Consider the following 57,671-nt stretch of genomic DNA (forward strand, 5'->3'; position numbering starts at 1 on the left):
GAAATCTCCTCAGGATGCTTTTCATGATCATCATTCACTCCATCTCTTTTTACATCAACTAAAACTCCCGGTTCGGCCCGGCTGGTAAGCTGTGAAAGTGTATTGAAAAGCTGCCGTATCTTCACAGGCTTCACCAGAAAATGGTGAATGTTCAGCTCATCCTTCACGGCATTCAGTTGTTCCTCTTCTATGGAACCGTTCAGCAGGATAACGGGCAGGTCGGTAAAACGTCCGTTATCAATTCCCCTGATCCTCCTCACCGTTTCTATACCGTCGGGGCCCTGCAGCTGGTAATCCATCAGGACTACGTCATACTCCGTCCCTGTGGCCAGCTGCATCAAAGCCTCATCGGCATTGCCTGCATAATCAGAAGCTATGTTCTTGTTATCGAGCATTTCTTTCAGGATACGGCCATTGTTTTCGTTATCGTCCACGATCAGTATTTTCCTGATGTCGTCGATATTTTCCCAAACAAAAAGGTCCTCCCCTTCCACAGCCCTGAACGTCACATCAAAAAAGAAGGTGCTGCCTACGCCCGACTCGCTGATGAGCTGAAGTTTGCTGTCCATGAGCCCCAGCAGCCGGTTTGAAATGGTAAGCCCTAAACCGGTACCCCCAAATTTCTTGGTCGTCGAAGAGTCCTCCTGAGAGAATGCTTCAAAAATTTTACGCTGGTTCTGGGGCTCTATCCCTATCCCGGTATCACGCACCGAGAACCTGAAACTGAACTCGTTCTCAGCTGGTTTTCCCAGCAGTTCCACTTTAAGTTCGATCTCGCCTTTTAATGTAAACTTGACGGCATTGCTCAGCAGGTTCACGAGTATCTGCCGCAGCCGGATGGAATCCGTCCACACCAGCCGGGGAATATCGGCCGCGATGTTGAGCAGCATTTCCAGCTGTCTTTGCTGGGCCTGGTAGGTTACCATGTCTGCAACCTGCCCGCCTATTTCCAGCAGGTCGGTTTTTTCAAACGTCAGTTCTAGCTTGCCTGCCTCTATTTTCGAGAAATCAAGAATGTCGTTGATAATGTCCAGCAGCGAATTGGCCGACTGAAAAACCATAGACATGTACTGCTGCTGGGTATCATCCAGGTTGGTTTTCATGAGCAGATCGGTAAAACCCACCACTCCATTGAGGGGCGTGCGGATTTCGTGGCTCATATTGGCCAGGAACTCCGATTTCAGCTTGCTGGCAGCCTCGGCTTGTTCACGGGCCTCAAGTAGTTCACGCTCCTCCCGTTTCCGGATAGTGATATCACGTATGACCGACTGAATGATCTGCTGGTCATTGATATTGATGAGGTTAAGCAATACTTCCGCCACAAAAACTTCGTCGCTGTTTTGCCCGAACCGCTTGTAAACCCACTCGAAGCTGCTGCTGCCCTTTTCATACACTTCGCCGGTATAATGCCGGGAGGTGTCACCTGTCGCATAACCGGGCGCACCTTCCCCTGTGAGGCCGCCCAGCGGCAATCTGAGCAGCTCATCAACGGACTTGAGGCCGAACAGCTTCAAAGCGGCCGGGTTACAATCCAGGTAACCATTACAGTTGAAAAGAATTACAGCGTCATTGGTAGAATCATACAGGCTCCGGAATTTCGCTTCGGAGCGCAGGATTTCCATTTCCGACTGCTTCCTTCTCGTTATATCCTGAAACGCCCCGTAAATCCTGACGCATACGCCCTCCACCATTTCGGCCTTCCCGATCGTCCTGACCCACAATTCATTATTTCTGGCAGTAACCAGCTGCAATTCCACATCCCAGGGCGTACCTTTTGCGATGCCTTCCTTCACCACCCGGGTGATCGTATCGCGGCTTTCTCCTTCCTTATAAAAAGCAATGGCTCCGTGAATATCCGGCTTGTAATCAGCGGGCACCTCATGAATCTCCCTGGTCACATCCGACCAGCTCAGTTCGGCATTGTCGGGATAGAGTTCCCATCCACCGATCCTGGCAATGCTGTTGGTTTGTTCCAGCATGCCTCTGATCCTTTTCAGCTCGTCGTCCGATTTTTTCCGAAGCGTAATGTTACGGCCCACCGAAATAAAATGTGTGCATACGCCTTCATCGTTCATGATCGGGATGATCCTCAGATCTATCCAGTATTTTTCACCGTTCTTTTTATAAAAGAGAATTTCTTCCTCTACGATTTTGTAGCGCTTACATTCTTCAAATATCCGTCCTATCGTACACTGATTGGTCTCTGTGCCGGACAAAATATCCGTTGGCCTCAGCCCTGTTATTTCCGCACTTTCATAACCGGTATACAGCTCGAAAGATTTATTCGCCCAGGTGATCAGCCCTCTATGGTCTGTGATCAGAATATAATCTGTAGTATTTGAAGCAACAAAAGCGAGTTCCTTTAACTTCTCCCTTGAATTCCTCAGCTCGGTAATATCATGGCTCGTCAACACGATTTCCCCGCTCAATTCATCCACATTTGCCGTAGTATTGCTCCACGACCAGCTCCCGTCCTTGTGCAGTATACGGTGCTCCACACCTCCCGGAACCGGAGAACCGTTTTTCACGGTTTCATTTAAAGCGCGGAGACAAATCTCAAAGTCGTCGGGATGGACAAAAGCAGAAAACGGCATGCCTATAGTCTCCTGCACCGAATATCCGTACATGGCGGTCCAGCTGGGCGACACGTAGCTGAAAATACCCGATGGTGTAATCGTAAAGAGGACATCCTGCATGTTTGAAACCAGCACCGACAGATCGCCCTCCACTTTCACTTTCCTGGTAATGTCGTAGCCCACACACAATATTTCCTTCACCACGCCGTCTGCACCCGCTAACCCGGTCAACTCCCATTGGGTTGACTTTACTTCATTGGTTCTGGATACCTTCCTGAGCAGCACCAGCTGTGGTTTTCCTGGATTGGCGAGACATTGCTTTCCTGCCCACACACATTTTTCAATATCCTGCGCTATAATCCCCTGCAGGGACGATTGCCCCAGTATTTCAGTGGGTTCTATTTCGTAAAAATTGCAATAATGATCGTTTACATACAGGTAATTCCCGTCAAGATCGATTCCTATGACATAGATGGAATGGCTGTTGAGGAAACTTTCGTAGAGCTGGGTATTGGTAGGCTGCTGCACGACATCGTTTAGCCGCGCACCTGTAAGTATATACTTTTTGGTGCCTTCCGGATTGGGAACCACCCAGGATGTAAGTTCCAGGAGCAAGGATCTCGTGTTGACCGTCAGGCGAATTTCTCTGGTGAACTCAGCAGCCCTTTCGTTTTCAAAGCTCAGATACGCCTCCCGGCGATATCTTTCAAGGCTTTGCTGGCTGTATAAAGCATGGGGTATCTGTTCATTTTCCGGTGTCAGATCAACTCCTAATGTAATCGACAGTTTTTTGTCGGCCCAATGATCCTGATGTTCAAAATAATCGAAGATGAATAGTCCGTGTGTTGCTGCATCCTGTATTATGTTAAAAACTGCCTCATTCGATTGAACAATTTTAAACAGCTCCTTCCTTAGAATATTCATGATTAAATGCCTTCCTATTTTATAGCGTCGTCCGTGTACGGCTTTATGACGTTACAATATAGTATTTATTTAATTATGTTACTGCCAATACCCTTAGCGGAGACAGCACTTTTATTGCCCCAAGAGAACAAGCTGGGCGTTTTTGCATCAGAAGACGAGAATTTTGGAGGGTTACCGTGTCAGTCTTTTTTCTCCGGCACCTTGGCCCCTTCCTTGCGTGCTTCCGAAAGCCCGATCGCAATGGCCTGCTTTTTTGAGGTAACTTTCTTGCCTGATCCGGTTTTCAGCTTTCCTTCTTTTTGCTCGTGCAAGGCTTCCTCTACTTTTTCTCCGGCCTTTTTTGAATATTTTGTCATGGCAATAAAAATTTAGTGATGATGAATATACCCGGGACTTTACTGTTAATTTTCAGGTTCCTAATTTCACAATCGCAAATCCTGTACCACCTTAACCGATGTATATGAAAAGGATCATTCAATGCCTGCAACTATCCGCACTTCTGGCAGTCGGCGCCCCCGCTTTCACGCAAGGGACTGCACCCATACTTTTGAAAAACGTGTCACTGATAGACGGGACCGGCTCCGCGCCGGGTCCGCAGACGGATATACTGATCCGGGGCGAAAATATTGAAAGCATCGGCAAAGGCATTAAATCGGCAGGTGCCAGGGAAATCGACCTGAAAGGAAAGACAGTTATCCCAGCCCTGATCAGCGCACATGCCCACGTGGGCACCCTGAAAGGAACCACATCCACTGCGGAAAATTATACACGCGAGAACATTTTGCGGCATTTGAAAAAATACCAGGATTATGGTGTGGGCGCAGTGCTCGTCATGGGTACCGACCGTCCGCTGATTTTCGAAAACGGGCTCCGGGATTCTACGGTAGCAGGCCAGCTTCCGGGTGCGCGCATGTTTTCGGCAGGATACGGGTTCAATACTCCTGCGAATTCGCCAGCATCCTGGATGAATTTGCTGCTACGCCCGGAAACACCCGAAGACGTCCCTGCTATGATGGAAAAGCTCGCACAGGTAAAGCCTGATGTAGTAAAAATGTGGGTGGACGATCACGGCGGCGGAATGAAAATGAAGCCGGAAATTTACAAGGCTATTATCAGGGAGGCCCACAAAAGGAACATCCGGGTTGCCGCGCATTTGTTTTATGCGGAAGATGCGCGCCTCCTCACCGAAGCCGGGATTGACATCATCGCCCACAGCATCCGCGACAAAGAAGTGGATGCAGATCTTCTGAAAAAAATGAAAGAAAAAAATGTGATCTACATTCCTACCTTGTCCCTGGACGAATACCAGTTTGTGTACGCAGGCAAGCCGGACTGGGTTACTGATGAATTTTTCAAAAAATCACTGGAACCAGGCGTATTTGAAATGATCACAGATCCTGGCTACGGTGAAAAGATCAAAAATGCACCGGAATATTCCCAGAATATGGCCGCCTTCAAAACAGCGCTCAAAAACCTCAAAAAAATCTACGACGCGGGCATTACCGTGGCCCTGGGCACAGATTCCGGTGCCTTTCCCGTACGCACCCAGGGTTTTACCGAACACCTGGAAATGGAACTGATGGTACAAGCCGGACTGACACCCCTGCAGGCCATCACCGTCAGCACCCGCAACGCAGCCAAAGCGATCCGGATTGACAACCAGTACGGAACTATTGAAAAAGGCAAGAAGGCTGACCTGATCATACTGGATGCAGATCCTGTAAAAGACATTAAAAACACGCGAAAGATCAGTGCCGTATGGAAAAACGGAAAAGAAGTGAGCCGCGGACCGCTGGCACAATAAATTCCCGGCATTTAAGGAAACTTTAATTTTTAAGATCATGAACAGCCAGCAACCGGAAACATTTTATTTTAAGGACGACGGAAAAATCCCGAATAGCAAATTCCCGCTCCTGGTATATAAAAATGCATTTGCAGAAAGATCACTGAAAGGCGCTGCCTGGCTCGCAGAACGGTTTGCCGAAAACAAATGGACTAATTCCTGGCGAAATGGTGTTTTTACATACCATCATTACCACAGCATCTCGCATGAAGTACTGGGTGTGTATGCCGGTGATGCGCTGCTGCATATGGGCGGGGAAAACGGTGAAAAAATAAAGGTATCCGCCGGGGATATTCTGGTAATCCCGGCCGGTGTCGGGCATAAAAAGCTGGAATCTTCTTCGGACTTTGCAGTAGTGGGCGCTTATCCCAACGGCAGCGATTACGATATTCTCAGAGGTGAACCCGGCGACCGGCCGCAAGCACTGAATAACATTGCGAAAGTGCCTGTGCCGGAATATGACCCGCTAACCGGCAAAAATGAAGGATTATTGAAAATATGGGCTTAGTTTTATTTCTGAATAGAAAAATTTAAAAATGAACATCGATTTTAAGAGGCTGGACCACGTTATGCTCTGTATACCGGTTGGTGCGGAGCATGCAGCAAGGGACTTTTATGCCGGCGTGCTGGGATTGGAAGAATTGACGGATCTGGGTTATCCGCTACCCAAAGGTGCAATATGGTTTCAGATGGGGGATATTCAGCTGCATATCCGCGCGGAAGAAAACCACGTGGTTTCGTCGGACAGGCACCCTGCTTTTGAAGTACAAAACCTGGAAGCCGCCCGCGCCCTGCTCGAAAAAAGTGGGATCACTGTAAAAAATGACAGCCCGATCCCAGGCAGAAATCGCTTTTCCTTCCGCGATCCCTTTGGAAACCGGATCGAACTGCTGGAAATGATTGATTAGTTTTTTCTGGAAACATGGATAAAATGCCATGCGTTGTTATTAAAACATGACAAGCGGCTGTATCGGATATCTTCTGTCTGATACAGCCACTTGTTGTTTTTTAACGTTAATAAGGATTACTGATCGTCACTACTTCCTGGTTGATAAACTGGATCAGATTTTCGTTCAATCTTTCTTTTTGTGTAATAAAAAGGCCATGCGGGGCTCCTTCGTATACGATATATTCAGCCCCCGGCAGCAGTTTCGAAGTTTGATCGCTGCTTACCTTAATGGGCACAGTCTTATCCGATTCACCGTGGATAATGAGTACCGGCACGTCGATCGATGAAACCTCTCTTCTGAAATCCGTTTCACTGAAACTCCTGATGCACTGCGTGGTAGCCCTGCCCGATCCCTGCAAAGCCAATGATGCGTGCCATTGCAGAATTTCATCGCTTACTGCATTGTTAAGCAAGGTATTACCATAAAAGTTTTTGGCAAAACCGGCCAGAAATTTCGGGCGGTCATCTTCCGCATCTTTCACAAAACCATCAAACAGCTCCTGAGGAACCCCGTCCGGATTGTCTTCAGTTTTAAGCATAAATGGAACCACCGAACTGATCAGAACGACCTTGGCAATCCTGGCGCTTCCGTAAGTACTGAGGTACCGAACCACTTCGCCCCCACCCATCGAAAAACCGACAAGTGTAACATTATTCAGATCGAGTTCGTCCAGGACCGCTTTCAGGTCCGCTGCCAAAGTATCGTAATCATAGCTGTCCCAGGGTTTGTCCGATTTACCAAAACCGCGGCGGTCGTAGCCTATGCAGCGTATGCCGTGTTTCGGAAGTTCGTTGAACTGGTATTCCCACATTTCGTGGCTTAAAGGCCATCCGGATATAAAAACAGCCGGGTTCCCCTGCCCGACTTCATGTACAAAAAGCTTTACAGATTCCCCTGCGATACCGGTCTTTGATTCAATCAGTCTCATAAAATTAAGGTTTATAAAAAGAATAAATTATGAAATCACCCTATCCTGTTCCCCATAAGGTTTACGGTACCTGTGGGAAAATAATCGTTCCATAAAGAAAAAGTAATTCTAAATTTGCGCACGGATTCAAGTATACACAGCGCTCACTCGATGTTAAAGCATTTTTACAGATTTATAGTCCTGATCATTTTTTTAGCCGCAGTTGCAGAAGTTGTACTGAGAGTAAAATATGGGTTCTGTAACTCTCCGCTTTACATATCCGATCCCGATTTTGAGTACATATATGCACCAAACCAGCACGTGGAACGGTTTGGCTACACGATCCGTACCAACAGTCATTCCATGCGAAATGAAGAAGTCCTTCCCACCGACAGTGTGGTGATCCTGCTCATCGGTGACTCTGTTGTAAACGGGGGGAGCCTTACCGACCAGGACAGCATTGCCTCCACTATTCTTGAAAAGCGGTTTTTAAAAGACTTCGACAAACGGGTACGCGTGCTCAACATCTCGGCAGGGTCCTGGGGGCCGGACAATGTTGCAGCCTTCCTGAAAAAATACGGGACTTTCAAGGCGAAACTGATGTGCCTGGTCACCAGCAGCCACGACGCGCACGATATCATGTCACATCAAAGTCCGGTAGGTATCGACCCCGGCTGGCCCGACAAGCAGTATAAGGTTGCCCTCTATGAACTATGGGACCGCTACCGCTGGATATTCTTTTATTACTTCGACACGATTTTTTTCACCCCTGCCACGGAACAGACAACTACGCAAAAGCCCGAAAATGTCGCCGTTCAGGATTCTGTAAAACCTGATTCCGCTCAAAAAGAAGCGCTGAACAATGCAGGGATCCGCAAGCCGGGAATAGGCTTTAATCCTGGTTACGAACAGCTGTACGAGATTGCAAAAGTGAATTCCATCCCGATGTTCATTTATCTCCACCCGGAAATTTCCGAGGTCGAAATGGGCCATTTCAACGATCAGGGGGTTGAAATCATCCAGTTTGCGGAGGAAAAAAATATCCGCCTCATCAACGAACTGCAACTGGGCGTATCGACCAAACTTTACCGGAAAATGGACCTGGTGCATTACAACAGCCAGGGACAGATATTTATGGCGGACAATTTGTACCCATTGTTCCAGGAATACCTTAACATCAGAAAATAATGCGCATACTTGTTGTTCACAATCAATTATGGGCGCATTATAAATCGAGGCTTTTCAGCGAAATCCATCATGCATTGCAGGAAAACTACCCGGGAAGTGAATTTCTGGTGGTGCATATTGCGTTGCATGAAGCCAGCCGGAGTGTGATGCAGAATGACGAAAAACATCCTTATGAATATCCCTATAAGGTTTTGTTTGACCGCAGCCTCGATAGCGTCGGTTTTCAGGAAAGAAGGAAAGCACTTTTTAAGGCTTTTGATGATTACCAGCCTACAATCCTGAATATCACGGGTTATTTCGACTGGGCGCAGGTGCTGCTGATGTTTTATGCGCGGGTGAAAGGTGTGAAAGTGGTGCTTTCTTCGGAATCCTCTTCCATGGACAACAGCCGGTCGGCGATTAAAGAAAACATTAAAAAATTCATTGTAAGCCGGGCGAATGCATTTTTTTGTTTTGGAAAAACCTCAGCGGACTACCTGCTCAGCCTGGGTGTAAAACCATCGAAAATTGCTGTTAGAAATGCTGCGGTGATCGATGAAGACCTGATCCGGGAAAATTATGACAGGGCCAGGTCAGAAATGCCCTCGCATAAAAGTACCGAAGCCGACACCCGAAAATTCATATATGTAGGCCGGCTCGCGCCAGAAAAAAACCTCGAAATGCTGATCCGGGCTTATGGGGCCGTTCATAAAACGGCAAAAGATGAATCCTGGAAATTGCTCATAGTCGGCGACGGTCCGCTGCGGGAAAACCTCGAAACGCAGGTTGCTGATTCCGGGCAGACGGACAACATCATTTTTGCGGGTGGCTTTCCCTGGCATCAGGTACCCGGCTGGCTGGCCAAAAGCGATGTACTGATATTGCCCAGCAAATCGGAGCCGTGGGGATTGGTGGTGAACGAGGCGATGGTTTGCGGTATGCCCGTGATTGTATCTGAAAACTGCGGCTGCGCGGAAGACCTTGTTAAAAATGATGTGAATGGTTTTACTTTTGATCCGGAGGAACAACTGCAACTGGAGTCAGCACTCCGGTTTTTTATCAATAACCCGGAACATATACTAACTATGGGAAAAGAGTCGCTCAAACTGATCGCACCTTTTTCCTCTAAAACTGTGGCTTATGAAATGGCGAACTGCTACAAAAAGCTGTCAGGCAACCTACTTTAAGCTGGTAATCATTTGGTTACCCAAATACAAAGTTCAAGCATGCGAATTCTGAATATATGCGCCTACACCTGGGCAATCGGCGGGCCCGCCCGGATCATTTACGATCATACAACGGAAGTGATCAGCCGCGGACACCAGGTGGACATCCTGAGCCCGATGACACCCGGGGAAAAAATGTATCCGGCCCCCGAAGGAGCGCGGCTCATTCCATGTGCACGTACGACGCCGTGGAGTAACATTTACCGGGAGTTTTCAATAGAAATGTACCAGTATCTGAAAAAGCATGTTCATGAATATGATGTGGTACATATGCACGGAATCTGGCATTTCGGCAGCCTTGCTCCTTTTCTGATCCCAAACAATGCTATAAAGGTCATCACCATTCACGGGCTGCTCGACAAATGGGCGGTAGCACACAGCAAATGGAAAAAACGGCTGGTGACTGCACTTTACCAAAAGAAATTACTCGGGAAAGCAGATCTGATCCAGATCAATAACACCGATGAAGAGCAGGATGTGATCCGCTACCTTGGCTACCGTCCCAAAAATATGGTGATCGTTCCCAACGGCATGAAGCTGTCGGATTATGTGAACCTGCCCGCAAAAGGTACTTTCCGGGCTAAACACGGGATTGGCGCGGACCAGAAACTGATACTTTTTATGGGCCGGCTGAATATCAAAAAAGGCCTGGACCTGCTGCTTCCGGCTTTTCAGAAAGTTCACGAGCAATTGCCCGAAGCTATCCTCATCCTCGCCGGGCCCGACGATGGCTACCAGGCCGAAACTGAAAATTTCATCCGGGAAAATAATCTTGGTGCACGCATCAAACTCGTAGGAATGCTCACAGACACCCACAAAAGAGAAGCCCTGTCAGACGCGGATATGTTTGTACTTCCATCTTATTCGGAGGGATTTTCCATAGCCGTATTGGAGGCCATGACCTCGAAAGTACCGGCACTGGTGTCCGACCGCGTAGGGTTCGGCGATTACATCCGGCGGTACGATGCTGCTTACCTCACACCACTGACCCCCGACGGCGTTTCGGAAGGTCTTCTTAAAATATTACAAGATGAAAATTACGCAAAGGACATTGCAAATCGCGCCTACAATATGGTGACGGAAAATTTTGATATCAAAGTAGTTGCCAATCAGTTATTGGAAGAATACAAGAAGATTAAAAAAAGTACCTAACTTTGGAAGGTTTAATCAACTCCCAATTGCATATTGTATTCTCCCGGCATGATTGATTTATCCGTCATCATTTTAACACATAATGAATCAAAGCATATTGAACGTTGCATTAAAAGCCTTCTGCCCGTCACAAACAAAATCTTCATTGTAGATTCATTTTCCACGGATGATACTGTGGTCATAGCCAGGAAAATGGGCGCGACCGTGATCCAGAATCCATGGGTTTCCTACGCATTTCAATTCAATTTCGGCATTCACAACAATCCGTTTACCACCTCCTGGGTCATGCGGATGGATGCAGACGAATACATTACCCCTGAGCTTGCACTGGAACTGAACCAGAGCCTTTCATCTATGGCCACGGATGTTTCCGGTCTGTACGTAAAGCGGCGGGTGTATTTTATGGACAAATGGATCAGACGGGGCGGATATTATCCGATCTGGCTGCTGCGCGTGTGGCGAAACGGCCTTGGAATTTGCGAAGAGCTTTGGATGGACGAGCATATCAAGCTGAGCAGCGGAACCACAGCCCAGCTGCAAAATGATATCGTGGACCACAATCTCAACAATCTGACCTGGTGGACTCAAAAGCATAATCATTACGCAATCAGGGAAGTAATTGATTTATTGAATATTAAATATAATTTTGAGAGTAAGGATACCGTAAATCCCAGTTTCTGGGGCAGTCAGGAGCAGCGCACACGTTTCCTCAAAGTCAAATATGCAGGGCTTCCGCTTTTTACACGTCCGTTTATTTATTTCATTTTCCGGTACATTTTCAAAGGTGGTTTTCTGGACGGTACCAAAGGTTTGATCTGGCATTTCCTTCAGGGTTTCTGGTACCGCTTTCTGGTGGATGCCAAAATTTACGAGGTATATTACCGGGCAGGCAGGGACAAGGAAAGTATCATTTCACATTTCAGGACAGCGTATGGAAAAGACGTCAAAAACCCAAACCAATCTGTCCGGATATAACAACAGCTGGTATCAGCCGGGCAGTTTTGTAAAACGGTCGCTGTGGTTTGTCATTTCAAGATTGTTTGTCAATACCTACCTTCCGGTCCCGATGTCGGTAAAGCGGACGGTCCTGAAATTGTTCGGTGCCAGGATCGGGAAGAATGTAGTTATCAAGCCAAAAGTCAATATCAAATACCCTTGGTTTCTGGTTATCAATGATGCTACCTGGATAGGTGAAAATGTGTGGATCGACAACCTCACTATGGTGACATTGGGGGCAAATGTAAGCCTCTCCCAGGGGAGTCTTTTACTCACAGGTAACCACGATTATACTAGCAGTACTTTTGACCTGATCGTTAAACCGATAACGATTGAAAACGGGGCCTGGATCGGCGCGAAAGCAACAGTTTGCCCGGGCGTGACCGTGAAATCTCATGCCGTACTCACAGTTAATTCCGTCGCGACTAAAGACATGGAGGCTTACGGGATCTATCAGGGAAACCCTGCTAAATTAATTAAAGAAAGAAACATAACACGTTGAAAATAAGCATAATCACAGTTGTTTTTAATGGAGCTGCAACCATCCGGCAGTGCATCGAATCTGTTTTAGGCCAGGATTACCCTTTTGTCGAATACATTGTGATCGATGGCAATTCGACAGATGACACGCAGGAAGTGGTGAAATCCTATGGAAGCCGGGTTCAAAAGTTCGTAAGTGAGCCGGATTCAGGGATTTATGATGCCATGAACAAAGGTATTGCTTTGGCTTCCGGAGATGTGGTCGGTATCCTGAATGCGGATGATTTTTATGCATATCAGTCGGTTTTGAGCGATGTAGCCGAGATCATGTCAGCAAATGATTATCAGGGATGTTATGGTGACCTGCAGTATGTGGATTCGACCGATGACTCTTTGGTGAAAAGACAATGGGTTTCGGGCAGCTATAAACCCGGCGCTTTTCTGAACGGATGGATGCCGCCGCATCCCACTTTTTTTGTCCGGAAGGATGTGTATGCCACGCACGGAAATTTCAGTCTGAACCTTGGCAGCGCGGCCGATTATGAGCTGATGCTGCGGCTGATCCACAAAGCGGGAATCAAAATTGCATATATTCCGAAAGTACTGGTAAAAATGAGGATCGGCGGAGTCAGCAACAGTACTTTGAAGAACCGGCTGGCTGCCAACAGAAATGATCTAAAAGCGTGGAAAACCAATAATCTGACACCGAGATTTTATACATTGTGGCTAAAACCATTGCGGAAAATTTTCCAGTTTATCGGCTGAAATCCGTTCACAGAACGGTATCACCCGTATAATAATAATTTTGATTTTGAACTATTCAGATATTCTTTATATAGATTTAAATGACGACTTTTGATTTGAATAAATACACACAACGTTAACTTCATTGCTTCAGACACTATGGAATTAAAGCTACCCCTACAGATATTAAGTGAAGGCAACTTCACCAACATTATCCATCACGACGTGTACCAGTGCCTTCTCTCTTTTCTTATAGCCTGTTTCCTATCGATCATCTCCATACCCATTATCATCAACCTGTCGAATCTGCTGCATCTGACCGCAAAACCGGGGTTTCGCAGTTCGCATGAGACAGAAACACCCACCCTCGGCGGGATAGCTATTTTCGCGGCAACGCTGATCGCCTATTTTCTATGGCCGCATTCCGAAAATATCCTGGATTCCAATCTCATCAGCCTGGCGATGACCGGCATTATCATATTGTTTTTTCTGGGCATCAAAGATGATATCCTGGCTGTGGACCCTACCAAAAAACTGATCATCCAGATTTTTGCTTCCCTGATCCTCGTGGCTATGGGAAATTTCAAGGTTGATAACTTTTACGGTATTTTCGGAATTCACGGCGTTTCCGACTTTATCAGTATTCCTCTTACCGTTTTTATATTTATTGCGATCATTAATGCGGTCAACCTGATTGACGGAATAGACGGCCTTGCAGGCGGTATCGCCTTGATAGCAGGCGTGGGTTTTGGTATCTGGTTTATTCTGAATGACCATTTTTCTTTTGGCTGCCTGGCATTTGCCATGTCGGGTTCGCTGCTTGGCTTTCTTCGTTTCAATTTTTCCAAAACCAGCAAGATCTTCATGGGTGATACCGGGTCGCTGATCGTCGGTTACCTGCTTTCGATTTTTGCAGTTGAGTTTTTATCGCTGAATGTTGGCTACTTACACGATCCCAGTGCCTATTTCAATGCACCAATTATTGTGATGGTGTTGCTGATCGTTCCAATTTTTGATACACTGAGGGTTTTTATTGTCCGGATCTTCAAAGGAGGTTCACCTTTTGTTGCCGACCGGAACCACATGCACCACATCCTGATTGATAACGGCCTCAACCACTTCTGGGCTTCCTTTTCCCTTTGGATGGTAACCATATTCAACACCACTTTGTTTTTCGCCTTTCACGGCGACATAACAAACACCGCCTCGCTTTACGTTTATATCGCATTGTTCGGCTTGTACATGATTTTTGCACATGTGTTGAAAAAGAGGATAAATGCTTTAAAACACAGGAAAAAGCTCGCTAAAAGCCACTCATTCAACGACAACGACCATTCGTCGAGCAGCAAGGTGCTCAGAGATTTATAATCATTACGGGTTAATTTAACACCAATGCAACACCGGATTTCATGGCGTTGCATTGATTGTTTGTACCTTAGCAAGAAATAATTGTCGAACAGGTATGAACAAAAAGATTAGAAAAGAAGACGCCTTATTCTACCATTCCAAAGGACGGCCGGGTAAAATCCAGGTTATCCCGACCAAAGAAACCAGCACCCAGCGCGACCTTTCCCTGGCATATTCTCCCGGAGTTGCGGAACCCTGCCTCGAAATCGCAGAAAACATTGAAAATGCCTATTTATATACTGCCAAAGGCAATCTGGTTGCCGTAATAAGCAATGGCACCGCAGTGCTTGGACTTGGGGACATCGGACCCACTGCTTCCAAGCCGGTTATGGAAGGCAAAGGGCTTCTTTTCAAAATATATTCGGACATCGACGTTTTTGATATTGAGCTCAATACCAAAGACGTAGATGAATTTGTAAGAACGGTCAAAATTCTTGAGCCTACATTCGGAGGCATCAATCTCGAAGATATCAAAGCCCCTGAATGTTTTGAAATTGAGGCACGGCTGAAGAAAGAGCTGAATATCCCCGTCATGCACGACGACCAGCATGGTACTGCGATCATCAGCGCCGCCGCCATGCTGAATGCCCTCTATATAGTAAAAAAAGACATCAACGATATTCGTATCGTGGTTTCGGGAGCGGGCGCCTCTGCGGTGTCATGTACCAAGCTGTACCTGTCGCTGGGTGCCAATCCTGCCAACATTGCAATGTTTGATACCAAAGGGCATATCCATAATGGCCGGACAGATCTGAGCGACATGAAAAAGCAGTTTGCTACGGATGTTGCCTACGATTCTCTCGAACATGCGATGCAGGGTGCCGATTTATTTTTGGGCCTTTCGACAGCCAATATCGTTTCAAAAGATATGGTCAGATCTATGGCGAAAGACCCGATAGTGCTGGCAATGGCGAATCCCAATCCCGAGATCCCTTACCCGGATGCCGTTGAGGCCCGCGAGGATGTGATCATGGCCACGGGCCGCTCCGACTACCCGAACCAGGTTAACAATGTACTGGGCTTCCCTTATATTTTCAGGGGTGCACTGGATGTACGGGCTACTGAGATCAATGAAGAAATGAAGCTTGCTGCGGTTCATGCGCTGGCCGACCTTACCAAAAAACCGTGTCCGGATATCGTAAATCTTGCGTACAATGAAACGAACATCGTTTTTGGTAAAAATTATATTATCCCTAAACCCGTTGATCCGCGTTTGCTGACAACGGTTGCCCCAGCCGTGGCCAAAGCGGCGATAGCTACCGGAGTAGCCCGGAAAATCATCACGGACTGGGATGCCTATGAACAAGAGCTTTCGAGCCGGCTAGGCCTCCATGAACAACTTTCAAGAGTTATTTTGAACAAGGCCAAACTTGCACCGAAACGGGTTGTTTTTGCAGATGCTGAAAACCTTCAGGTACTTCGTGCAGCCCAGCAGGTGCGTGACGAGGGCATTGCCATTCCGATTTTACTCGGCAACAAGGAGACGATTCTGAACCTCATCGCAGAAAGCAAACTTGATCTTGGAGATGTTGCCATTGTTGATCCCAGGGCTGAGGAAAACGAATCGATCATTGATGTGTACGCGTCCAAGCTTTATAATAAAAGAAAACGCAAAGGACTTACGCCTATCGAGGCCCGCAGAACCATTTATTTCAAGAGCTATTTTGGCTCGATGATGGTTGAGAACGGAGAGGCAGATGCGTTCATATCCGGACTTACCCGTACGTATCCGGATACGATCCGGCCGGCCCTGCACGTGATCGGAAAACAGGATGGTGTAAACAAGGTGGCCGGTATGTACATTTTGCTCACTCCAAAAGGCCCCCTCTTTTTCTCTGATACAACCGTTAACCTCGATCCAACCGTTGACGAGATCGTAGAAATAACCGAACTGACTGCCAGGGCTGTGGAGCGTTTCAATATCCATCCTCGAATTGCCCTTGTTACTTATGCAAACTACGGAAGCGCGGGCGGTACTGATGCTGAAAAAATGAGGGAGGCCACGGCCATCCTGAAAAAGAGAAACCCGACTATGATCGTAGAAGGTGAAATGCAGGCGCATCTCGCTTTCAACACGGCGCTTCTGAAAGAGAACTACCCTTTCAGCGACCTTGTAGATGGCGGGGCAAATACGCTTATTTTCCCCAATCTCTCGGCAAGTAATATCGCATACAATTTGCTGAAAGAAGCTGCTGAACTGGAAACAATAGGACCGATATTGTTGGGTCTGAAAAAACCGGTGCACGTCTTACAACTCGGAAGCTCGGTGAGGGAAATTGTGAATATGGTAGCTATCGCAGTTGTGGAAGCGCAGATGAAGGGATAGCGTTCGGCTTCGCCTGCTCTGATATAGGTCGATTAATTGCTACTGCGTCCGTGTTCTTATTAGAAAAACACCATGCAGTAACGTTTTGTTGTCGGGCCTCGGCTGCGCTCGGCCCGACAACAAAAAACGTTACTATTAGCCAAGCCGAAGTACGAGCTTAGATGTTAGATTTGATACAATTCATTCAATCCGTAGACCATGAAAACCATATATTGCCTCCTGCTTTTAGTCTTCGTCTCGTCCGCGCTGTCAGCACAGGACTATTCGGATAAAATTACGCTCGTCATCCATGGCGGCGCGGGAACGATCACCAGTGCCAGCATGACGCCCGAAAAAGAAAAAGCATACAAAAATGTGCTGAACGAGGCACTACAGGCCGGGTTCAAGATTTTACGAGACGGCGGAACGAGTGTGAAGGCTGTCGAGGCCACGATCCGTGTCATGGAAGATTCCCCGCTTTTTAATGCAGGAAAAGGTGCGGTGTTTACAAATGAGGGGAAAAATGAACTGGATGCATCCATCATGGACGGCAAAACGCTGAAAGCCGGAGCAATTGCCGGTGTGACGACAATACGAAACCCGATCAGCACGGCTATCGCGGTCATGGAAAAATCGGAACACGTGATGATGGCGGGAAAAGGGGCAGAAGTTTTTGCAAAACAGCAGGGCAAGGTCATTGTAGACCCCTCCTATTTTTACACGGAAGCCAGATATAAAGCTTTGCAAAATGCAAGGGAGCAGGAAAAAGTTGAGCTGGACCACGACGCAAAAGAAGAAAAGAAAATCAAAAAATCACCCAAAACCGGCGCGGTGAATCAGGAGGACCTGATATTCACGGAAGGCAAAAAATTCGGGACAGTGGGATGCGTGGCACTGGATAAAAACGGAAATCTGGCTGCCGGAACGTCTACCGGAGGCATGACTAACAAGCGATATGGACGGATTGGCGACGCGCCTATCATCGGCGCAGGTACTTACGCCAACAATACCACCTGTGCGGTCTCAGCAACGGGACACGGCGAATATTTCATACGGTCGGTGGTGGCCTATGATATTTCTGCGCTGATGGAATACAAAGGCTTGAGCGTGAAAGACGCAGCTGACGAAGTGGTGATGAAAAAACTGGTTGAAAGAGGAGGAGAAGGAGGCGTTATTGCGTTGGACAGAAACGGAAATTTCGCTATGCCTTTTAACAGCGAAGGTATGTACCGGGGTTATATCAAGAATGATGGGACCAGTAACATACTCATCTACAAAGACTGATTTTAACTGAGATTCAATCGTTTATGCCGGATGGTTATAAAATCTCTGGTTTCTGCAATTGTTTCTCAATCCTGTAATACAAAATAGCAGCTCCTGAACGTTGAAAAGTAGTGACATATATTAACTACTTCCTTTTCTATTCGGATGAAATCAGTCTACATTTTATTTCTCAGCATACTTTTTCTTGCACCTATATGCCAGGCAACTCACCTGAAAGGAGGCGAAATAAGAGCAGAACATATTAACGGACAAACTTATAAAATAACAGTTCGTCTGTATCTGGACGCTCAGATCGGCGCAGGTGCCACGGCAGCACAAAGCTCGGTGCCGGTTTGTTTTGGCGACGGCAATACGAGCGAGCTGCAAAGAGCTTCCTCCACACCCTTGTCAGATAATTCCGGAATTCTTGCAACGGACTATGTCGGTACTTACACCTATCCGGCATCCGGGACATATCAGATATCTTCCACAGTCGATAACCGGAGCACAGGTATGCTGAACCTGGAAAATTCCGGATCCAGCTTTGTTTTTTTGTGGACTGTGATCAATACACAGTTGGCCAATTCCACTCCCGCGCTGCCCTACCTGTCATTCAATGCAGGAATACGTCAGATATTTTCCGTTGACCTGAAACCAACACTTGCGGATGCCGACAGTATCAGCATTCGGTTACAAAAATTGAGTAAACCATCGCCTGGGACTTGCGGGGTCAGGATGATCGAGCATGCCTACAAATACCCCAATGAGATTTCCAACTCAGGCACATTCAAGATATTGGCGGCTGAGAAAAAACTGGTGTGGCAGGCTCCTGAGATAGCAGGTTCATACCTTTTTGCGATGGTAGTGGATGAATGGAGGGACGGCATCATAATATCCCAAACTTATAGGGAAGGTACCATTGAAGTAACCGATCGCCCCGGCCCAACAGTGGAAGTCCCACCTTATGAGTCTGTTGAAAATGGCGGCCCGATCACTTCAACGCCAGGTACGTCCCCGGAGATTTCAATGTCAGTGGAAGCATACCCCGTCCCCACCCAGGACTTCCTGACTGTAAAGGCTTACAGCAAAAAACGTTCGCTGATCAAATTGCAGTTAATCGACCTGAGCGGCAGGGTTATTCGTGAAATATCATCCGATACGCCTGTTATCAACATGCAGGAGGAACTTGATATGCGCAATCTGTCGAAAGGGGTTTATCTGATCCGGGCGGCAAATGACGTTGAATCAGTTTCCAAAAAGGTAGTGAGATAGTCCTTACTTTTCCAGTTTCACGTCAATCGCCGTAATTTTATCCTGAAAAAGCAAGCTCTTCAACAGCATTTCCTTGATCATGGAAAGGTGCGTAAAAGTGATCATGTGGCCCGCATTGTATAAAAATATATATTGGGCGCGTTTGCTTTTAATGTGCTTTTTAGCAAAATCAATGTTGGTCGGGTCGGCTATCCAATCGTTACCACCCTGAATAACTGTGGTAGGTACATTCAGGGTTTGCCAAACGGGCAGCAGCTTTTTCAACTCATCGGAATGGCTGTATTTCTCAGCGGTAGCGGTGTTAAAATCGCCCGGTAAAAAGAGCTGTATAAAAGAATTACGGCCCCATTTTGAAAACCAGTAAAACCTCTCCTTTTCAGGATCGATCACAGGTGAAACCATGATGAGTTCCTTTACCTCATCGGGAACCAGAGACACAAGCTTGGCTGCTATAGGCGCTCCGTATGAACGGCCCAGTACTGTCACCTTCTGATCACTTTTATTCAGCGAAAACACAGGCAGCAAAGCGCGTGCCTGCATAGAGATGGATGTTACATGTCTTCGCTTTTTCAGTTTCGATTTACCATATCCTACACGATCAACCGATACTATATGGAATTGTTTTTGCAAATCCTCGTCATCCATCAGATTCATGTAGCCCCACAGCGATCCGGGTGCGCCGTGTATCAGCAGGAGCATCGGAAGGGTATCAGCTCCCACACTCGCTATACATAGTGAAAGCGTGTCGTCTTTGATAATCTGCACTTCCGGTTTTACCTTCTTCAATGCATAATGTTTCCTCACCTGCTTTTCTGAAATGAGGTACCTCGAAAAACAGGAGCTCAGCGATGCAGAAATGAATAGGAAAACGATTACAGACCGAAGGAATTTAAAACCCGACATATACCTTAAGATGTTACTGTATTTTATAACTTCACTGGATATTTCAATATACGACAAATCAGTTGTATTAAACGAGCCGGCTTTGCGTTTTTTTCAAAGAAATACCAGAATTTAAATTTTTACTGGAGTTTCTTTGTTCTCCATCAAAATTGATGCCAGTTAAAACCCTGACTATATAAGTCTAACATTTATTTTAATGACAGCCAACCACCAGGAATTGTTTTTTAACCGCCTTTCGATGCAAAATGAAAAGTACCGGTACAGACTTCCCGCCAGGGATAAGGCCGGGAAATTTATCCAAAACCTGATTAATTTTTTATTCCCGATCAGCCACGACTGCCCTGTCAGCCTCAAAAACGACATTTCAATAAGATATAACGATTTGCGGAGCGAGCTCCAGTGCATGCTCGAACCGCTGACCCCACAGCTGGGAAAAAGTAAAGAAGAAATACTTGACGAAATATTTTCCGGAATTCCCGGGATCTATGAAATGCTGCTGATGGATGCGAGATCCATCACTGATAATGATCCGGCATCTGTGAGTATTGAGGAAGTTATTGCAGTTTACCCGGGCTTTATGGCTATTGCCACTTACCGGTTTGCGCATTTTTTCGCCGTTTGCGGTATACCACTTTTACCCCGAATGCTCACAGAATTTGCCCATAGCCAGACGGGAATCGATATTCATCCGAATGCGGTTATCGGTCATTCTTTTTTTATCGACCACGGGACCGGCGTCGTAATCGGCGAAACGACGCATATCGGCAATAATGTAAAGCTGTATCAGGGGGTTACGCTTGGAGCCACGCATGTATCCAAATCGCTGGCATCGCGGAAACGGCATCCGACCATTGAAGATAATGTGGTCGTTTACGCCAATGCCACGATTCTGGGTGGCGAGACCGTCATAGGTCATGACTCTATTATTGGCGGTAATGCTTGGTTAGTAAGAAGCGTACCTCCATATTCCCAGGTTTACCACCAGAGCAAAATAGAGATACGCCAGCAAACTTCCATTACATAATACTTCGGATAAAGCGGCGAACGCCTTCCATATAAACCGGCTCTGCCTGCGCGAAAGCATAACGGGGCTGGGTTGTCATTGTAATACAAATAAAACCATAAGTGAGGCACCACCACTCATAGTAAGTTTTGGTGACCATTTCGCCGGATTTCGGGCGAAGGCTTGCTATCATTTCCCATACAGGATTGCCTTTGATACTCATTGCCTGATAATAGGCTTGTTTTGAATCGCAATAGGCACCTTCCAGATTAAACATCACCTGGAATACTTCAGGGTTTTCAACAGCAAAATTAAATATGCTTTGAGCAACCTCTACGAGCTGTTTCTGTGGATTACTGAAATGACCTTTTATCTTAACAAATTCCGACTGCAGGAAATCGAACCCCTCCACACGAATAGATTCCAGCAACTTGTCCTTGCTTTCAAAATATTCATACAGAATAGGGGGGCTATATTCAATTACCTCAGCAATCTTGCGAATTGAAACCGCAGTCCACCCGTCTTCACGGGCAATTTCTTTGGCTGTTTTAACGATATCCGAACGGACTTGTATTCTTAATCGCTCTCTTCGCTCTACTATTCCCATGTGTTGTGTATTTCTTTATGGATTGAGTAACAATGATGTGCTTCCAAATATAATCATATAGTCTTTACACCCCAAGGAGAATTCGCGCCTGGCTGCAAAACTTCTGCGATTTTTATTTATTTTTCAGATCAAACCGCCCTATTCAAATCTCACAGTGCTATCTGAAATTTTGTCCCTGTAAAATTTTTTTATGCCGTTAAAATTGCCTTTATTCTCCTTTCCTGAGGCCTGCGTTTTTCTCAAATTTCTCAACTAGCCTGTAATTTGCTTCCTGCGCACGTACCTTGACCCGTGAATCATCCGGGATCCTCAAATTATTCTGGTATAAATCCAGGCGCACGGATTTTTGGTTGTCGTTGACATAGTTTCTCAGCACCAGCCGCATCTGATTTTTCAGATCTTCATCCAGAATGGGGAAACAAATGTCTATTCTCCGGTGCAGGTTCCTGTGCGTCCAGTCACATGACGATAGAAACAACTCGTCATTTCCCCGGTTGCCAAAATGAAATATCCTTGTGTTTTCGATGTATCTGTCAACATGCCGGCTCACCATGATATTATCACTGATCGAGGGCAGCCCGGAAATCACTCCGCAGCTTTCACTGATGATAACATGAACGGGTACGCCCGCCTGTCCTGCCTGGTACAATTTATCGATCAGAATATGATCCTGTAACTGATTGATTTTGATAGTAATAAAAGATTTTAATCCTGCGTTGCAATTGGCGATCTCCCGGTCGATTAGCTTAAGAAGCTTTTTTTGAAGGGTAAACTGGGTAACCAGCAGAGAATTGAACGGCAGGTACTGGTATTTTTTAGGTTCGTCCTGGGTTGATAAATAGCCAAAAAGCAGCTCCAGTTCATTGGTCAGTTCGCGATGGCTCGTCAGCAAAGCATGGTCTATGATTTCCCGGCTGGTTAATCTGTAGAAACCTCCCGTACCCAAAAATGCATAACGTTCCCAGCCCTTCTGGACTTTTCTTTTTACCAATGCCATTTTCGCATGGACTTTCAGCCCCGGAACGCTTAGCATGATCTTCACACCTGCATCCCGCATTTTTTTGGACCACTGCAGATTCTCCTGAATATCCAGTTTTGTATTAAGTTCCACATACGTCGTGACCCGCTTCCCATTCCTTGCAGCACTGATTAATGAATTCAGTATAAATGAATTAGGGCTTATTTTATACAAAGAAACATGAATCTCCCTGACGTGCGGGTCTACGGCAGCCTCATTGAAAAAACGAACAATAGGTTCGTAGGAGTGATAAGGTAAATGCAAGAGCTGATCCGTTTTCTGAATGGCTTCGAAAACGGAGGTGCTTTCGTCCAAAGAAGGATTCTGAATTGCTTTCTGGTAGGGATACTCAAATCGTCTGGAGAAGGACGGGAATCGGGCCAGATCCTGCATGTAAACATAGTGGCCGCGTTCATGGAATTCGTTGAGTGGAATCGCAACTTTGCTTACCAGATATTCCCGCATATACAAAGGCATCCCCGACTCATAAAAATACTGCGACGGCTGGACAAAACTTCTTTTCTCCAGTTGCTTTAATATCCGCTGGGCAATAGGCATCGGGTATTCGTCCTCAATTGCCAGCGCTGTATCCCTTTCAACCCTCAATGCATAACTTTCAAGTATTTCATATCCGGGAAATAACAGCGGCAGATTTTCCCGGATGACATCTTCAATAAATGCCACATGCTTTTTTCCTTCATACTCAGGCAATTCAAGGAAACGGCCGAATGGTTCCGAAGGAACATTGACAACGGCATACCAGTCTTCTTCCGAATCCTCCTTTCGCTGCAACCTGACCACCAGATAGATCTGATGAGACTGAAAAAAAGACAGTTTCGAACTCCGCCGGCTTTCCAGAAAAACCGGCTGAAGGTGCCGGAAGAGCTTATCCACAAAAAACTTACGCAGAAACATCAGATGCTCCTCCGCAAAGGCTTCTCTGTAATACAGATGCAAACCCTGCTCCTGCATAGCCGGCAGGATACCGGTAATCAAAATATCATTAAACTCTCTGAGCTGGTTCTCAACCGTTTCGTACACATGTTCCAGCAAGGATTCTGGAAAGAGATTGAGTTTTGACCGGATATCGTTGCTCACCTCACCCATCGCCAGCAGGTTGGGAATACGGACCCTGAAAAATTCTTTGGTCTGGTAGGCGTAAATCCCTAAAAAGCGAAGCCGTTCCCTGACCGGTACTGTTTCATCGTTTGCTTCCAGCAACAACCTGTAATTATTGGACAGCCAGCTTAGATTTGTATCGAAATAGGGGTAGGCAACATCAATCATTGAGGCGTGTGAAAAAGATTCAAATTTTGTTACAATATAAATACATTTGGTGGGTAAGGATATAACTTTGTCCCACAAAAACTTAACATTGCGTTCGAAAATTGCAGTGTTATAGATCAACACTAATTTTAATATTTATTACTATGCGATATCAATTATTGGGCCGCTCCGGATTGAGAGTATCAGAAGTTTGTTTGGGTACCATGACATTTGGAACTGACTGGGGATGGGGCGCAGACAAGCATCAGAGCTTTAAAATATTTGAGACTTTCGGGTCCGCAGGAGGTAATTTCATTGACACGGCAAACAGATATACTGAAGGTTCGTCAGAAAAATATGTGGGGGAATTCATTGAAAACGACAGGGATCACTGGGTGCTGGCTACCAAGTTTACGTTAAAAGATCGTAATGGTGACCTTAATTATGCAGGTAATCACCGCAAAAACATGATGCGGTCTGTCACTTCCAGCCTTAAAAGGCTCAATACAGACTACATCGATTTGCTTTGGGTGCACATGTGGGATAACACTACTCCCGTGGAGGAGGTGATGCGGGGACTGGACGATCTGGTAACGAGGGGAATTGTGCATTATATCGGCATTTCTGATACGCCAGCCTGGATCGTTTCCCAGGCCAATACTATTGCAGACTTTCGTGGCTGGAATGCCTTCGCGGCGATCCAGTTTGAATATTCGCTTTTACAGAGAACGCCGGAACGGGATTTAATTCCGATGGCCAAAGCGCTCGACCTGGCAGTAACTCCCTGGGGCGCAATTGGCGGCGGCGCACTTACGGGAAAATATTTGCGTGGCGAATCGGGAAGAGTGCCACACGACAGCACGCGCAGAAACGAGCATAGTAGCATTATTGCACAAACTGTGGTGGATATTGCAGAAGAATTGGCCGTAACCCCGGCACAGATTGCGATCAACTGGACCAGAAACCGTGATCAGGTCATGATACCGATCATTGGCGCGTCCAAGGAAAAGCAGTTAGAAGATTCCCTTGGCTGCCTGGATTTCAAGATCCCTGATGAAATGCTGCAGAGGCTTAACGAAGTAAGTAAAATAGAACTTGGTTTCCCGCACGAATTCCTGAAATCGGCCGGGGTTAAAGAAGAAGCTTTCGGAGGATTTTACGAAAAGCTGGATAATCACAGGGGTTGAGATGGCTTTCGGCCGTCGGCTTTGTAAGTCGAAACAAAAAACGCCGATGGCCGAAAGCTGAAAGCCGATAACCTAAAACTATTTCCCCCACTGATCCGGGGCCTGGCGCCACGCTGCGAGGCTTTCCAGCTGGGAACTGTTGACGTAATTATGCTCAAGGGCAGTTTCAATCAGCGCATTATAGTTGCTCAGCGTATCCAATTTCACATTCTTTTCTTTGAAATTGATTTCTGCGGTTTCGAAACCATAAGTAAAAATAGCGATCATACCCGCCACTTCAATACCTGCTGTACGCAGAACATCGACCACTTTCAGAGAGCTTCCGCCTGTTGAGATCAAATCCTCGATAATGACCACAGACTGACCTTTTTCAAGCCGGCCCTCGATCTGATTACCCATACCATGTTTTTTGGGCTCCGGCCGAACATACGCAAACGGGAGTTCCAGAATATCCGCTACCAGCGCACCTTGGGCAATCCCCCCGGTAGCAACCCCCACTACTGCCTGAACATCCGGATACTGTTCTTTAATTACGTCAGCCAAAGCTTTCTTGATAAACGTTCGCGTGTCGGGATATGACAATGCAACCCTGTTATCACAATAAATTGGTGACAGCCACCCTGAACTCCACTGAAATGGTTTTTCTGGGCTAAGTTTAATAGCCTGTGCTTCCAGCAGCAACTCTGCGACTCTTTTGTTAAGGATCTGATCGTTCGGCATTTTCTATTCTTCTGATTCTTCTGGTTTACTATTATTTATCACTAACAACTTGTCAATCCTGCTGCGGTCCATATCGATCACTTCAAAATCGAATTGCTTCCATGAAAACTTCTCCCCTGTTTTAGGAATATTTTCAAGAATATGGAGCACGAAGCCCCCCAAAGTGTTGAAACCTACAAATTCCCTGCGTTCAGTTTCCTGCATATTGATATTGAAATACCGCAGAAAATCATCGAAGGGCAGCTGCGCATCAACCAGGTAGCTTCCATCGTCCCGCCTGATCACTTCAGATGCTTCCTCAATATCTTCGGAAATATCACCGACCAGCGCATCCATGATGTCATGCATGGTAACCACACCCAGCAACCCTCCGTATTCATCGACAATGATACCAAAATAAACACGCTGCTCTTTGAATTTTTCCAGAGCCTGATATGCGCGGTTGCTTTCGGGCAGATACACCGGATCACGCAAGATCGCGCCAAGGTTTGCCATTTGGGCTTCGATATCGGTGGCTATCAGATCTTTAACATAAACAAGTCCTACTACGTCATCGACCGTTCCGCGGCAAACCGGGTAAATCGAATGCCGGGAATCAAATATCTTACTTTTATTTTCCTCAACTGTATCTTCGAGGTCCAGCCATACGATTTCCTGGCGGTTTGTCATTAACGAAGTAACCTTCCTGTCGCCCAGCTGGAAAACATTGTGGACAATTTCCTGCTCGATCTCCTCAAAAACTCCGCCGGATGTTCCCTCCTGGATAAGGCTTTTGATTTCTTCTTCCGTTACTGAATTTTCGCTTTGTTTAATGTTCAGTATCTTGATGATCAGGTCACTTGAAAAACCAAGCAGGGCAATAAACGGCGCCGTCACCTTCGATAGCAGGTTCATGGGCATTGCCATGAACTTCGAAATAGCTTCCGGATTCGCCATCCCGATCCGCTTGGGCACAAGCTCACCCAGCACCAGCGAAAGGTATGTAATAAAGACAAGCACCGTACCTACCGCAAGCGAGTGGCTGTAAGGACGTAAAATCTCGATATTGTAGATGATTTTTTCAAAGTCGGAAGTGATGTTGTCACCACTGTACATACCTGTTAGGAGGCCTATTAAAGTGATCCCGATCTGGACTGTAGATAAAAACCTTGTAGGCGAGTTGGCCAGGTTCAGCGCGGCTTTGGCATTGGAATCACCATTTTTGGCAGCGGCTTCAAGACGTGATTTTCGGGATGAAACAAGTGCTATCTCAGACATGGAGAAGATACCGTTGAGAAGCACAAGAAGGAGAATTATCAGCAGTTCCAAGAACTTTTTATTTGTTAGTACCACAAATTTATCAATAATAATCGCTGTCTAAACTAAACTCTTTACTTAATTTTGGCATCGATTCACGTACCATTTGAAAAATGATCATATTTTTTGACGACCGCCCATTCAGGATTGTACGGACAAATCAACTTTCGGCGGCGGAAACTTCGGCTTTCGATCATATAGTTGATCTGAGGCTGGAGAAGCTTCAGAAGACCATGCTAACCGGCCATACATTGTTTCTGAACGCTACCGCAGCCACTACAATGCAGGTTATTCAGTTTCTGGAAAAAGATTTAATTAAAGATTTGTTGTCCATCACCATGGCCACCCGCGAGAAATCGGATGTGGAAGAGAAAATCAAAGGACACTACAAAGTGATCAAGGCGGCTGGGGGCGTGGTTGTGAAAGATGGGAAGTGGCTCTTGATGTACAGGCGCAAAAAATGGGACCTGCCCAAAGGAAAGCTTGACAAAGGAGAGAATTCAAAGACCGCAGCCGTGCGGGAGATTGAGGAAGAGACGGGTGTCAAGGCTATAATCCGGGATAAAATCTGCACAACCTGGCATACTTATACCCTCAATAACAGCCGGATTCTGAAACGGACGAAATGGTATCTGTTCGATTGCCTGGACGATTCTGCTATGAAGCCTCAGGCCGAGGAGCAGATCGAGAAACTGGACTGGTATTCAAAATCCGAATCCAAGTCGATCCTGATCAATTCTTACAGCTCCATCAGATATGTAATCGACAGCCTTAACAAGATCCACAATATTAAAGAACCTTGAAATCATTGCTGCGGACCGGATAACTCAGTCGTCTCGGTTGAGTTTATTCAGTTCGGACAGCGAATAAGGTAAAAAATCGTCAACGCTCTGCCCGTATCTATGCAAGTCGCGGATAATGCTTGAACTGATCGGGGCAAGCGGAGGAGAAGTAATCAGGAAAACCGTTTCTATTTCGGCATAGACATACCTGTTGACTTGCGATATTCCGTTTTCGTATTCAAAATCAGTAGTATTTCGCAGACCTCTCAGCAAAAAAGTTGCCCCCAGCTCCCGGGCAGTATGGGCGGTAAGATCGTCGTAAGTAATCGTACGCACATTACGCTCCCGTTCGAAAGTCTTTTCAATCAGCTGCTTCATAACATCCAGCGGGAAGTAGCGCTTTTTTGTAGCATTGTTCCCAATCCCGATCACCACTTCATCAAACAGCCTCAACCCGCGTAAAACGATGTCTTCGTGACCTTTTGTAAAGGGATCAAAAGACCCCGGAAATAATGCGATACGCTTCATAACTGGTTTGCAATTACTTATGATGATACGAGGTAGGTATTGAAAAGACCGAAATACCTATGGCCAGGGATGTCACCGCAATGAGTACTGTATTTTAATGTGGACGGCCCGCTCCCGATCTGTAAATTCGGAAAAAATCGCGAAAGCTCCGTGTATGCATCAGACGAAGATCCTATCTCACCATAGCACATCACCTTCATTTCTTCCGGAAGAAAATTCAGCTGGCTGAGCGTAAACAAAAGAATATAGGCCAGCTCCTGCGTTTGCGAAAACCTGAACCGGTTACAAAGTATGAGCTGCTGGCTTTCACTCACGACCACAGTAAAATATTCTTTCTCAAAATAAACCGACACAATCCTGATCTCCTGGTGTTCCGCGTGGCTTACCAGCGCGCCAATGATCAATGGGCTCGTAAGATGATAGAATGTAATGTTGGACGAATTGAAATGATTGACCATCCATTCGTACCAGATCACCGGAATGCTGAAAACATTGTAGGCATGAACCAGCGGCACTTCGTGAAAAAGGATTTTATCATCGGCCGGAACCGGACTTCCCAGAGCGAATTTGAGATAGTCAGCAACGGAATCCTTATCAAATATGACATTTGGAATTAAACTGAAAGCATGCGAATTGATCGAAATCCTCACATTTTTCCAGTCGTTGGAGGACCAAAGCAAATGTCCGGTGAATATCTTTTTAAGCTTTTCAAAAATTTCCCCGGGCGTCAACACGGTCTCAAAGCTGTAATCTTCCAGCCAGATACATTCCATGTTTTCATCCCGGACTATGCAAAACCGGATACGCCGCTCGTCGACCTCAATGCACAACGTGCAAAATGGGATGGTAGCTGCATCGAACGAATTATCACCTACCAGAAGGGTAGGAATAATTTCGATGACCTGGTTTTCTGAATTTGCCACTCGTAACTGATTAAGATTTAATTAAATATCACAGTCTGGACTCCGTACCTGGAAGATAATTACCAAGCGTGAAAATATCTTCCAAAGCATCAATCCTCGAAAAAAGACTGTGCACACTCGTTTCAGGCAATGCCCTGATTTCCTGAAACGTCAGAAAACGGACATCTGCAATGATCTGTTTTTCCACGTCCAATTCAGGATCGGTGCCTTTCACCGGAATTCCATTGACTGCATTTATCTGAAAAAACATTTCAACAGCATGCAAGGGCGGCTGAATATGTTCATTGATAAAAAGCAAGGCGCCGGGTTCAATATCCAGACCTGTTTCTTCAATAAATTCTCTTTTCAAAGCCCATTCCGCACTTTCTCCAAACTGTATACCTCCCCCAGGCGGAACCCAGAAAGCAGTTTCTTTGCCATAGAGTGAATGATTGACCAGCAATATCCTGTCATGGACTATACAAATGCCACACACGCGGACGCGTACACGGCCTCCATACAAATCCTTTATCGTTTCATTTACAGTTAGCAAAGCCTTTTTTTTGGAGGGGCAAAGATAACCATCCTGGCAGAATTGACAAGTTATTCAGCATTGGAAGAGATAATTCCTTCCCATGGATCCTGATGTGAGGATCCGATAATACAATTAGGCAGTGAACAGATTATTCGGAGATCACAAATAGGGGCTTCCTGAAATGTAGCTTTCCAGTGTGCTGATGTGTTCTTTTTGCTCGCGGATGATCGCGGACACAATATCATTGATAGAAATAATACCCACAAGTTTATCATCCTGATTAACAGGCAAATGCCGGATATGCTTATCAGACATTATTTGCATGCATTCCTCAATTTTCGTATCGGTTTCGACCGTAATCACCCTGCTGGTCATAACGTCCCGGATCAGTGTATCGCGGGATGCCCGCCCCAAAAGGATCACCTTTCGCGCGTAGTCGCGCTCCGAAAATATACCGATCAGTTCGTTGTCTTCCAGAACCAAAACGGCACCAATGTTTTTTGCGGCCATGAGTTCCAGCGCCTCAAATACGGTGTTGTCCTGCGTAACCGACCAAATCGCATTCACAGGCTTGTTGCCTATTACATTTTGTACCAGCATAGATGTTTAGGTTTGGGGATGTAAGAAAAGGTTCCTAATATATAGAATTGAAACATTAAAGTCCAATTAAATCTGAGTATATTTTTGTCACTGTTACACGACTTTGATCTTAGCAATCCTTCCATTAGTTTCGTTCTTATGGAAACCGACAGAATTTCACCTTTCCAACTCTTGCTCAAACGTTTTCCCTTCAGACCGACTGAAGGACAGTTGCGTTTTTTCGAAAAAACAAATGATTTCCTGATTGAAGAAAAGGGCTTAGAACGCTACAGGGACTGTTTTCTATTAAAAGGATATGCAGGAACAGGTAAAACGACGATCATCAGCACACTCATAAAAGTGCTGAAAAATTTTGGTTTCAAATCCATTCTTCTGGCGCCGACGGGACGGGCTGCAAAAGTAATGTCGGGATATGCAGACAAGGTCGCCCTGACCATCCACAAAAAGATATACAAGCAGACTTCCGACTCATTTTCGGGGACGCTCACCTTTCAGCGCCAGAAAAATTACCACGACAATACCCTGTTCATCGTTGACGAGGCATCGATGATCACCGATGAAGCCGATTTCGGGAACAAAAGCCTCCTTTCCGATCTGATCGATTTCGTTTTCGAGAACCCAGGAAACAAGCTTATGCTTGTCGGTGATGTTGCACAGCTGCCACCTGTCGGCCGTGAATTAAGCCCGGCCCTGGATGGTAAATATCTCGAAAAAACATACTACATGTCTGTTTTCCAGGAAGAGCTGAAAGAAGTAATGCGGCAGGATGAGCTTTCCGGTATTCTTTTCAATGCTACTGCGCTGAGAAACCAGTTGTCAGCCGAAAAACCTGAAATACAGATCACTACCCGATCTTACAGGGATGTTTTCAAAATGACCGGCGAGAAACTAGAAGAAGGATTACGGTATGCTTATGATAAATATGGAAAAGAAAATTCGATCATACTGACCCGCTCCAACAAGTCAGCCGTCCAGTATAATGAATACATCAGGCGCATGATCAATTTTTCTGAGGAAGAGCTGGATGCGGGCGACCGGCTGATGGTGGTCCGCAACAATTACAATGTACTTGATGAAGAATCCCCGGCTGGATTTATTGCAAACGGTGATTTTGTAGAGTTGTTAAAAATCAGAAAAACGCAGGAAATACATGGATTCAGGTTTGCGGATGTAACGCTCCGCATGAGTGATTACGACAAACAACCGGAATTCGACGCCAAGATCATTCTCGATACGCTGCACTCGGCGACACCTTCCATGTCCTCGGAGGAGAACAAGAAGCTCTATGAAAGCGTCCTGGAAGATTATTTTTATATCAAATCAAAAAAAGAAAGGGTTGAAGCGCTGCGAAAAGATCCTTTCCTGAATGCATTGCAAGTGAAATTCGCCTACGCGCTTACTACGCATAAATCGCAGGGCGGACAATGGAGTGCCGTGTTCGTAGATCAGGGGTATCTTCCTGATGAACAGATTAATACAGAATTTATACGCTGGTTGTACACGGCTATGACGCGTGCTACGGATGAAGTTTTTTTAATGAATTTCCACCCGCATTTCTTTAGGTAACACGTTACTCTTCCTCGCTGAAAGACGCCCTTTGTAATCTGTCATTGATAGCCAGTCCCAGGCCTTTCATCGGAGGCCGTTCCGCCAGTATCCGCTCTACTGGCAAAGCATCGAGCTCTCTGAGGTAAGCGAACAAATTATGCGCAGCCTCCCGCATATCGCCTGTCCGGCTCAAAACACGCTGATTTTCCTTTGGGACTCCGCATATAAAATTTTCAAAAAGCAAATAACCTGTCGATTCGGCTTGCGTGCTCTCCCCAAATGCTTCTTTATAATTTAAAAACAGCGGTTTTCTGGGTGCATAGTGACTTTTAAGCATCCCCGGTGCTTTCGGGTCAGAAGATGAATGGGGCATCATTTTCACCTTGCCCACTACCCTTTCAATTTCGTCGATCGCCAGACCACCAAGCCGGTAGATGACCACATCTTCGTCTTCAAACCCTACAATTGTAGACTCAATCCCTATTTCACATTCACCGCCGTCCAGTATATACGGGATTTTAGCCCCCAACTGCGCATTCACATGAGCGGCCGTGGTCGGGCTGATATAACCGAAAGGGTTTGCGCTTGGAGCAGCGAGGGGAAATTCAAGGCTGCGGAGCAACTCGAGAATAAGGGGGTGGTCGGGAATGCGTACCGCCACAGTATCAAGGCCGGAAGTTACCAAATCCGGAACGATTGACTTCTTTTGCAAAAGCAGTGTTAGCGGTCCAGGCCAGAAATGTTCAGCAAGTCTCTGAGCTTTTTCCGGCAAATCTGAAACGAAAGTCTTTACTTTTTCGAGGGAGTCCGTATGTACGATCAGCGGATCAAAAGAAGGACGGTTTTTGATTTCAAAGATCAGCAAGACTGCCTTTTCATCCAGGGCATTTCCTGCCAGTCCATAAACCGTTTCCGTCGGAACTGCCACTACCTCCCCTTTTAAAAGAAACTCCTTTGCTATGCTGACCTGGTTACCTGTAATTGCCAAAATATGTTCCGATTTTAACGCAAAAATACGTTGATGTACCAGAAAATCATCGGGCTATCTCATGTTGAAAGACATTTTTATAAAATAAACCACTGCTGATAGTACGTTTCTACGCAAAAATTAGTATCCCTGGTGGTTGATTCAAAAGCATTCGCTTTCATTTAGATTCTTTTTAAATAACCTCTAAAATTCGGTTTGGGCTCTTCTCTTATTCAAACCATGTTTATATTTAATGATTAAATAGTATTCTAAACTACCCCCTTACTATGTTTCAAATTAAAGAACAGCCTGCCGTTTTTGATGTCTGTATAGTTGGCTCGGGAGCGGGAGGTGGAATGGCAGCTTATCAACTTGCAAAAGCGGGCGCGAAGGTTGCTCTTTTGGAAGCTGGCGGTTATTTTGACCCTGCTGATCCTAAATACATTACGCAGTTGAAATGGCCTTATGAATCTCCTCGAAGGGGGGCTTCGAACCACCGCCCGTTTGGTGACTTCGATGCAGCCTGGGGAGGCTGGGAGATTGAAGGGGAACCTTACACACGGAAAAACGGAACCGAGTTCGACTGGTTCAGATCACGTATGCTGGGAGGCCGTACCAACCACTGGGGCCGTATTTCGCTTCGTTTCGGACCGAAGGATTTCAAACGCAAAAGTATAGATGGGCTTGGAGACGACTGGCCGATAGGCTACGACGATGTAAAACCATATTATGACGAGGTGGATAAGCTCATCGGTGTATTCGGAACAGTAGAGAACATGGACAATGAGCCGGACGGTATTTTTCTTCCTCCTCCCAAGCCCCGCCTGCACGAACTTTTCATTAAGCAGGCTGGTAAAAAAGTGAACGTGCCTGTTATTCCATCACGTTTATCGATTTTAACAAAACCCATTAACGATCAACGCGGAGTATGTTTTTATTGCAGCCAATGCTCGCGAGGTTGTCAGGCTTACGCCGATTTCTCTTCATCATCCGTATTAGTGATCCCTGCACTGAAAACAGGCAATGTAACGCTGATCAACAATGCCATGGCGCGCGAGGTGATTACGGACCCTACCACAGGTCTTGCGACGGGCGTTTCTTACGTTGACAGGGAAAAACTCACTGAGCATACTATCAAGGCCAAAGTTGTGGTACTGGCTGCCAGTGCCGGCGAGTCTGCAAGGTTACTTCTAAATTCAAAATCAGACCGCCACGCTGCGGGACTGGCCAATTCAAGCGGTGTTGTTGGAAAATATCTGCACGATTCAACGGGTGCTTCCCGTGGAGCTTTTCTTCCGCATTTGATGGACAGAAAACGCTATAATGAAGATGGCGTTGGCGGTATGCACGTGTATACCCCATGGTGGCTGGATAACAAAAAACTGGATTTCCCAAGGGGTTACCACATCGAGTACGGTGGCGGAATGGGTATGCCAAGCTACGGTTTCGGCTCCGGTATTGAAAATATGAACGGGAAATACCCGACAGCATCAGGCGCTATGAAACCTGCCGGTGGCTACGGCTCTTCACTCAAAGAAGACTACCGAAGGTTCTATGGAGCTTATGTAGGTATGGCTGGACGTGGAGAGGCAGTACCAAGTATTGATAACTACTGCGAAATTGACCCGAATGTGGTCGATAAATATGGTATTCCTGTTTTGCGTTTCCACTACAAATGGTCTGATTATGAGATCAAACAGGCGAAACACATGCATGATACTTTTGAAGAGATTATTCATGCATTGGGTGGTGTGGCAAACGGTAAAAAGCCAGGCCCGGAAACCAACTACGGAATTGCAGCTCCGGGACGTATCATTCACGAAGTAGGTACCGTAAGGATGGGTGATGATCCTAAAACATCTGCCCTGAACAAATTCTCGCAGGCACATGATGCGAAAAACGTATTTGTTGTGGATGGAGGTTCATTTGTTTCCCAAGCTGATAAGAACCCGACCTGGACCATACTTGCACTTTCGATGAGGACTTCGGAGTACATCGTTAATCAGGTTAAACAGAAAAATATCTAATCATTTGAACATTGCTTCAAATCTTATTCACATGAAACGTAGAGATTCATTAAAAGCTTTGACATTAAGTTCTTTGGGAATTACGGCAATGAACCCACAGATTACATTGGCCGAACAAAGGGAACTTGAAATGCAGGCTCCGCCTGAAACACCAATAAAAATACCTGGTGGCAGGCTTAAAGAGGAAGCGATCCGGGACGCCAAACTGATGAGGGAGAAGTTTCTGACCGCTCCTGAAATGGCAACTGTAAAGGTTCTGGTCGACATCATAATACCGGCAGACGATAAATCGGGAAGTGCTTCCCAGGCAGGTGTGCCAGACTTTATTGAGTTCATTGCAAAAGACATGCCGCAAAATCAGACTCCTTTGCGCGGAGGATTGAAATGGCTTGACATAGAATCCAAAAAGCGTTTTCAGAAAATATTTACGCTTTGTACCAAGGCTCAGCAATTACAGATTGTCGACGACATTGCATATCCTGAAAAAGCAAAACCCATGCACAGCCAGGGTGTGGCATTTTTTAATCTTATGCGCAATTTGACTGCGTCAGGGTTTTATACTTCAAAAATCGGCATAGAAGATCTCGGCTACAAAGGGAATACACCCAATGTCTGGGAAGGTGTTCCTGAGGATGTACTGAAACAATATGGCGTGAGTTACGATTGATTTGTCAAACACAGATCACATTACAAAAACAGGGGCTGGAAAATTTTTCCAGCCCCTGTTTTTGTAACTAAAGTATCTCTTAATAAAGCAGCTGACGCTGCTGTTTTACAGTTTCATCTTTAAGGAATTCGTCATAGCTCATTAATTTATCCAGGATTCCTTTCGGTCCTATCTCAATGATACGGTTCGCGATCGTATGAACGAACTGGTGGTCATGGGAATAAAACAAAAGGCAACCAGAGAAATCGATAAGTCCATTGTTTAAGGCCGTAATGGATTCGAGATCAAGGTGGTTGGTAGGATCGTCGAGTACGAGGGCATTGGCTCCGGAAAGCATGGTTCTGGAAAGCATACACCGTACTTTTTCACCCCCTGAAAGCACTTTTGCCTTTTTCAGTGACTCTTCACCAGAGAAAAGCATTCTCCCCAAAAACCCACGGATAAAACTTTCATCTTTTTCTTCGGAATACTGACGAAGCCAATCTACCAGGTTCAGGTCAACATCAAAAAATGGCGTGGGATCTTTTGTGAAATAAGATTTAGTAATCGTCACACCCCAGGTATAAGTACCTTTATCAGCTTTTTGAACTTCATTGATAATATCAAAAAACGTACTGATAGCATTGACATTCCGGCTTACAAATGCGATTTTATCTCCCTTATTGACATTAAAGCTCAGATTGTCAAAAAGTTTTGTCCCATCGTCAGCTGTTTTTGCTAAACCATCGACACGCAAAAGCTGATCGCCCACTTCTCTTTCAGATTTAAAAGCGATATAGGGATATTTACGGGAAGACGGTTTGATGTCATCGATCGTAAGCTTTTCGAGAAGCTTGGCGCGAGATGTAGCTTGTTTTGACTTAGAAGCATTGGCACTGAACCTGCGAATAAATTCTTCCAGTTCTTTCCTTTTGTCTTCCGACTTTCTGTTCGCGTCCTGTCGCTGTTTCAGTGCAAGCTGGCTGGATTCGTACCAGAAAGAGTAATTTCCTGAGAACATCTGCACTTTGCTGAAATCAATATCCACAATATGCGTACAGACCTCATCCAGGAAATGCCTGTCGTGGGAAACAACGATAACTGTATTTTTAAAATCAGCAAGGAAGTTTTCCAGCCAGAGCACAGTTTCTACGTCCAGGTTGTTGGTAGGCTCATCGAGCAGCAGCACATCCGGATTTCCAAACAGCGCCTGTGCCAGCAGAACACGAACTTTGTCATTGGAATTGAGGTCGCCCATTATAGCTGTATGAAGCTCCTCTCCAAGCCCCAGCCCACTCAAAAGCTGAGCAGCTTCGGTTTCTGCTTCCCACCCGTTCAGATCGGCAAATTCCGCTTCCAGCTCCGCAGCTTTTTCACCATCTGCATCTGTGAACTCCTCTTTTTCGTAGATGGCTTCACGTTCCTTCATGATTTTGTAGAGCCTTTCATGTCCCAAAATCACCGTGTCCATTACTGTATATGCATCAAATTCAAACTGATCCTGCTTCAGGAAAGTCATCCTTTCACCAGGATTCATACTTACCAGACCAGTCTGAGGTTCTATTTCGCCTGAAAGAATTTTTAGAAATGTAGATTTACCGGCTCCGTTCGCTCCAATAACGCCATAACAATTACCCGGGACAAACTTGATATTTACTTCGTCAAACAAAACCCTTTTACCATATCTTAACGATACGTTCTGAACCGTAATCATCTTAAAATCTATTTTTTATGAATGAGACCGCAAAACTACGAAAATCACGATGATTTCGCATCCTTGGGCGAGTAAAACCATACTGTCGCGAGATTACTGACACCCCTGTTTTTTTAAATAAAGTATTGAAAATAAAACGGGCCGACGTAATCGGCCCGTTTACAATGCTGAAGGGATTTTAGTTATGGGATAATCCTGAGCGTATGTGCCCCCTTACCCAGACTCACTTTCGCCCCTTGTTTTTTCAAGGCAGGTGCATCTCCTTTCGTCACAGTCCAGAATTCAACGCCCCCATTTCCGTTTCCATATTCAAGATATTCAAAAACTGACACTGCCAGGTTCGAACCATCTTTGTCAAATACAACACTCTGAGGATAAATGCCTTCAAACGGATAATCCGAAACTTTTGTCAATGCACCATCCGCGCCTACTTTGAATAAAGTTAATGAAGCCCCAGCTCCCGCGCCGGCTTCTGTCCATGGAGCACCACTTTTGGCAGCATTTACGGTAACAAGCATTGTCCCGTCCGGGCTGATCGCAAATGAACCTGTATTTAAGCCCGCTGGAACCTGGCTGGCCACTTTATGCTCTGCCGATCCGTCCATTGAAAAATCAACAACAAGAATTTCACCTTCACCGGTTGCTTTTCCACGGGGTCCTTTGGTATCCAGTACGAAGTAATGCTTTCCGTCCGCCGAGAATTTCCCGAAGGAAGGGTCCGCACCTACTTTCAGCGGCTTACCCACCATTTCTACGTTTTTGAGCTTACCTGCTTCTCTGATCACTTTGTACAACCCCACTTCATTCGAATTATCCAGCGTAAAAGCTATAAAATCTCCGGAAGGATGCCACGTCAAATCAGCGATCTTATTGGCAGTATCAAGAGCAGCCGGTAAATTTAAAAACCGCGCGGGCTTTCCGTCCGGGCCTGCTTCAATGAAAACCAGCTCCTTTCCTGTATCCATTGTTGAGAGGATCAGCTCATTTTTATTTACATCAATGGCAATGGGTTTTCTGCCAACCGGAAAACCAAATTTTGCCTTAGGTGCAGCGAGATTAGCTATATCCACAACGAATAATTTTTCTCCTCCCGGAAACTCTGTAAGTGCGTCCTTATATTGTGTTACGGCATCTTCCGGACGGATGCGGCTTTCCAAAACATAGGCAAGCCCACCAGCAGCAGGCACCGCCAGTGTTTTGGCCGATGCCAGCACGGAATTGGAAACCAGGGCAGTTCCCACGCCCTTACTCCCCCTTTCGACCGGAAATTTAATGGTTGTTAACTGATCCCTTGTATTGTCTCTCAATAACTTACCATCAATAATTGTGGAGGCTGAGCCCAAATCAGCATCCGACACTACAACCAGGCCCCGCGCATTGAAGGTAATAGGTGATTGGGCAAGAGATGGGATCGCTCCCAAAGCCGCCAAACCAGCAAATAATGCAACTCTTTTCATAAAAAGGAATTTAAGTTAAGGTGGTTTAAATAATACAAAGATTATATTAAAAGGAACCTTGCAGTGCAATTTTGCACGACAAGGTTCCTACTTGAATTGGCAATATACAAAAAAAATAAAAACCCCGATAATCAGATTACCGGGGTTAGAAATCGTAGAGAAAAATTACGCTGCTACCGAAAGTGAATTAACCAATTTGGCTAATTTCGATTTTTGGTTGGAAGCTTTTTTCTTGTGAATGATATTTTTCTTTGCCAAACGATCCAACATTGAAGACACAGTTTTGTAAACTTCAACAGCTACTGCCTTATCAGTCGTTTCACGCAATTTCTTTATGTATGAACGTGTAGTTTTGTGCTGGTAACGATTACGCAAACGCTTAGTTTCGTTAGCGCGGATTCTTTTTAATGCTGATTTATGATTTGCCATTTTATACTGATAATTTTCTATTTCTCATTTCGGTCTGCAAAAATAACAATTGCTTCTTAAAATGCCAAACATAGGCGAAATATATTTTAACTCTCTCACAGCGCCATGATAATGCAATTTCTGACGATGCATGACAATACGTGACAGTAATAGTCATTTATAACCCCTCATCGTCTCTTGTAGTTATTTGTGGTGAGCTCGGGGTAGTCCTATTTACTTCGGCATACGCTGTACGTCTGACGACAGATATTCTTCTATGCGCGTTTCCAACTCTGCAAAAGAAATGTTACTGTGCAGCTCGCCTTCAACTGCAAGTGAAATTTTCCCCGTCTGTTCGGAAATTACAATCACAATGGCATCAGTGGCCTCGCTCATTCCCATGCCGGCCCGGTGGCGAAAACCCAGCGAAGACGGTACGTCAACTCCGTCTGCCACAGGCAATACACATCGTGCCGCCTTTATAACGCCATCCACTATCACGACAGCTCCGTCGTGCAACTCACTGTACTGGTTGAATAAAGAAACCAGCAAAGGCTTCGAAACGCGCGCATCGAGCAGTTCTCCGGTTTCGATGTACTTGCTTAAATCATCCCGTTTATTGACGACGATCAGAGCTCCTGTAAAATTGGAAGCGATGGTTTTACTGGCATCTACAATCTCACGCAGATTTTTAACTTTCAGATCCAGCACGGAGTTGCCCATAACTTTTTTCAGCAGTCCATTGTTGGTATAAATCGTGGACTTACCAATAATCAACAAAAAGCGGCGGATCTCCTGCTGAAAAATTACGATCAAAGCCACAGCTCCCACACCCATGAAATATTGCAGGATGGCCGTCAGAAGGCCCAGGCCAAGGCCTTTTACGACCAGATAAAATACGTAAACAAACAAATAACCGAGAAAAACCCGGCTCGCAATGCTTCCCCGCACAAGGGTATATACCTGATAAAGAAGAATAGACACTAAAAAAACATCCAGGATATCGGCCCAATTGATGTTTAAAAAACCCACACGCATAAGAAAATCAATATTATTTCGCGACTAAATTACTATTTTAATTCATAAAGTTTGCAGTGGACAAATATAGTTTTACGGCCTCAACAGCCGCTTTTACATCATGTACACGCAAAACTGAAGCTCCGTTTTGTAAGGCAATCGTATTCAATACTGTAGTTCCGTTTAATGCCTCTTCCGGTGTGATATTCAACGTTTTATAAATACTCGCCTTTCTTGAAATGCCCACTAATACCGGATATCCCAGCAATTGGAATTCTGATAAATGATGCATCAGATTAAAGTTTTGCGCGGTCGTTTTGGCAAATCCAAAACCCGGATCAATCAGGATATCTGCGACACCTTTGCTCCGCAATACATCTGCCTTTTGCTTCAGATCTGTTAAAATATCTGTCACCAGGTGACGATACACGGTCATTTGGTTCATCGTCTGGGGTGTTCCACGCATGTGCATGAGAACGTAAGGCACTTTCAACTCTGCAACGGTATCAAACATTTCAACATCCAGATTGCCCCCGGAAACATCATTGATAATATGTGCACCTGCTTCAACCGCCCGACGGGCCACAACAGAACGAAAGGTATCCACTGAAATGATCAATTCGGGAAAATATTTATTTAAAGGCGCCACAGCAGATTCCACGCGGTCCGATTCTTCGTAAACGTCAACATCAGCAGCGCCCGGCCGGGTCGAATACCCTCCTATATCGATAATATCTACCCCTTCCCGAACCATTTCTCCGGCAAGGTCCAGAATCTGACCGTTCGAAATAACCCGGCTTCCAGCAAAAAAAGAGTCACTGGTAATATTGAGAATCCCCATCACCAAAGGTGCTGTGAGGTTAGTCATTCTTCCCCTGATGTTGAGTGTTTTTTTGTTAACTTGCACCATCAATTTCTGTCAAATAAGGGCAACGGAATGAGTATCTGAGCGTTTAGTATACTTTGGCCCCCAAGCAATAAACCTAATACAAAGTGAAATCCACCGAAGCGGAATATCAGCAAATCATTCAGCATTGCCAAGACCTTTTTACAAAAAAAAACAAAGATTACGGAACCTCCTGGCGCATTCTGCGGATTCCTTCCATTACTGATCAAATATTTATCAAGGCACAACGTATACGCACGATCCAGGAGAAAGGGATCCAGAAAGTTGATGATGCTATTTCAACAGAATTCGTGGGGATCATCAACTACTGTGTGATGGCCCTTATCCAGATAGCGGTGAGCGAAGGTAAGCTGCAAATTGATGACGCCGAACTTACTGATCTTTATAACGTTCAGATCAACGAAGTGAAAGAGCTTTTGTTCAATAAAAATCATGATTACGGAGAGGCGTGGCGTGATATGCGGGTAAGTTCAATGACTGATATTATATTAATGAAATTACTGAGAATCAAGCAAATAGAAGACAATCAAGGATTAACCCTGGTATCTGAAGGCGTAAAGGCGGGTTATCAGGATATCATCAACTATTCTGTTTTTTGCCTGATCAAATCAAATTCGTTACATACAAACTAAGGGAACTACCCAGGCAACAGGCGTCCCTGCAAATAAATTAAAATGAAAATTCTTGCTCAGCTTTCACGTGTCATAGTCGGATTATTGTTCATTTTTTCCGGTTTAATCAAATTAAATGACCCGGTTGGAACCCAATACAAATTGGAAGAGTACTTCGAAGTATTTGCCGAGGACCTGCCACGTTTTCATGATCTGTTTGTTTCACTGGTTCCCCTTGCGCTCTATTTCTCTGTATTTTTATGTACGGCAGAGGTTGTTTTGGGAATTGCATTGCTGGTAGGTTATAAGCCCAAAACGGTATCCTGGCTCCTGCTGACCATCATAGTCTTTTTTACTTTTCTCACATTCTATTCGGCGTATTTCAATAAGGTTACCGACTGCGGATGTTTTGGCGCGGCCATTAAACTTACTCCCTGGACCTCTTTCGGCAAAGACCTTTTTCTTCTGGCATTGATCCTCATCATTGTTTATTACCGAAAGAAATTTAAATCGTTGCCTACCGGTATTATTATAGTTATTTCAACAGTGGCTTCACTGGGAATTGCAGTATATGCGCTCAGGCATTTACCTATTCTTGACCTGCTGCCCTACCGTGTCGGCGCCAGCATTCCTGCGCAACTAAAACCTTCGGAGCCGCTCAGGTATCAGTATATTTTTGAAAAAGGTGGCAAAACATTCGAATATGAACAATATCCGAGTGATACAACGCTGGTGTTCAAAGAAATGATCGTCCTGAACGAAGATGCCAAACCTAAAATCACGGATTATAAGGTCTGGAACGATGAAGGCGATTTTACAGAAAGCACTTTTCAAGGCAAGAAACTTTTCCTGATCATTAAAAATCTGACTGATATCAATACGGCCGCACTACCTGAAATTAACAAGCTGATCAACAGCGTTAAATCGAAGGGAATTGAACCTATAGTATTGACCTCCGGCAACAGCGAAGAAATCGTCAAATTCCTTTCCGAACATCAGCTCAACATTCCCTATTATTATGTGGATACAGTTGTGCTCAAAACCATTTCCAGGTCGAACCCCGGACTATGGTTGTTGAAAGACGGCGTAGTAAAAGGTAAATGGCATTACAACGATACGCCTACCTCCGAAGAAGTGATCAACCTGGTCAAGTAAGTGCACATTTGTTTTCCTTTTTTGCAGTCCGCATTATCGCATGAAAAATATTGTATTGGTAGGAATGATGTCTTCCGGGAAATCGACATTGGGCAAAAAACTGGCCAGAGCATTGAACTATAAATTCGTAGACCTGGATAAGCTGATCGAAAAAGATCAGGGTATGGATATCCCTTCATTATTTTCGCAAAAAGGCGAATCATATTTCCGAGATATAGAAAGTCGGCTACTGAAAGAAACTATTGAAAACCAGCGGATTGTTCTCGCCACCGGGGGAGGAACGCCTTGCTTTTTTGACAATATGGATTTTATTAAAAATCTGGGTATCAGCATTTTCCTGGATGTTTCTGCGGCCGATCTTGCCAGGCGCATTGAAAATCACGGAAAAGACGATCGGCCCATTCTTTCCGGGACAACATTTTTGGAAACAACCCTGCAGCACAAAATTGACGAACGCCTGCCTTACTACTCACAGGCTGATATTACCATGAAAGGAGACATTGAGGTAACGCATTTACTTAAAATGCTGCAACCCTTATTATAAAAAAATACCTGTCCCTTCACAGAAACAGGCATTTCATTTCAATTAATTGGGTATCAGAAAAATGTACCGACGCTAAGCACAACATTGACTGGCTTATTGGAGATCTCTACAGAAGAATAATCCTGGGCATTATTAAGAAAATATGGCGTATAAGCGGATTTGTAGGTCATCAACGTACCACTCAGATCAGCAAAGAACCTATTTTTTCTCACACCCAGCCCTGCCGAAAAGAGCAGCTTTTGCCGATTTAAGCCATCATTATTCAGGTAAGGGTCTGCCAGATAACCAAAACCCAGCCTGCCACGGAAGGCACTGACCCTGTATTCCCCTCCTACCCTCACATTGACCACGTTTCTGTACGTATCCTGAATCTCGGTTTTCGTATCATTTCTGAATGCGGTATTTCCAGCGTCATCAAGATAGTTTGTTCTGACATTCATCCCTGAATATCCTACGTATTCCAAAGTTCCTGTAATAAAACCTTTGTCCTGCAAAAATGCTGTGATCCCGGCAGAGCCTTTAAATGGGCTGACGATTGAATATTCGAAGTCGTTTGGCGCGACATTCAGACTAGTATATGGTGGGGTAATCAAATCCCCCTCAGGTCCGGTAACCAATCCATCCACAAAAGCCGCATCCACACCCTGACTAAATGTTTCTTTGATTGCACTCCAAGTAGGTGTAGTCAGAACTCCACCTACTTGCAACATCGGGTTAAACTTATAGATGACACCCAGCGAGAGGTTTACGCCATTACCTGTCACAGTTAATGCTTCTCGTTGTCTGATGCTTATCAACTCCGGACTGTCCACAAATTGATCTTCGAAAGTTCTTTCATATTCGTACCTGATCCGGCTGAATCCCACATTACCACCTACATATAGCTTATCATTGTAGTTACCGGCATATGCCACTGTCCATTGAGTATTAGCCCCTCTCCCAACGTAGGTCCCATACTGGTCAACGGCACTATTTTGATCCAGTGCGCTGTATGGTGGTCCTGTAGCTGTGCCTGGATTGATTAAGTACATCTGATAGTAAGCTGCTGGCACTGAGTAGGCAAGCGGCCCGCCATTACTTGGGTCACTTTCGAAATCCGCATCTAGCTGAGCTGTGGAAGTTCCGCTTCTATTAACATTCTGTACAACGTTATCCAGATATGAACTTCTGTTATCGAATCCTGAGTAATTATACACATCCTGAAATGATTGTTGGCGCGAAAATGAAATTCCAAGTGAAGATCGTTTCCATTTACGCTGAAAACCGGGCTGGCTGGAAATTACCAAAGAAGCCTGAGCAAGGTTGCCTTTCGTTTTGGCCGAAGAAACACTATTGTCAATGTAAGAAGCTTTATTACTGATGCTGTTCAAACCCGGACTTATAGAAACCTCCGAGCGATTATAAAATCCCAATCCAGCGGGATTACCGAAAATAGAACTTGCGTCGCCTCCAAGCGCCGCGTGGTTACCACCGAGCGACTGAAAGCGGGCGGTCCCATTCTGATTTATTTCTGAATATCTGAAAACATCACCGGCGTATTGGCCGTAAGAGGAAGTAGCAATAAGGGCACCGAAAATTGACACCCATAAAGATAGTTTTGCCATGGCAGTTTTATAAGAACTCGACGCTTTGATTTAAGTTAATTAGTAAACGAAAACCCTGCAAGATTATGACGTCTTGCAGGGTTTGTATGTGAATAGTTATGCCAAAACAACACTAAAATTATCTTGGCCCTCTTGAAGAAGAACGTGTAGCACCACCTCCTCCGCCACCGGAAGGTGCACTGTAAGTTCTTGACGGTGCACTGTAACTAGGTTGGCTGTAAGTCCGCGCAGGTTGGCTGTACGTACGCGCAGGCTGACTGAAAGATTCCGAACTTCTGCTTGGCGTATATGTGCTGCGGGAAGGCGCGCTGTAATCAGACTGGCTTCTTGAAGGAACGCTGTAAGAAGGGGAATTTGAAACCCCGTTGCCTCTCGACGATCTTGTTGAAATATTGCCTGAATTCACATTTCCGGAAGAGTAGTTACTTGAGCTCGCTGAACGGGGACGTGAGTAATAAACATTGTTACCTTCGCTTGCCCCTCCTCTCGAACTACTATATGATTCCGCACCAGTTCTGCCACCAGAAGATGTTACGCCAGATCCGTTAGAAGATCTTGAAGACCTTGGAGATGCGTAAGTATCACTTCCGGACACTGCGTTTGCACCTCTTCTAGAGCTGCGCTCGTTCACAGCCGATCCCGCAGATCTTGAAGAATTCACAGAATTAGAATTGTAACGATCATTACTTCTCGAACTGTTACCGTTGGCAACCACTCTCGGTCCGTAGGTCCTCGCTAAACCTTGTCTTTCATAATTGTTGTTCACTACAATTACCGGACGGCTGTAAGCCCATGGATTGTATCCGAAACCACCACCGTAGAAACTATCATAATAGCCCCCACCGTAACCATATCCATACATGCTGTTGAACCCAAACGGGCTGTATCCGAAAGGACTATACCCAAAGGGATCGTATCCATAACCCATCATACTTCCGTAACCGAATGGAGAATAACCCATTCCCATCATGGAACCCATACCCATCATGGAACCCATTCCAAACCCGAGGTAAGGACGCATTCTGAACATACTTCCCATTCCAAACTGGAAACCAATGTTCATTGAATTTCCGGGCCAGTACGAACCATATCCGCCATATCCATAAGGATTAGCGAATCGATTGGCTTGATTATATCCGTCCACGAAGCCAGCGTTGTAACCTACATCATTGGAAACGACACGTTGCAGGCTTTTGGAAGAAATGTAAGATTCATCGTAATAGTCGCTGGTACCTTCCTGATCATAATTCCCGGTGTAGGTATAGTCTGGATTATCCGAACGGGACAAGTCTTGTGCTGTACCTCTGTCTGCTGATATTACTCCGGCACCAGGACTTCCACCGTAAAGGTCGTCGTATCCATCACCCGAACGTGATACATATTGATTTGTGGTACATCCCCAAGCTCCCAGCAACACTATCAAAGACAAATATTTTGCTTTATTTATCGTCATCATGGCTTTAAAGGATTAAAAGTTTGTTGCTAATATACATAAAATATCATTCCATGTCACTAAGTAAACGTCCGTCACATGACATTAATTCCAAAGTTAACATAAAAAACTATCTTTGCAACTTCGAAAAAAAAGGTTGTTTATAACAATATTTTCCTTTCCAATTATCAAATAATCCTACTAATGAGTAAAGCCTTGCCAACCCGAAGTGAAAACTACTCCGAATGGTATAATGAACTGGTAAAAAGAGCCGATCTGGCTGAAAATTCAGCCGTAAGAGGCTGTATGGTTATCAAACCTTACGGCTACTCTATCTGGGAGAAAATGCAGCGTGCCCTCGACGACATGTTTAAGGAAACTGGCCACACCAATGCGTATTTCCCGTTATTCATACCCAAATCCTACCTTAGTAAAGAAGCCTCACATGTAGAGGGATTTGCGAAGGAATGTGCAGTTGTTACCCATTACCGGTTGAAGAATGACCCTGAGGGCAAAGGTGTAATTGTAGATCCCGATGCAAAACTGGAAGAAGAATTGATCGTACGTCCTACGTCCGAGACAGTGATATGGAGTACTTATAAAAACTGGGTGCAGTCGTACCGTGACCTGCCCTTACTGATCAACCAGTGGGCGAATGTTGTACGTTGGGAAATGCGTACCCGTCTTTTTTTGAGGACGACAGAGTTTTTGTGGCAGGAAGGCCACACAGCGCATGCCACATCAGCAGAAGCGATTGCGGAAACCAAACAGATGCTTGATGTATATGCAACTTTTGCTGAAGAATGGATGGCACTACCCGTGCTAAAAGGCGTTAAAACTGCCAACGAGCGTTTCGCCGGAGCAGAAGACACCTATTGCATTGAAGCTCTTATGCAGGATGGAAAAGCATTGCAGGCAGGCACGTCCCACTTTTTAGGACAGAATTTCGCCAATGCATTCGATGTTAAATTTCAGGATAAGGACGGTAAGCTTGAATATGTATGGGGAACCTCCTGGGGCGTCAGTACCCGGCTGATGGGTGCTTTGATTATGGGACACTCGGACGACAGCGGCCTGGTGCTTCCTCCAAAACTGGCCCCTATCCAGGTTGTGATTGTCCCGATCTACAAAAATGAAGAGCAGCTTGCCCAGATATCTGAAAAGGTAGCAGAAATAACAAAGGAATTGAAAAAACTGGGTATCAGTGTAAAATATGACAACAGCGACGCCTACAAGCCAGGTTATAAATTCGCTGAATACGAATTAAAAGGCGTGCCGGTACGTCTCGCGATGGGTGCCCGTGACCTTGAAAACGGCACCGTGGAAGTGGCGAGACGGGATACGAAAACCAAGGAAACGGTGTCGCTCGAAGGAATATCGGCCCACATCAGTGCGCTTCTGGATAACATTCAGGAGTCGATTTACAATAAGGCCCTGGCATTCCGTGAAGAAAATACCTTCCGCGTTGACACTTTTGACGAATTCAATAAGGTGCTGGATACCAAAGGGGGATTTGTACTTGCACACTGGGACGGAACTTCTGAAACGGAGGAAAAGATTAAGGAAGAAACCAAAGCGACCATTCGCTGTATACCACTCAACCAGGAAGCAGAATCCGGCGTATGCATTTATTCCGGCAAACCTTCTACGGGACGGGTTGTCTTTGCACGGGCATATTAGTTAATCGTGCATCTCCAATTCATTGGAAATCAAACATTTTTAACCATTTAAGACTATCAAGATGAAGCAGGCGCAGGCAGGTAACAATGTTCAGGTTCACTACAAGGGAACCTTACCGGATGGACAACTTTTTGATTCCTCTGAAGGACGTGATCCTTTGAATTTCAAACTGGGAAGTGGTCAGGTGATCAAAGGATTTGATGACGGAGTGACAGGCATGGAAGTGGGCGAAAAGAAGACAATCCATATTCCAAACGAAGAAGCTTATGGCCCGGTAAATGAGGAAATGATCATAAACTTTGACCGTAAACAGATTCCGGCGGATATTCCTCTCGAAGTAGGCGGAACGCTGAACATGCACCAGGATGGCGGTCAGGTGATCCCTGTCGTGGTGAAAGAAGTGACCGAAGAATACGTGATTTTGGACGCTAACCATCCATTGGCCGGTCAGGATCTTATTTTTGAACTTGAGCTGGTAGGTATCAACTGAATTTCAAAAGCTTTTGGGATAAAAATCCATTATAATTTTTTGTCCCAAAAGCCTTTTTTGTCTTTTCATTCAGTCCATTTCAGGCTGAAAGCCTCCGGCTTGGTCCTTGATATTTTCAGAAGTATCTGTCTCGCAGCCAGGTCATTGAGCATTCGTTCGGCTCTCTTTTCCGAAATATTAATAATTTTCGAGAAAACCTTCGCAGTAACCGAATCAGTATCTTTCAGGTATGCAATCAATGTCTTCACATGCCTGGATGCCATCAGCTTTTCCTTGTCGGCCCCACCCTCTCCGTGCATCAGTAACCTCGGGATAGGAATGCTTTTGTCCTTGACCCTGATGTAAATGATACGCTCTCCTTTTTCATTCAATGCATAATGCGGCTTATCCGGGCTTTCTTCAATTTCGACTGCCAATATCATTTTTCCATCAAGTTGAACTGTTTTTATCTGGACCATTATCTTGGGCTCTATCAATTCCCCGGTTGCTTTCTCCAGTTTCTGCAGTTCCTTTAATTCTGAATTTACGCCCAATATCGCACCGGTATCACTGATCCCGACCAGCAAACGGCCACCCGAAGTATTGGCAAATGAAACAATGGTTTTCGCAATTTTAAAAGCACTGTCAATCGTCCTTTTAAATTCAGTTGTCAGCCCCTCGCCCCCTTTTATGATTTGAATGATACTCTTATTCATGTATTTAAATTAGCCCGTACTTTTTACCGGGCAGTGAACGCACCATACCCTGAAATTCCAGATTCAAAAGCAATGAAGCCAGCCTGTTCAGGTGCATACCCGACTGCCAGGAAAGCTCATCGATCTGGATGGTCCCGTTTTGTTTCAAAAGCGCAAGTATCTGCCCTTCATCCTGCGTAAAACCTTCAAAAGTTATCTGCGCAAAATCGCGTTGCTGTACCTTTGCGTTTGACTCCTCTTCGAGCCCCCAGCCTATTGAAACTGCCATATCCTGAACTGATGTAAAAATAGCGGCCTTGTGGTCACGGATCAGATTATTGCAGCCTTCCGACTGTGGACTACTTATTGAACCCGGAACCGCGAAAACCTCCCGGTGATAATTCTGAGCAAACTCTACTGTGATCAGACTGCCGCCTTTACTCGCCGATTCCACTACAATTGTAACATCACTTAACCCGGCAATAATTCGGTTGCGCGCAGGAAATCTCATAAAATCCGGTTTTGTTGCCAGTGCATTTTCGGTGACAATACCGCCTAGTTGCTGCATTTCCAGAGCGGTCTTACGATGCGATACAGGATAAATCACGTTCAGACCGCTCGCCATCACGCCAATTGTAGGCAGGTTACTCTTCAAACATGCTCTGTGCGCAGTAATATCAACTCCGTAGGCCAGGCCGCTGACAACCGTTGCCTGATAAATACCCAGGTCTTTAACCAAACTTTCGGTCACGGCTTTTCCATACTCGCTGATCTGCCGGGTACCCACAATACCTACGGTTCTGCCCACATTAAAATCAAAATTCCCACGTGAGTACAGTACAACCGGTGAATCGTACAATGGTTTTAATCTGGAAGGATAAGTATCGTCGGAATAAAAATGGAGACGGGTATCGGAGTTCTGGCAGTCAGCATATTCTCTTTCTGCCATAGCAAATGCTTCCTTTGCCAGCACCGCACGGACCACTTTTTCACCAACTCCCGGAATTTTGATGAGATTTTTATAATCAGAATTGAAAACATTTCCCGCTCCGCCGCAATAGCTGATCAGCTGCCGGACGGTTACCGCCCCTATTCCGGGCGTGTGAATAAGGGCGAGCGTACAGATCCTGTCGTTTTCTGTTAATTGATGCATGGTATAGTGTGTTAATTCAATAAAACTCAGCGTGAAAAACTTTCAGGTACTGGCATACAATTTGTCTGTATACGTAAAAAGTTTTTAACCTTCAAAAATAACAATAATCTGTAAAGGGTATATGGAAAATTTACAACCTGATGAAACCGAAACTGTCCAGCATTATGAAGGAATGGGTGCAACCTGTTACCCCGATGGTGTATTTTACAGAGTGTGGGCCCCACATGCGGAAAGCGTTTCGGTAGTAGGTAGTTTTAATGATTGGAAAGAGGGCGCAAATCCGCTGATACAGGAAGAAAACGGAGTCTGGGGGGCGCTGGTTGAGAATTCGAAGGAAGGAGACGAGTATAAATTCGCATTAAAAACACCGTCCGGAGACCTTTTCCGAAACGATCCCTACGCTTTAAAAGTGACCAATTCCGCAGGAAACGGTATAGTTTACAACCAGTCGTCTTTCGACTGGCAGGAAGTTGAATTTCAGATTCCAAGCTGGCATGAACTGGTCATCTACGAACTGCATGTCGGGACGTTTCATGTGAAGGAAGGTAGTCATATCGGCACATTGTATACCGCCATTGAAAAGCTGCAGTACCTGAAAGACATGGGTTTCAACGCTGTTGAATTAATGCCCTGTTCTGAGTTCCCCGGCGACCGCTCGTGGGGATATAATCCCGCAAATCCTTTTGCGATTGAATCCGACTACGGTGGCCCTGATGGCCTGAAAGCCTTTGTTAAAGCTGCCCACGAGTCGGGAATTGCGGTGATACTGGATGTTGTCTATAATCACTTCGGTCCTTCCGACCTGGATCTCTGGCAATTCGACGGCTGGTCTGAAAACGATGGCGGCGGGATTTACTTTTATAACGACTGGCGGGCAGAAACGCCCTGGGGCAGTACCAGACCGGACTATGGCAGGGGAGAAGTGAGACAGTACATTCACGATAATGCATTGATGTGGCTGCGTGACTACCGGGTCGATGGATTGAGAATGGACATGGTACCTTATATCAGGAATGTAAAAGCAGATGGAAATCCAGGCAACGACATCCCCGAAGGTATTTCTCTGATGCAATGGATCAACAAGGATATTCGTAAAAATTTCCCGAACAGGATCACAATTGCAGAAGATATGCATTCGCTCGATTTCATCACTAATTCAATTGAAAATGATGGGCTGGGCTATGGATCTCAGTGGGATGCGAAATTTGTCCACACCGTTCGCGATGCAATTATCACTGCCAATGACCAGGACCGCAATATGGACGGAATCGTAGAGGCGATTACAAGCCGTTACAATACCGATTCTTTCCAGCGTATTATTTATACAGAGTCACATGATGAAGTCGCCAATGGCCAGGCCCGGGTTGCCGAAGAAATCGCGGATGGTGATGTTAACAACTGGTATTCCAAAAAACGTGCGGCACTTGGTGTCGCCTTGGTTCTAACCTCCCCAGGAATCCCGATGATTTTCCAGGGTCAGCCACTGCTTGAAGACAAGTGGTTTTCTGACAGTGACCCGATTGACTGGTCACGTCTTGAAAAATTCAGTGGGTTCGCTTCATTACACCGGGATCTGATCCATCTACGCAGAAACTGGTTTGGCGTAACGGGAGGCCTTCAGGCACAGAATGTCGAAATCATCCGCGCTGATAATGAGAAAAAGGTTATCGTCATGCATCGATTTAATGACGGTGGCCCGAAGGACAGTGTGATAGTTGTGCTCAATTTTTCAACTGAAACCTTTTCTGATTATAAAGTTGGTTTTCCAAGAGGTGGTAAATGGAACCTTAGATTTAACAGCGACGATGAGCAATACGATCCTGAATTCTCGCATCTCGGAATTTTCGATCTGGAAACTATGGAAGGAGAGTTCGACAACATGCCTGTGCATGCCTCGCTGCAGATACCGCCATATACCGCGCTGATTTTTTCACAGGAAGACTGATCAATGATAATAACAAAAAAACCGCAGTTGATGCGGTTTTTTTGTTATTCTATTACCCTAAACAACCTGTCCCAGCGAATTTTATTAAAAAAACGCGTCGGGTCAGGATCAATCGACATCCATACAAATACTGCTTTTCCTACAATATGGTCTTTAGGTACAAAACCCCAGTATCTTGAATCAGCCGAGTTATGACGGTTATCACCCATCATGAAATAGTAATCCTGCCTGAACGTATATTTTTCCAAAACCTTTCCATTCTGAGTGATCTTGCCGCCTTCCAGCGACACACCTTCGTTCCCGTCATAATTCCTTATGATTTCACCAAACAATGCCGCATTTTCGGGTGTCAGATCGACAGTGGAACCTTTTCGGGGAACGACAATCGGGCCGTAGTTATCTTTATTCCAGTCCACAGCCTCATAGCCGGGAAACAAATGCGGTTCCTTTAATCCTTTGCTCATAAAAATCGGCTCTACTCTTTTTACAAAATCGTAGGATTTCATTTTTTCGGCAAGAGCTTGGGTCGTTTTAACGATATAACCGGACTCGTCGTTGGAAGCTATGCTGTCGTTATAGGTTTCTGTAAACCGAAAATAATCAGTGATCCCATTTTTGTGAAATACATTTTTTTCATTCACCAATGTGGTCGTCGATACAAAATATTCATTTTGCATACGCAAAGGATTAGCCTCCACTTTCCCGTTCACATATACTTGTCCGCCCCGGATTTCTAGCTTGTCACCTGCCTGGGCCACACATCTTTTAATATAATTGGACCGAAGATCGAGTGGATGAGGACGGAGATTAGGCAACACGGTACCATATTTCTGATAGGCATCGGGATGTTCAACAGGAAGATAAAAAACAACCACATCACCCCGCTTCACGTCTGTAAAACCAGGAAGCCGGTACTGAGGCAACTTAATCCACTCGAGATATGAGGGAATTTCCGTCCCCCAGATCGTCTGGTGTGTCAAAGGAATCTGCAAAGGTGTGACCGGTGTAGCGGTACCATAATGCAATTTGCTTACAAACAGATAATCTCCAACCAGTAATGTATTTTCCATCGAAGGCGTAGGAATCACAAACGCACTGAAAAATAGCCAGCGAATGAGCGTAGCAGCTACAACGGCAAACAAAACGGAGTCAAACCATTCTCGGAATGCAGACTTTTCTTGTTTCGTTTTCATCTGCTTTTGAAGCTCTTCGATGGAGGAAATCATAATTCGTCGTTTAAAACCTCCGCAATATAGTATTTAACATTATAATATATAAACCGGTATATTATATTTATTTATATATAAACGAAATCTGGCATTTTGCTGCCCGCACCATTGCCGCCGAGATTTCACCCCTCCCGGGGATCTTGGCTCTCGTCCTAATATCACTTTTCTCAAATAATTACATCCCTTCGGGATTATCAAGTGGGCATTTCAGAAGAAATACTCCAAAAGCCCAACCGGCTGAAATTATTGCAACTAATCGGCATACATTTAATCCGAACCCCTTGAAGGGTGATAGTATCAGCGCACAGTTAAGAAATCAAAAAAGGGAAGCCTCTCAGCCTCCCTTGTTATTATACCTATATTATTTCAATCAGTGAATAACCCGGAACAATCTGTTCCACCTGATCTTGTTGAAAAAACTCGTCGGATTGGGATCTATCGACATCCACACAAAAACTGCCTTTCCCACAATATGATCCATCGGAACAAAACCCCAGTACCTCGAATCAGCAGAATTATGGCGGTTATCGCCCATCATAAAGAAATAATCCTGCTTGAAAGTATAGCTGGTGATCGCAGCCCCTGCCACCTTTACGGAGCTATCGTCCAAAACCACATCCTCGTTTCCCTCATAATTTTTAATCACAGGACCATACAGCGCCACATTTTCGGGTGTCAACTGCACGGTCATTCCTTCTTTCGGTACAGTGATCGGTCCATAATTATCACGGTTCCATTTAAATAACTGCGAGTTCGGGTATAACATAGGCTCGCTGATATCCTTTGACGATTTCACAAGCGTAATATTTTTAACAAAATCGTAAGTTTTCAATTTGCCCGCAATCTCAACCGTGGTGTAAACCAGATATCCCATCTGGTCATTCCCGGGTATCGTATCATTGAAAGTTTCGGTGTACGCGTTGTATTCGGAAATTCCGTTTTCCTTGAAAACCTTCGATTCGTTCACTGCGGTAGTCGTAGCGACAAAATACTCATTTTCCATTCGTACCGGGTTTTCTACAGCCGTCCCGTTGGCATATACCTGTAAATCGCGCACTTCCAGCTTATCTCCGGGCAGACCCATGCAGCGTTTGATGTAGTTTGTTTTCAGATCGACAGGATGTTGCAATTCAGGTGGATAGTTAAAAACTACCACATCCCCGCGCTTCACTTCGCTGAATCCGGGCAGACGGTACTGAGGCAATTGCACGGCGTCAGTATAAGATGGAATGTTGGTTCCCCAGATCGTCTGGTGTGTCAGCGGGACCTGCAGTGGTGTTTTGGGTGTGCGCGTGCCGTAATGCAGCTTGCTCACAAACAAAAAATCACCCACCAGAAGACTGTTCTCCATAGAAGGTGTGGGGATTGTAAAAGCTTCAAAAAATAACCAGCGGATTAATGTTGCTGCTACTACTGCAAAAAGTATTGAATCAAACCATTCCCGTACCGCTGACTTTTTCTTGCTCCCGTAAGCGGTGTTTGGGGTCATTTCTTTATTAATAGCCATGCTATATAATTAATTGATAGTTAAGAGTTTCAATCTAAATTATTCAGAAGGTCATTCATGCCAAACACACCGTAACGGCCAACAAGCCACTCAGCAGACACCACCGCGCCAAGGGCAAATCCAGCCCGGCTGTGCGCCGTATGTTTAATTTCAATCGTATCGACTTCGGATTCATAGCGAACGATATGCGTTCCCGGCACCTCTCCTTCCCTTTCGGCAACAATTTGCAAATATCCTTCTTCATCCTGGGGAGCCAGCTTCCAGCCTTCCAGTTTTTCAGATTCGGCTATCAACCCCTCAGCAAGCGTAATCGCCGTACCGCTAGGTGCATCCAGTTTGTGAATGTGATGGATTTCAGTCATGGAAGACTGATAAGGCTGTCCATTCATCAGCCGTGCAAGCTGGCGGTTCAACTTAAAAAACAGGTTTACCCCGATGCTATAATTGGACGCATAGAAAAACGCTCCCGCCTGTTCCTTGCAAAGAGCCTCTATCTCGTCACGGTGTTCCAGCCACCCCGTCGTTCCACTTACAACAGGCCAACCTTTTTTCAGACAATAGGTAATGTTTCCGAAGGCAGATTCGGGGGCACTGAACTCTATGGCTACATCCACGTCCGCCGGTTTTAGCGCTTCCATGTCCGCGCGGTTCTGGATATCGATTTTTCCAACAATTGTATGTCCTCTTTCAAGGGCAATTTTTTCAATTGTTTTTCCCATCTTGCCATACCCCAGTAATAAAACTCTCATTAATCAGAAATTTGAAATCAGTACTTAAACTATATTATTTAATATTAAAAACTACCCGCAAACCCGGAGTAGGCTCCCTCATATAAGGCTGGCTCAGCTTAGGTTCTACCCTCAATGTGAGATCTTCTGACAAATCAAAGGTTTTCAGGTGGGCCGCTACGTTGGCCTCAATGATTGAAAGCGAGTAAATAAGCCCTGCGACGATCAGCGACAAACCCCGGTTCCGCCTCCAGTAATTTTTCCCCCTCGCGATCTGGTCTCTTGTTCCAGGCTGGTATTCGCTGCTGGTATTGAACAGATTACGCACACGAACTATTTTTGTTGAATCGGCTGTCAACCCTTTTTTGATCTGCCCGAATGTCGGGCTGCTTTCGTCCAGATCGTAAAACTCCTTATAAGTTTTAAGGTAATCCTTGTATTTGACCGAATTCAGAAAATACGCATACATACCGCCTCCGAAAGCAACATACACGATGGGGAGCTTCCAGTAATCGCGGTTATAAATTTGCCCTCCACCCGGTATCAGGGCGAGTCTGGTAGCTGTTTTTGGCACCGGCATAAATTTAGGCTTGCCGTTTTTACCGGTTTTCATTTTTAAAGAATCTGCGGCCTGCAAAGCTGCACTGTCCAAAACAGCCCCGGCAGAGTTTGCCCGCCTTAAACTATCGCCTCTATTTGTTTGGGCAGTAATATCTTTTGATAACAACAACATTACCCCAAGCCAAAACCAGTTTTTCAAGTGTTATTTAAATTTCAGTGTTTCCAAAATCTTTTTCAATTCGTCCTGCGAAGTAAAAGGGATTTTGATCTCTCCTTTGTGTTCGTTATCACTTTTTACGGAAACCTTCGCTCCAAAAAAGGAAGACAATTGAAACTGTAACGACTTTATTTCCTGATTAATTGTTGTCTGTTTTTTAGCCGCAAACGATATATTGCTCATCATTCCGAGCTTTCTTACCTCATCTTCCACCTTCCTCACCGACCAGCCTTCTTCAATGATTTTATTGAAAATTTTCAGCTGGCTCTGATCGCTGTTGATCGTAATAATGGCCCTTGCGTGGCCCATGCTGATCTTATTGTCCCGCAAGGCTGCCTGTATCACAGGAGGCAATTTCAACAGACGGATATAGTTGTTGACAGTAGTACGGTTTTTACCAACCCGTACGCCCAGCTCTTCCTGTTTCAGATTACATTCCAGGATCAGCCGCTGGTAGCTGAGTGCAATTTCTATTGAGTTGAGATTTTCCCGCTGAATGTTCTCGATCAGGGCCATTTCCAGCATCTGCTGGTCGTTGGCCGTTCTGATATAAGCTGGTATGGTTGTCAATCCCAGTGACCGTGACGCCTGTAAACGTCTTTCGCCTGAGATAAGCTGGTATGTATCTTCTGTGAGCTGCCGGACCGTAACAGGCTGTATGATTCCCTGAACACGGATCGAGTCTGCAAGTTCCTGAAGGGACTCCTGGTCAAATTTGGTACGTGGCTGATAAGGATTCGCCTCGATCTGGGTTACATCAATCTCATTCATCGACCCCACCACATCCGTGGGCGACAAACGTGCGCTTGTCCGGGGTGAGGTCATTTTCTCCGAATCCTGCAAAAGAGCCCCCAATCCTCTTCCCAAGCCCGTCATTTTTTTTGCTTTGCT

52 protein-coding genes (2 of these 52 running past the window's edge) are annotated in these 57,671 nt (G+C 45.4%); 25 read left to right on the forward strand and 27 right to left on the reverse strand.

From position 1 onward, the window contains the following. Positions 1-3,500, reverse strand: the 5' portion of a protein-coding gene (locus FBF61_RS04250) for a PAS domain-containing hybrid sensor histidine kinase/response regulator (protein WP_138475902.1). Its footprint begins 373 nt before the window's first position; 3,500 of the gene's 3,873 nt are visible here — the first part of the coding sequence; its start codon is at positions 3,498-3,500; its stop codon lies beyond the left edge, outside the window. Positions 3,501-3,679: 179 nt separating this feature from the next. Further along, a complete protein-coding gene (locus FBF61_RS34450; RefSeq protein WP_166444418.1) occupies positions 3,680-3,856 on the reverse strand; it encodes a DUF6496 domain-containing protein in 177 nt (58 codons plus the stop codon). Between the two features lie 104 nt (positions 3,857-3,960). Here FBF61_RS34450 and FBF61_RS04255 point away from each other — a divergent pair, with 104 nt between their 5' ends. From FBF61_RS04255 to FBF61_RS04265, 3 genes are read left to right on the forward strand one after another with little or no spacing between them, the layout of a single operon-like run. Next, a complete protein-coding gene (locus tag FBF61_RS04255) occupies positions 3,961-5,304 on the forward strand; it encodes an amidohydrolase family protein (protein ID WP_138475903.1) in 1,344 nt (447 codons plus the stop codon). Positions 5,305-5,341: 37 nt separating this feature from the next. Beyond that, positions 5,342-5,851, forward strand: a complete 510-nt coding sequence (locus FBF61_RS04260) for a cupin (RefSeq protein WP_138475904.1) — start codon at positions 5,342-5,344, stop codon at positions 5,849-5,851. 28 nt (positions 5,852-5,879) lie between these two features. Next, entirely contained in the window at positions 5,880-6,251 is a 372-nt protein-coding gene (locus FBF61_RS04265; protein WP_138475905.1) for a VOC family protein, read from the forward strand. Between the two features lie 106 nt (positions 6,252-6,357). On the opposite strand, the gene FBF61_RS04270 is transcribed toward FBF61_RS04265, so the two are convergent. Then, on the reverse strand, positions 6,358-7,221 hold the full coding sequence (locus tag FBF61_RS04270) for an alpha/beta fold hydrolase (RefSeq protein WP_138475906.1): 864 nt from the start codon (positions 7,219-7,221) through the stop codon (positions 6,358-6,360). A gap of 150 nt (positions 7,222-7,371) precedes the next feature. Between FBF61_RS04270 and FBF61_RS04275 the strand changes: the two genes are divergently transcribed. The 10 genes from FBF61_RS04275 to FBF61_RS04320 all read left to right on the forward strand — a co-directional run bounded on the left by FBF61_RS04275 (position 7,372) and on the right by FBF61_RS04320 (position 19,212). After that, positions 7,372-8,388 (forward strand): hypothetical protein, encoded by a 1,017-nt coding sequence (locus tag FBF61_RS04275; protein ID WP_138475907.1) that lies wholly within the window; start codon positions 7,372-7,374, stop codon positions 8,386-8,388. Next, the gene (locus tag FBF61_RS04280; protein WP_138475908.1) at positions 8,388-9,554 is read left to right on the forward strand and encodes a glycosyltransferase family 4 protein; all 1,167 of its coding nucleotides are present in this window, start codon (positions 8,388-8,390) and stop codon (positions 9,552-9,554) included. The genes FBF61_RS04275 and FBF61_RS04280 overlap by 1 nt, the downstream gene beginning before the upstream one ends. 39 nt (positions 9,555-9,593) lie before the next feature. Beyond that, a complete protein-coding gene (locus FBF61_RS04285; protein ID WP_138475909.1) occupies positions 9,594-10,745 on the forward strand; it encodes a glycosyltransferase in 1,152 nt (383 codons plus the stop codon). Between the two features lie 48 nt (positions 10,746-10,793). After that, complete coding sequence (locus FBF61_RS04290) at positions 10,794-11,720, forward strand: glycosyltransferase family 2 protein (RefSeq protein ID WP_138475910.1); 927 nt, start codon at positions 10,794-10,796, stop codon at positions 11,718-11,720. After that, positions 11,677-12,243 carry a WcaF family extracellular polysaccharide biosynthesis acetyltransferase gene (locus FBF61_RS04295; protein WP_138475911.1) on the forward strand — a complete coding sequence of 189 codons (567 nt, stop codon included), beginning with the start codon at positions 11,677-11,679 and terminating at the stop codon, positions 12,241-12,243. The genes FBF61_RS04290 and FBF61_RS04295 overlap by 44 nt, the downstream gene beginning before the upstream one ends. Further along, positions 12,240-12,986: a glycosyltransferase family 2 protein gene (locus tag FBF61_RS04300; protein ID WP_138475912.1), complete on the forward strand. Its 747-nt coding sequence runs from the start codon at positions 12,240-12,242 to the stop codon at positions 12,984-12,986. Before FBF61_RS04295 ends, FBF61_RS04300 begins: the two co-directional genes overlap by 4 nt. 138 nt (positions 12,987-13,124) lie before the next feature. Continuing rightward, complete coding sequence (locus FBF61_RS04305; protein ID WP_138475913.1) at positions 13,125-14,333, forward strand: MraY family glycosyltransferase; 1,209 nt, start codon at positions 13,125-13,127, stop codon at positions 14,331-14,333. 94 nt (positions 14,334-14,427) lie between these two features. Continuing rightward, the gene (locus FBF61_RS04310; protein ID WP_138475914.1) at positions 14,428-16,698 is read left to right on the forward strand and encodes an NADP-dependent malic enzyme; all 2,271 of its coding nucleotides are present in this window, start codon (positions 14,428-14,430) and stop codon (positions 16,696-16,698) included. Between the two features lie 198 nt (positions 16,699-16,896). Further along, positions 16,897-17,961, forward strand: coding sequence for an isoaspartyl peptidase/L-asparaginase family protein (locus tag FBF61_RS04315; protein ID WP_138475915.1), 1,065 nt, complete (start codon positions 16,897-16,899; stop codon positions 17,959-17,961). A gap of 144 nt (positions 17,962-18,105) precedes the next feature. Beyond that, on the forward strand, positions 18,106-19,212 hold the full coding sequence (locus FBF61_RS04320; protein ID WP_138475916.1) for a T9SS type A sorting domain-containing protein: 1,107 nt from the start codon (positions 18,106-18,108) through the stop codon (positions 19,210-19,212). A gap of 3 nt (positions 19,213-19,215) precedes the next feature. On the opposite strand, the gene FBF61_RS04325 is transcribed toward FBF61_RS04320, so the two are convergent. Continuing rightward, positions 19,216-20,115: an alpha/beta fold hydrolase gene (locus tag FBF61_RS04325; RefSeq protein ID WP_138475917.1), complete on the reverse strand. Its 900-nt coding sequence runs from the start codon at positions 20,113-20,115 to the stop codon at positions 19,216-19,218. 196 nt (positions 20,116-20,311) lie between these two features. On the opposite strand from FBF61_RS04325, the gene epsC reads away from it, so the two are divergent. Continuing rightward, positions 20,312-21,139, forward strand: coding sequence for a serine O-acetyltransferase EpsC (gene epsC, locus FBF61_RS04330; RefSeq protein ID WP_138475918.1), 828 nt, complete (start codon positions 20,312-20,314; stop codon positions 21,137-21,139). On the opposite strand, the gene FBF61_RS04335 is transcribed toward epsC, so the two are convergent. Then, positions 21,132-21,725, reverse strand: coding sequence for a TetR/AcrR family transcriptional regulator (locus FBF61_RS04335; protein ID WP_138475919.1), 594 nt, complete (start codon positions 21,723-21,725; stop codon positions 21,132-21,134). The two genes, epsC and FBF61_RS04335, sit on opposite strands and share 8 nt — an antisense overlap. A gap of 208 nt (positions 21,726-21,933) precedes the next feature. Then, complete coding sequence (gene ppk1 / locus FBF61_RS04340) at positions 21,934-24,030, reverse strand: polyphosphate kinase 1 (RefSeq protein ID WP_138475920.1); 2,097 nt, start codon at positions 24,028-24,030, stop codon at positions 21,934-21,936. 143 nt (positions 24,031-24,173) lie between these two features. Between ppk1 and FBF61_RS04345 the strand changes: the two genes are divergently transcribed. Then, positions 24,174-25,196 carry an aldo/keto reductase gene (locus tag FBF61_RS04345; protein ID WP_138475921.1) on the forward strand — a complete coding sequence of 341 codons (1,023 nt, stop codon included), beginning with the start codon at positions 24,174-24,176 and terminating at the stop codon, positions 25,194-25,196. A 78-nt stretch (positions 25,197-25,274) separates the two neighbouring features. On the opposite strand, the gene pyrE is transcribed toward FBF61_RS04345, so the two are convergent. Continuing rightward, positions 25,275-25,916, reverse strand: a complete 642-nt coding sequence (gene pyrE, locus FBF61_RS04350) for an orotate phosphoribosyltransferase (protein ID WP_138475922.1) — start codon at positions 25,914-25,916, stop codon at positions 25,275-25,277. A 3-nt stretch (positions 25,917-25,919) separates the two neighbouring features. Next, positions 25,920-27,224, reverse strand: a complete 1,305-nt coding sequence (locus FBF61_RS04355; protein ID WP_138475923.1) for a hemolysin family protein — start codon at positions 27,222-27,224, stop codon at positions 25,920-25,922. Positions 27,225-27,325: 101 nt separating this feature from the next. Between FBF61_RS04355 and FBF61_RS04360 the strand changes: the two genes are divergently transcribed. Then, positions 27,326-28,015 (forward strand): NUDIX hydrolase, encoded by a 690-nt coding sequence (locus FBF61_RS04360; protein ID WP_138475924.1) that lies wholly within the window; start codon positions 27,326-27,328, stop codon positions 28,013-28,015. A gap of 24 nt (positions 28,016-28,039) precedes the next feature. Here the strand turns inward: FBF61_RS04360 and coaD are convergent, their stop codons facing one another. From coaD to FBF61_RS04380, 4 genes are all read right to left on the reverse strand, one after another. Next, positions 28,040-28,522, reverse strand: coding sequence for a pantetheine-phosphate adenylyltransferase (coaD, locus tag FBF61_RS04365; RefSeq protein WP_138475925.1), 483 nt, complete (start codon positions 28,520-28,522; stop codon positions 28,040-28,042). 17 nt (positions 28,523-28,539) lie between these two features. Then, positions 28,540-29,445, reverse strand: coding sequence for a DUF3822 family protein (locus FBF61_RS04370; protein ID WP_138475926.1), 906 nt, complete (start codon positions 29,443-29,445; stop codon positions 28,540-28,542). A 28-nt stretch (positions 29,446-29,473) separates the two neighbouring features. Next, on the reverse strand, positions 29,474-29,977 hold the full coding sequence (locus FBF61_RS04375; RefSeq protein ID WP_138475927.1) for an NUDIX domain-containing protein: 504 nt from the start codon (positions 29,975-29,977) through the stop codon (positions 29,474-29,476). 141 nt (positions 29,978-30,118) lie between these two features. Then, positions 30,119-30,559 carry a CBS domain-containing protein gene (locus FBF61_RS04380; RefSeq protein ID WP_205748223.1) on the reverse strand — a complete coding sequence of 147 codons (441 nt, stop codon included), beginning with the start codon at positions 30,557-30,559 and terminating at the stop codon, positions 30,119-30,121. A 138-nt stretch (positions 30,560-30,697) separates the two neighbouring features. Here FBF61_RS04380 and FBF61_RS04385 point away from each other — a divergent pair, with 138 nt between their 5' ends. Next, positions 30,698-32,125, forward strand: coding sequence for an ATP-dependent DNA helicase (locus tag FBF61_RS04385; protein ID WP_138475928.1), 1,428 nt, complete (start codon positions 30,698-30,700; stop codon positions 32,123-32,125). Between the two features lie 4 nt (positions 32,126-32,129). Here the strand turns inward: FBF61_RS04385 and FBF61_RS04390 are convergent, their stop codons facing one another. Further along, on the reverse strand, positions 32,130-33,095 hold the full coding sequence (locus tag FBF61_RS04390; RefSeq protein ID WP_138475929.1) for an L-threonylcarbamoyladenylate synthase: 966 nt from the start codon (positions 33,093-33,095) through the stop codon (positions 32,130-32,132). A 266-nt stretch (positions 33,096-33,361) separates the two neighbouring features. Here FBF61_RS04390 and FBF61_RS04395 point away from each other — a divergent pair, with 266 nt between their 5' ends. Both FBF61_RS04395 and FBF61_RS04400 read left to right on the forward strand, forming a co-directional pair. Next, complete coding sequence (locus tag FBF61_RS04395) at positions 33,362-35,101, forward strand: GMC family oxidoreductase (protein WP_138475930.1); 1,740 nt, start codon at positions 33,362-33,364, stop codon at positions 35,099-35,101. Between the two features lie 31 nt (positions 35,102-35,132). Continuing rightward, a complete protein-coding gene (locus tag FBF61_RS04400; RefSeq protein ID WP_138475931.1) occupies positions 35,133-35,768 on the forward strand; it encodes a gluconate 2-dehydrogenase subunit 3 family protein in 636 nt (211 codons plus the stop codon). 79 nt (positions 35,769-35,847) lie between these two features. Here FBF61_RS04400 and FBF61_RS04405 read toward each other — a convergent pair whose 3' ends face one another. From FBF61_RS04405 to folP, 5 genes are all read right to left on the reverse strand, one after another. Beyond that, positions 35,848-37,461, reverse strand: a complete 1,614-nt coding sequence (locus tag FBF61_RS04405; RefSeq protein WP_138475932.1) for an ABC-F family ATP-binding cassette domain-containing protein — start codon at positions 37,459-37,461, stop codon at positions 35,848-35,850. 182 nt (positions 37,462-37,643) lie between these two features. Beyond that, positions 37,644-38,918: a lactonase family protein gene (locus FBF61_RS04410; RefSeq protein WP_138475933.1), complete on the reverse strand. Its 1,275-nt coding sequence runs from the start codon at positions 38,916-38,918 to the stop codon at positions 37,644-37,646. 165 nt (positions 38,919-39,083) lie between these two features. Then, on the reverse strand, positions 39,084-39,347 hold the full coding sequence (gene rpsT, locus FBF61_RS04415) for a 30S ribosomal protein S20 (protein WP_138475934.1): 264 nt from the start codon (positions 39,345-39,347) through the stop codon (positions 39,084-39,086). Between the two features lie 213 nt (positions 39,348-39,560). Further along, positions 39,561-40,364, reverse strand: a complete 804-nt coding sequence (gene cdaA, locus FBF61_RS04420; protein WP_138475935.1) for a diadenylate cyclase CdaA — start codon at positions 40,362-40,364, stop codon at positions 39,561-39,563. Positions 40,365-40,401: 37 nt separating this feature from the next. After that, complete coding sequence (folP, locus tag FBF61_RS04425; protein ID WP_138475936.1) at positions 40,402-41,253, reverse strand: dihydropteroate synthase; 852 nt, start codon at positions 41,251-41,253, stop codon at positions 40,402-40,404. A gap of 83 nt (positions 41,254-41,336) precedes the next feature. Between folP and FBF61_RS04430 the strand changes: the two genes are divergently transcribed. From FBF61_RS04430 to FBF61_RS04440, 3 genes are read left to right on the forward strand one after another with little or no spacing between them, the layout of a single operon-like run. Continuing rightward, positions 41,337-41,882 carry a DUF1599 domain-containing protein gene (locus FBF61_RS04430; RefSeq protein WP_138475937.1) on the forward strand — a complete coding sequence of 182 codons (546 nt, stop codon included), beginning with the start codon at positions 41,337-41,339 and terminating at the stop codon, positions 41,880-41,882. 42 nt (positions 41,883-41,924) lie between these two features. Further along, entirely contained in the window at positions 41,925-43,016 is a 1,092-nt protein-coding gene (locus tag FBF61_RS04435; protein ID WP_138475938.1) for a BT_3928 family protein, read from the forward strand. A gap of 40 nt (positions 43,017-43,056) precedes the next feature. Further along, positions 43,057-43,560 carry a shikimate kinase gene (locus FBF61_RS04440; RefSeq protein WP_138475939.1) on the forward strand — a complete coding sequence of 168 codons (504 nt, stop codon included), beginning with the start codon at positions 43,057-43,059 and terminating at the stop codon, positions 43,558-43,560. A 53-nt stretch (positions 43,561-43,613) separates the two neighbouring features. Here the strand turns inward: FBF61_RS04440 and FBF61_RS04445 are convergent, their stop codons facing one another. Both FBF61_RS04445 and FBF61_RS04450 read right to left on the reverse strand, forming a co-directional pair. Next, on the reverse strand, positions 43,614-45,164 hold the full coding sequence (locus FBF61_RS04445) for a hypothetical protein (protein WP_138475940.1): 1,551 nt from the start codon (positions 45,162-45,164) through the stop codon (positions 43,614-43,616). A gap of 118 nt (positions 45,165-45,282) precedes the next feature. Continuing rightward, positions 45,283-46,620: a hypothetical protein gene (locus FBF61_RS04450; protein ID WP_138475941.1), complete on the reverse strand. Its 1,338-nt coding sequence runs from the start codon at positions 46,618-46,620 to the stop codon at positions 45,283-45,285. A 180-nt stretch (positions 46,621-46,800) separates the two neighbouring features. On the opposite strand from FBF61_RS04450, the gene proS reads away from it, so the two are divergent. Both proS and FBF61_RS04460 read left to right on the forward strand, forming a co-directional pair. Beyond that, the gene (gene proS, locus FBF61_RS04455; RefSeq protein WP_138475942.1) at positions 46,801-48,276 is read left to right on the forward strand and encodes a proline--tRNA ligase; all 1,476 of its coding nucleotides are present in this window, start codon (positions 46,801-46,803) and stop codon (positions 48,274-48,276) included. Between the two features lie 61 nt (positions 48,277-48,337). After that, positions 48,338-48,766, forward strand: a complete 429-nt coding sequence (locus FBF61_RS04460; RefSeq protein WP_138475943.1) for an FKBP-type peptidyl-prolyl cis-trans isomerase — start codon at positions 48,338-48,340, stop codon at positions 48,764-48,766. 65 nt (positions 48,767-48,831) lie between these two features. Here the strand turns inward: FBF61_RS04460 and FBF61_RS04465 are convergent, their stop codons facing one another. Continuing rightward, a complete protein-coding gene (locus tag FBF61_RS04465; protein ID WP_138475944.1) occupies positions 48,832-49,461 on the reverse strand; it encodes an AlbA family DNA-binding domain-containing protein in 630 nt (209 codons plus the stop codon). 4 nt (positions 49,462-49,465) lie between these two features. Next, positions 49,466-50,593 carry a DNA-processing protein DprA gene (gene dprA, locus FBF61_RS04470; RefSeq protein WP_138475945.1) on the reverse strand — a complete coding sequence of 376 codons (1,128 nt, stop codon included), beginning with the start codon at positions 50,591-50,593 and terminating at the stop codon, positions 49,466-49,468. Positions 50,594-50,714: 121 nt separating this feature from the next. Here dprA and FBF61_RS04475 point away from each other — a divergent pair, with 121 nt between their 5' ends. Continuing rightward, positions 50,715-52,538, forward strand: a complete 1,824-nt coding sequence (locus FBF61_RS04475; RefSeq protein ID WP_138475946.1) for an alpha-amylase family glycosyl hydrolase — start codon at positions 50,715-50,717, stop codon at positions 52,536-52,538. Between the two features lie 44 nt (positions 52,539-52,582). Here the strand turns inward: FBF61_RS04475 and lepB (FBF61_RS04480) are convergent, their stop codons facing one another. From lepB (FBF61_RS04480) to FBF61_RS04500, 5 genes are all read right to left on the reverse strand, one after another. Then, positions 52,583-53,764, reverse strand: a complete 1,182-nt coding sequence (lepB, locus tag FBF61_RS04480; RefSeq protein WP_205748224.1) for a signal peptidase I — start codon at positions 53,762-53,764, stop codon at positions 52,583-52,585. 373 nt (positions 53,765-54,137) lie between these two features. Further along, positions 54,138-55,274 (reverse strand): signal peptidase I, encoded by a 1,137-nt coding sequence (gene lepB / locus FBF61_RS04485; protein ID WP_138475948.1) that lies wholly within the window; start codon positions 55,272-55,274, stop codon positions 54,138-54,140. A 29-nt stretch (positions 55,275-55,303) separates the two neighbouring features. Next, on the reverse strand, positions 55,304-56,023 hold the full coding sequence (dapB, locus tag FBF61_RS04490; protein ID WP_138475949.1) for a 4-hydroxy-tetrahydrodipicolinate reductase: 720 nt from the start codon (positions 56,021-56,023) through the stop codon (positions 55,304-55,306). Between the two features lie 34 nt (positions 56,024-56,057). Then, on the reverse strand, positions 56,058-56,615 hold the full coding sequence (locus FBF61_RS04495) for a DUF5683 domain-containing protein (protein ID WP_229214908.1): 558 nt from the start codon (positions 56,613-56,615) through the stop codon (positions 56,058-56,060). 150 nt (positions 56,616-56,765) lie between these two features. After that, a protein-coding gene (locus FBF61_RS04500) for a ParB/RepB/Spo0J family partition protein (RefSeq protein WP_138475951.1) crosses the window boundary here: on the reverse strand, positions 56,766-57,671 show its 3' portion. The gene runs 9 nt beyond the window's last position; only the last 906 of its 915 coding nucleotides appear in the window; the start codon falls outside the window, past its right edge; the stop codon is at positions 56,766-56,768.

It is taken from the genome of Dyadobacter bucti, from assembly GCF_005869225.1.
Classification (GTDB): Bacteria; Bacteroidota; Bacteroidia; order Cytophagales; family Spirosomataceae; genus Dyadobacter; species Dyadobacter bucti.

Coding starts and splice junctions, on each gene's coding strand:
- FBF61_RS34450 (WP_166444418.1), bottom strand. CDS start 3,856: ATGACAAAATATTCAAAAAAGGCCGGAGAAAAAGTAGAGGAAGCCTTG.
- FBF61_RS04255 (WP_138475903.1), top strand. CDS start 3,961: ATGAAAAGGATCATTCAATGCCTGCAACTATCCGCACTTCTGGCAGTC.
- FBF61_RS04260 (WP_138475904.1), top strand. CDS start 5,342: ATGAACAGCCAGCAACCGGAAACATTTTATTTTAAGGACGACGGAAAA.
- FBF61_RS04265 (WP_138475905.1), top strand. CDS start 5,880: ATGAACATCGATTTTAAGAGGCTGGACCACGTTATGCTCTGTATACCG.
- FBF61_RS04270 (WP_138475906.1), bottom strand. CDS start 7,221: ATGAGACTGATTGAATCAAAGACCGGTATCGCAGGGGAATCTGTAAAG.
- FBF61_RS04275 (WP_138475907.1), top strand. CDS start 7,372: ATGTTAAAGCATTTTTACAGATTTATAGTCCTGATCATTTTTTTAGCC.
- FBF61_RS04280 (WP_138475908.1), top strand. CDS start 8,388: ATGCGCATACTTGTTGTTCACAATCAATTATGGGCGCATTATAAATCG.
- FBF61_RS04285 (WP_138475909.1), top strand. CDS start 9,594: ATGCGAATTCTGAATATATGCGCCTACACCTGGGCAATCGGCGGGCCC.
- FBF61_RS04290 (WP_138475910.1), top strand. CDS start 10,794: ATGATTGATTTATCCGTCATCATTTTAACACATAATGAATCAAAGCAT.
- FBF61_RS04295 (WP_138475911.1), top strand. CDS start 11,677: ATGGAAAAGACGTCAAAAACCCAAACCAATCTGTCCGGATATAACAAC.
- FBF61_RS04305 (WP_138475913.1), top strand. CDS start 13,125: ATGGAATTAAAGCTACCCCTACAGATATTAAGTGAAGGCAACTTCACC.
- FBF61_RS04310 (WP_138475914.1), top strand. CDS start 14,428: ATGAACAAAAAGATTAGAAAAGAAGACGCCTTATTCTACCATTCCAAA.
- FBF61_RS04315 (WP_138475915.1), top strand. CDS start 16,897: ATGAAAACCATATATTGCCTCCTGCTTTTAGTCTTCGTCTCGTCCGCG.
- FBF61_RS04320 (WP_138475916.1), top strand. CDS start 18,106: ATGAAATCAGTCTACATTTTATTTCTCAGCATACTTTTTCTTGCACCT.
- FBF61_RS04325 (WP_138475917.1), bottom strand. CDS start 20,115: ATGTCGGGTTTTAAATTCCTTCGGTCTGTAATCGTTTTCCTATTCATT.
- epsC (WP_138475918.1), top strand. CDS start 20,312: ATGACAGCCAACCACCAGGAATTGTTTTTTAACCGCCTTTCGATGCAA.
- FBF61_RS04335 (WP_138475919.1), bottom strand. CDS start 21,725: ATGGGAATAGTAGAGCGAAGAGAGCGATTAAGAATACAAGTCCGTTCG.
- ppk1 (WP_138475920.1), bottom strand. CDS start 24,030: ATGATTGATGTTGCCTACCCCTATTTCGATACAAATCTAAGCTGGCTG.
- FBF61_RS04345 (WP_138475921.1), top strand. CDS start 24,174: ATGCGATATCAATTATTGGGCCGCTCCGGATTGAGAGTATCAGAAGTT.
- pyrE (WP_138475922.1), bottom strand. CDS start 25,916: ATGCCGAACGATCAGATCCTTAACAAAAGAGTCGCAGAGTTGCTGCTG.
- FBF61_RS04360 (WP_138475924.1), top strand. CDS start 27,326: ATGATCATATTTTTTGACGACCGCCCATTCAGGATTGTACGGACAAAT.
- coaD (WP_138475925.1), bottom strand. CDS start 28,522: ATGAAGCGTATCGCATTATTTCCGGGGTCTTTTGATCCCTTTACAAAA.
- FBF61_RS04380 (WP_205748223.1), bottom strand. CDS start 30,559: ATGCTGGTACAAAATGTAATAGGCAACAAGCCTGTGAATGCGATTTGG.
- FBF61_RS04385 (WP_138475928.1), top strand. CDS start 30,698: ATGGAAACCGACAGAATTTCACCTTTCCAACTCTTGCTCAAACGTTTT.
- FBF61_RS04395 (WP_138475930.1), top strand. CDS start 33,362: ATGTTTCAAATTAAAGAACAGCCTGCCGTTTTTGATGTCTGTATAGTT.
- FBF61_RS04400 (WP_138475931.1), top strand. CDS start 35,133: ATGAAACGTAGAGATTCATTAAAAGCTTTGACATTAAGTTCTTTGGGA.
- FBF61_RS04405 (WP_138475932.1), bottom strand. CDS start 37,461: ATGATTACGGTTCAGAACGTATCGTTAAGATATGGTAAAAGGGTTTTG.
- FBF61_RS04410 (WP_138475933.1), bottom strand. CDS start 38,918: ATGAAAAGAGTTGCATTATTTGCTGGTTTGGCGGCTTTGGGAGCGATC.
- rpsT (WP_138475934.1), bottom strand. CDS start 39,347: ATGGCAAATCATAAATCAGCATTAAAAAGAATCCGCGCTAACGAAACT.
- cdaA (WP_138475935.1), bottom strand. CDS start 40,364: ATGCGTGTGGGTTTTTTAAACATCAATTGGGCCGATATCCTGGATGTT.
- folP (WP_138475936.1), bottom strand. CDS start 41,253: ATGGTGCAAGTTAACAAAAAAACACTCAACATCAGGGGAAGAATGACT.
- FBF61_RS04435 (WP_138475938.1), top strand. CDS start 41,925: ATGAAAATTCTTGCTCAGCTTTCACGTGTCATAGTCGGATTATTGTTC.
- FBF61_RS04440 (WP_138475939.1), top strand. CDS start 43,057: ATGAAAAATATTGTATTGGTAGGAATGATGTCTTCCGGGAAATCGACA.
- FBF61_RS04445 (WP_138475940.1), bottom strand. CDS start 45,164: ATGGCAAAACTATCTTTATGGGTGTCAATTTTCGGTGCCCTTATTGCT.
- FBF61_RS04450 (WP_138475941.1), bottom strand. CDS start 46,620: ATGATGACGATAAATAAAGCAAAATATTTGTCTTTGATAGTGTTGCTG.
- proS (WP_138475942.1), top strand. CDS start 46,801: ATGAGTAAAGCCTTGCCAACCCGAAGTGAAAACTACTCCGAATGGTAT.
- FBF61_RS04460 (WP_138475943.1), top strand. CDS start 48,338: ATGAAGCAGGCGCAGGCAGGTAACAATGTTCAGGTTCACTACAAGGGA.
- FBF61_RS04465 (WP_138475944.1), bottom strand. CDS start 49,461: ATGAATAAGAGTATCATTCAAATCATAAAAGGGGGCGAGGGGCTGACA.
- dprA (WP_138475945.1), bottom strand. CDS start 50,593: ATGCATCAATTAACAGAAAACGACAGGATCTGTACGCTCGCCCTTATT.
- FBF61_RS04475 (WP_138475946.1), top strand. CDS start 50,715: ATGGAAAATTTACAACCTGATGAAACCGAAACTGTCCAGCATTATGAA.
- lepB (WP_205748224.1), bottom strand. CDS start 53,764: ATGATTTCCTCCATCGAAGAGCTTCAAAAGCAGATGAAAACGAAACAA.
- lepB (WP_138475948.1), bottom strand. CDS start 55,274: ATGGCTATTAATAAAGAAATGACCCCAAACACCGCTTACGGGAGCAAG.
- dapB (WP_138475949.1), bottom strand. CDS start 56,023: ATGAGAGTTTTATTACTGGGGTATGGCAAGATGGGAAAAACAATTGAA.
- FBF61_RS04495 (WP_229214908.1), bottom strand. CDS start 56,615: ATGAAAACCGGTAAAAACGGCAAGCCTAAATTTATGCCGGTGCCAAAA.